Raw genomic sequence first — 56,393 nt, 5'->3', positions numbered from 1 at the left:
CCCGTCGACCCGAAGCCCGGTGAAGCGTGGGTGGACAATGACCACACGGCCGCGACCCGTCGTGTGCTCGACCACCTGGCCGCCCAGGGCGCTCGCCGCATCGTCCTCCTCGCCGGACCGGGAGGGGAGCACTACACGCGCGCCTGCGTCGCCGCTTACACCAACTGGTGCAGCCACCACGGCCACTTACCGCGAGTCATAGGGAACACCCACCCATGGGACCCCGACGCGCCCTTCGACAGCGTCCTCGCCTCCCCCGACCGTCCCGACGCCGTCTTCGGGATCTACGACTACTGCGGCCGCCACGTCCTGGCGAGCGCGGCTCGTATCGGCCTCAGCATCCCCGAGGATCTGCTCGTCGTCTGCGCGAGTGAGGATCCTTCGTACGCCCTCTGCGACCCTCCGGTCAGCACTCTGTCGCTCGCTCCTGACAAGTCGATGCCGGCCGCGGTCACCGCGCTGGTCGACCTCATCGAGACACCAGGGCACGTACCGGTTCCGACCATCGTTCCCACCCGCCTGACGCTGCGCGCGTCGTCCACCCGAGCCCGCAGGCCTCGGCATCCGCCACTGTCACCAAGCCGCTGACCGGCATGGCCACAGGCGCGGACACCAGTGACGGCGCCCCACGGACCGTAATTCGGTTGCCCGGCACGGCGGCCCGGCCGGACGATGTCGCCTCGTGGCCTTGACCGACCAGGACGACCCTCCCGCGCCCCGCGCGCCGCGCCGCGCGCCGCGCCGCGCGCCGCGGCGGGCTCGCGCGCTGCTGCCCGATCTCGCCCCGTGGCACTCCTCCCGCGACTTCCGGCTGCTGTGGACCGCGGGGCTGGTGACCGCCTTCGGCAGCTTCCTGACGATGGTGGCGCTGCCGCTGCAGATCAAGGAGTTGACGGGCTCCGCCGCCGCGGTGGGCGCGATCGGGGCGGTCGAGCTGGTGCCGCTGATCGTCTTCGGGCTGTACGGCGGTGCGCTGGCCGACGCCGTCGACCGGCGGCGGCTGATCCTGCTCACCGAGGCCGGGCTCGGGCTGCTCTCCGCGCTGTTGCTGGTCAACAGCGTGCTGCCGGATCCCATGCTGTGGCCGCTGTATGTGGTGGCCGCGCTGGCCAGTGCGCTGACCGGGCTGCAGCGCCCCGCCATCGACGCGGTGGTGGCCCGGATCGTCCCGCACGGCCAGCTGACCGCGGCCGCCGCGCTCAACTCGCTGCGCTGGCAGCTGTCCGCGATCGCGGGGCCCTCGCTCGCCGGGGTCGTCGTGGCGTACGCCGGGCTGCCGCTCGCCTACGGCCTCGATCTGCTGACCTTCGCCGCCTCCGGGCTGCTGGCGCTCCGGCTGGCCTCCGCCCCGCCCGCGCACGACGCCGAGCCGCCGTCGCTGCGCGCGATCGGCGAGGGCGCGCGCTACGCCTGGCGGCGCAAGGAGCTGCTGGGCACCTACGCCGTGGACATGGCCGCCATGTTCTTCGCCTTCCCGAACGCGATCTTCCCCTTCCTCGCCGACGATCTGGACGCGCCCTGGGCGCTGGGCCTGATGTACGCGGCGGGTTCGATCGGCTCGGTGGTGGTCAGCGCGACCAGCGGCTGGGCGTCCCGGGTGCACCGCCACGGCCGGCTGGTGGTCGCGGGCGCGGCCGTCTGGGGCCTGGCCATGGCGGCGGCCGGATGGCTGTCCAACGTCTGGCTGGTGCTGCTGTGCCTGGCGGTGGCGGGCGGCGGGGACATGGTCAGCGGGCTGTTCCGCGCCACGCTGTGGAACCAGACGATCCCGGAGAAGCTGCGCGGCCGGCTGGCCGGTATCGAGCTGCTCTCCTACGCGACCGGCCCCCAACTGGGCCAGGTCCGGGCCGGTTCCATGGCCGGCTGGGTGGGCGTACGGGCCTCGGTGTGGTCCGGCGGACTGGCCTGTGTGGCCTCGGTCGGCCTGCTGGCGCTGGCGCTGCCCCGGTTGATGGCCTACGACGCCCGTACGGACGAACACGCCCGCGAGACCCGCGAGACCCACGGCGAGACGTGGACCGCTCCCACCTGACCCCCGCGCAGGACGATCGCCATGATGGCCATCATGATGGCCGCATTCTCGTTGTGTGATGAGACGATGACAGCCCCCCTGAGCGGCGAAACCCGCTGATTCTCTGGGGTCATGCCGATCGAAACCGGCCCCCGTGGCCTCTCTCCCCGTCGCCGTCGCCCCTTGCTCCTCTGCGTTCTCGCCGCGACCACCGTGAGCGCGGTCGCCCTGACCGGATGCGGCGCCGACAGCGACTCGGGCGTCAAGCGGAGCTCATCGTCGCCTCCGAAAGAGCGGAAGAGCGACACAAAGGTCCTGTGGATGGGCGACTCCATCGCCGGTGCCGAAGGACCAGCGCTGCGGGCGGCGCTGACGGCGGCGGGCGTGGAGTTCGAGAACGCCTCCTCCGACGGCGGCGGCACTGTCGTCAACGGCGACAGGATGAGCCGTCAGCTCGCGAAGACCACGTGGAAGGAGCTGAAGAAGAACATCGCCGCGTTCCGGCCGAACGTGATCGCGTACCAGATCACCACCTACGACTGGGGCACCCGCCAACAGCAGCGCGCCTCTTACGAGAAGTTCGCGAAGGCCGCGCGGGACGCCGGTGCCGAGCTCGTCATCGTCTCCGCCCCGCCCTTCAAAGTGGATGACTTCTACAAGAAGTACGAGAGCGCGATCAAGAGCGCGCCGGAGGTGGCCGAGGAGGTCGCCGAGGCCGGCGGCGGAGGGGTGCGCTTCCTCGACTCCGCGCGCCTGTGGGGCACCGACAGCGGTGCGGCGAAGGCACTGCGGGCCCCCGACGGCATCCACTCATGCCAGCAGGGCTCGGCCGCCTTCGCCAAGTGGCTGGGCGGGGAGCTGGGCAAGCGGTACGGCTTCGCCCCGGCCCCGCCCGAGGAGTGGGCCGAGGGCTCGTGGACCGACGACGAGCGGTTCACCAAGCTCGGTTGCAAGTGACCGGCGGGCCCGCCGTGCGTACCGCCGGCCGTGACCATCTCGCCCCGCTCGACGGCCTGCGCGGATTCGCCGTCGCGGCCGTGCTGCTCTTTCACGCCGGGCATCTGAGCGGAGGCTTCCTGGGCGTGGACCTGTTCTTCGTCCTGTCGGGCTTCTTGATCACGCGCCTGCTGCTGACGGAGGCGGCCGGGCGGGGCCGGATCGACCTGGCGGCGTTCTGGGGGCGCCGGGCGCGGCGTCTGCTGCCGGCGCTCACCGTGATGGGTTTGCTGACCCTGCCGGCGGCCTGGGCGTTCGGATCGCCCGCACTGCTCGGTTCCGCGCTCGACGACGCGCCCTGGGTGGCGGTGCAGGGGGTCAACTGGCACTTCATCACCGAACGGATCGGCTACTGGAACGCCTCCGGCACCCGGCTGTTCTCCCATCTGTGGAGCATCGCCGTCGAGTGGCAGTTCTACCTGGCGTGGCCGCTGGTGGTCGCGGCCGCCGGACGCGGCCGGGCCGGTGAGCGGCGCGTCGCCGTCCTCGCCGCGGCCGGCGCCCTCGCCTCCGCGGCGCTCATGCGGGACTTGGGCGACGCGGTGGACACCACACGGGCGTACGAGGGCACCGACACCCGGGCCTTCGCGCTGCTGCTGGGCGCGCTGGCCGCCACCGCGCCGGTACGGGAGCTGTGCGCCCGCGTCCCCCGGCGGGCCGTGGACGGGATATGCGCGCTGCTGGGTGGCGGGCTCGTCGCGTCCTGGGTGCTGACCGGCGGCCAGAGTTCTCCCGGGCTGTTCCGGGGCGGGATGTTCGCCCATTCCCTGGCCGCCGCCGCGCTGATCGCGCTGCTGGCCCGGACGGCGGACGGATACGTCGGACGGTTGGTGGGCAGCGCCGTCCCGCGCCGGCTGGGCGAGTGGTCGTACAGCCTGTACCTGTGGCACTGGCCGGTGTATCTGCTGCTGCCGGACCCGGTGTTCGGAGTCGGCGGATGGGGCCGCACCGCCCTGGCGATCGGCATGTCGCTCGTGGCGGCCGTGCTGTCGAAGGTCTGGGTGGAGGACCCGGTGCGGTTCCGTGCGGGGTGGGCGAGCGGACGCCGGGGGCTGGTGGCGCTGTCCGCCGCGGCGGCCGTGGCCGTCGTGGTGTGGGCGGCCGTACCGCGGCCGCACCCCGGGGCGGGGACGGTGGACGTGAACCGGCTGATGGCACCCTAGGGATCGGGCGCGTGGGTGCTGCCCGCAGTTGCCCGCAGCTGCCCGCAGAGGACGAGGGAGACTTGGCGGATGCGGGACGAGCACACCACGAGGGGCCGAACGGCCCGCCGCGGCAAGCGGATCGGGGGAAGAGCGCGGTACCGGCCGGTGCCCCCGCTCTCCGCCGTCGCCGCGCTCACGGCCACGGTGGCGCTGGCGGGCTGCGGAATCTCCGACACCGGGCCGACGGCGGCGGGGGCGCCCGCGTCGGGCGGGCTGACCGCCGACCGGGCGGAGCTGCTGCGGGTGTACTTCGCCACCGCGTACGGAACCTGGCCCGCGACCCGCCCGGCGCCTTCCGGGGCCGGGCCGCAGCAGGCGCTCAACGCGCTGCTGGGCGGGCCCTCGGCCGCCGAGAGGCGACGCGGTCTGGGCACGGCACTGCCGACGGGCACCCACCGGGTCCGCGCGCGAGCGTCGCCGGACGCGGTCGACCTGTATCCGCCGTGGCCGGTGGCGGAACTGGACAAGGTGGCGGTGAGCCAGCTGGTGTGCACGGTGGCCGCGGCACCGGGAATCCCGGGCGGGAGGAAACCGGTGGACGTGGTCGTGCGAGTCCACGAGCCGGACCTCGCGGGGAAGCCATGGGAGGTCATGTGTGACCGGACCGGTACGGCCGTCCCCCGCGAGCGCGCCCGCTCGCGATAGCCCCGCTCGCGACAGCCCCCCTCGCGACAGCCCCGCTCGCCGGGGCGGGCGGATCCCGGCAGCGACCCCCGTTCATGGACACCCGGTCCATCCCCTCGCTCACGTCCACCGGAACACCCTTTGGAGGCCGCCCACATGACGCGGGTCCTGCTGATCGAGGACGATCCCGCCGTGCGCCGCGGTGTCTCGTTGGCGCTGCGGCGACGCGGCCACGAGACCGAGGCGGTCGGCACCGGCGAAGACGGCGTGGAAGCGCTCGCCGCGGCCGCGCCGGACATCGTGCTGCTCGACCTGATGCTGCCCGGCATCAGCGGTCTGGAGGTGTGCCGGCGGATCCGCGAGACCAGCCAGGTGCCCATCGTGATCCTCTCCGCACGCGGGGACGACATCGACGTCGTGGTGGGGCTGGAGGCCGGCGCGGACGACTACGTCGTCAAGCCCGCGAGCGGGGAGGTCATCGAGGCCCGGATGCGTGCCGTGCTGCGCCGCGTCGCGCCCTCCCAGCCCGACGCCGCGGCCCCGGCCGACCGCGCCACCTACGGTGACCTGGAGATCGACCGCGCCGCCCTGCGCGTGGCCAAACGCGGCGAGGACCTCGCCCTGGCCCCGTCCGAACTCAAGCTCCTGCTGTTCCTCTCGGTCTCCCCGGAGCAGACCTTCAGCCGCCAGGAGCTCCTGGAACAGGTGTGGGAGCACAGCTTCTACGGTGACGCCCGCCTGGTGGACGCGTGTGTGATGCGGTTACGGGCCAAGACCGAGGACAATCCGCGCCGACCGCGCTACGTCCAGACCGTGCGGGGCTTCGGCTACCGGTTCGGCCCGTTGTGAAGCGGCGCCTTGTGAAGCGGCGCCTTGTGAAGCGGCGCCTTGTGAAGCGGCGCCTCATCCCCCGCGGTCTGGGCACCCGGCTCGTCGTCGGCTTCCTCCTGGTATCCGCGCTCAGCGCGCTCACCACCGCCGCCCTCACCTTCCGCCAGGCGCGCTCGGCGATCCTGGACCGGGCGCGGGACGGCGCCGTGCACGATGTGCGCGCCCAGGTCAGCTCGCTCGCACCGGATCTGCCCGCCCGGCCCGTCGAGGCGGATCTGCGCGCGCTCACCCTGCAGCTGAACCGCTCCGCGGGCGCGCGGGGCTGGCGCACCGCCGCCGCCTACCGCGGCGGCCGACCGGTCACCGCCGACGCCCCGGCGCCCGCCCTTCCCGACCGCCTGCCGGCCGCCGCGTCCTCGGCCACGACCGCCCTGACCCAGCGCTTCCACCACGACGGCCGCCCCTGGCTCGCCATCGCCCTGCCCGTCACCTCCGCCGACGCCCCCGCCAAGCCGTCCGGGCTCGTGGTCTACGTCTCCTTCTCCCTCGCGTCCCAGCAGCATGACGTCACCTCCCTCATCGCCGCCGCCCGCGCCGGCGTCCTGCCCGTCGTGCTCGCCGCCGCCGTGCCCGCCCTGCTGGCCGCCCGCCGCGTCCTGCGCCCCGTGCGGCAACTGCGCTCGGCGGCCGAGAACATGGCGGGCGGCGCCCTGGACACCCGCATCCACATCGCCGGGAGGGACGAACTCGCCGATCTCGGCCGTACCTTCAACACCATGGCCGCGACCTTGCAGGCCGATGCCCAGACGCTGCGGGACATGGAGGCCAAGGCCCGGCGGTTCGCCGCCGACGTCTCGCACGAACTGCGCACGCCCCTGGCGGCGATGACCGCCGTGACCGACGTTCTCGACGAGGACGCCGGGGCGGGCCGCCTGGACCCGGAGACCTCCGAGGCGCTGACCCTGGTCGCCGACGAGACCCGCAAACTCACCCGCCTGGTCGAAGACCTCATGGAGATCTCCCGCTTCGACGCCGGCGCCGCCCGGCTGAACCTCGACGAGGTCGACATCGGCGAGGTCCTGCGCCACACCCTCGCCCTGCGCCACTGGCAGGATCGGGCCGATATCGACGTGCCCGGACCAGGACCGCGGGCCCGCCTCGACCCGCGCCGCATCGACGTCGTCCTCGCCAACCTCATCGGCAACGCCCTGCGCCACGGCGGGGCACCGGGAGGACGGGTGCGCGTCCGTGCCCGGGACATCGGCGACCGGCTCATCATCACCGTCGCCGACAACGGCCGGGGCATCCCGCCGGAGCTGCTTCCGCATGTCTTCGACCGGTTCACCAAGGGGGACGCGGCCCGCGCCCGCAGCGAAGGCTCCGGCCTGGGCCTGGCCATCGCCGCCGAGAACGCCCGGCTGCACGGCGGCACCCTCACCGCCGCGAACGCGCCTGGAGGCGGCGCGGTCTTCACCCTCACGCTGCCGCGGCTCCCGGCATGAGGCGGCGGGCCCGGAGCGGGCCCCCGGCACGAGGCGGCGGGCCCGAGGACCGGTGCCATCGGACGGGGTGTCAGTGGGGCGGGCGGCGGGCGGCTGCCGTCACGCGAGCCGGTCGCGGTACTTCTCGGTGTGGCCGAGGATCAGGTCGGTGACGGCGTCCGGCCGGTCCAGCTGGAGGAAGTGCCCGGCGCCGGCGAGCCGTTCGAAGCGCCAGGGTGCGTCGATCCATTCGCCGGAGCGGGCCATCTGTTCGAGGCTGCTGTAGATGTCACCGGTGGGCCAGACGCCGAGAACGGGGACCCGCACTCGGGGAACGGGGGTCATGGTCGCGTTCACCGGGTGGATGTTGGCCTGGTAGAAGTTCAGCATCGCCGTGAGCGCTCCGGGCCGTTCCAGGTCGGCGATCCAGGCGTCGGCTTCGGGGTGGTTCCCCACCCACCAGCGGAAGGTGGACCAGGCGCCCCCCTCGCCTTCGGCCTCACCGCGCAGCCAGCTCTCGGCGTCGGGGAACAGCAGTCGCAGCATGTACCACGACAGTTGCCTCTGCTCGTAGCCCGCTCGCGCCCGGGCGCTCGGGTGGCCGGTGGAGAGAGCGACGTAGGACTTGATCCGGTCCGGCCGGTGGGCGGCCATGGCCCAGGTCGATCCGGCGCCGCGATCGTGTCCGACGAGGTGGAAGGTGTCCGCGCCCAGCGCGTCCACGACCGCCCAGAGTCTCTCCTGGTCCTTGGCGATCGTGTAGTGCTCGACCTCGGCGGGCATGTCCGAGTCGCCCTGGCCGAGCAGGTCCGGTGCGATCACCCGGTAACCGGCGTCGAGAAGCCCGGGCACCTGCCCGCGGTAGACGGCCGAGGAGTCCGGGATGCCCGGCACCAACACGATGGTCTCCGGCCCGGCGCCCGCCTCGAAGGCGTTCACGCGATGCCCGCCCACGACCACCGTGTGCCGGGTCATGCCGGTCAGCCGATGACGGTGACCTTCGAATGCCAGTGGCTGCTGAAAGTGAGTCACGAGTAGCACCGCTCCTTGTCCGGCTGACCGCCGCCCTTAGTAACCAGATGGTCAATAAGCAACGTACACCTCACCGGGCCAATTGACCATCCGTATACTTAGGGGATGAACAAGCGAATCGCCGACCGCACGCCGCGGCCCGAGCCCGAACCCGCGGCCGGTCAGGGCCACGGCACCGCCCCTCCGCGGCGTCGGCGCGACCGGGTGGCGAGCCGCGAGGCCATCCTCGAGGCGGCCCGGGCGGAGCTCCACGAGCACGGCTACAGCAAGATGACCATCCGGGCCGTCGCCGCACGAGCCGGCGTGACTCACGGCCTGGTCATGCGGCACTTCGGCTCGAAGGAGGGGCTACTGCGCGCGGCGATCCCCGGCCCCCAGGATCTGGACGCCGTCCTCGCCGGCGGCGGCGTCGGCCTGCCGGAACGGATCGCGCAAGCCTTCGTCGAGCGCATGGAGATGGCCGGCAGCCTCGACCCGATGGTCGCGCTCATCCGCAGCGCCGCCGTGAGCGAGCCCACCGCCACCCATCTGTACCTGTCGATGCAGGAACAAAGCGCACGCGCCTACCGCGCCGCGCTGGAGGGGCCGGACGTCGACGAGAGGGTCGATCTGCTCGGAGCGGTACTGCTCGGGGTGACCTTCAGCCGGTACGTGGTGCGTGCCGGCCCGCTGGCGACCATGAGTCCGGAGACGGTGATCCAGCATCTCGCCGACCTGATCCGCCCGATCGTGCAGCCTCCACCGCCCTCGCGGACGGTGGAGCGTTGAGCCGGTGTTCGTCCACCGCGGCTAGGCGCCGTCTCGGGGCTCGTCGTCGCGCCAGCGCGGGTCGTTCCGCCACTCCTCATCGCGCTCACGCGCCGTCTCCATCGCGCGGGCGGCCTCCTCCGGGGAGGCGTACGGGCCGAGGCGGTCGGCGGCGCGGCACTCCGGGCCCTCCTCGACCTTCTGGTGCTTGATGCAGTAGTACCACTCGCCGGGTTTGCCGGCGGTCCCTCTCCTGAACAGCGCCATCCCGGCCCCGACCTTCCGCTCGTACTCCCTTGCGGCCATGCTGCCCCATGCGCCGCCGATACACTCGCTGATATGTCTGGCCAGTCGCTTCTAGTCCCGGGGAAGCTCTCCCCCACCCGCACCGTCCCCGCCTCGATCCCGCGTCCGGAGTACGTCGGGAAGGAGGGCCCCACTCGTTACGACGGGCCCGAGGTCCAGGACGCCGAGACGATCGAGCGCATGCGGATCGCCGGGCGGATCGCCGCACGGGCGATGGAGGAGGCCGCCAAGCTGATCGCGCCGGGGGTCACCACGGACGAGCTGGACCGGGTGGCCCACGAGTACATGTGCGACCACGGCGCGTACCCCTCGACGCTGGGTTACCGCGGGTTCCCCAAGTCGCTGTGCAGCTCGCTCAACGAGGTCATCTGCCACGGCATCCCCGACACCACCGTCCTCAAGGACGGCGACATCGTGAACCTCGACGTCACCGCCTACATCGGCGGGGTGCACGGGGACAACAACGCCACCTACCTGTGCGGCGAGGTGGACGAGGAGTCGCGGCTGCTCGTCGAGCGCACCCGCGAGTCGCTCAACCGCGCGATCAAGGCCGTCAAGCCGGGCCGCCGGATCAACATCATCGGCCGGGTCATCGAGTCGTACGCCAAGCGCTTCGGCTACGGCGTGGTCCGCGACTTCACCGGCCACGGGATCAACACCTCGTTCCACTCCGGCCTGATCGTGCCGCACTACGACAGCCCGCACCACACCACCGAGATCAAGCCGGGGATGACCTTCACCATCGAGCCGATGCTGACGCTCGGCACCCATGAGTACGACATGTGGGAGGACGGCTGGACCGTGGTCACCAAGGACCGCAAGCGGACGGCGCAGTTCGAGCACACACTGGTGGTGACCGAGACCGGGGCGGAGATCCTGACTCTGCCGTAACGGCCGGGCGGTTCGCATGTCTTGTGCCGGGGGGCGGATTCCTCGGCGGCCGTTTTACCGACAGCTTGTCGGGAAAGCTATTGACGTAGGCAGTGGTCTCTACTTAGGTAAGGCTAACCTACATACCTCGGCCCCCGGAGGTCCACCGTGGAGTTCTCCGCCCTGATCCGCAACGCCTCACGGGAAGCGCACTCGGACGTCGGGAGCTCGTCGTTCATGAGCGATCTGCTCGGTGGGCGGCTGGGAGTGGCGGCTTACCGCCGCTACTCCGAGCAGCTGTGGTTCGTCTACCGCGCCCTGGAGTCCCCGGCCGACGCGCTCGCGGCGGACCCCGTGGCGGGCCCGTTCCTCCGGCCGGAGCTGGCCCGCCTGGCCGAGCTGGAGCGCGATCTGGCCCACCTCGGCGGCCCCGACTGGCGCGGTGGCCTCACCGCGCTGCCCGCCACGGCGGCGTACGCGGCGCGGGTGGCCGAATGCGCCCGTGACTGGCCGGCGGGCTATGTGGCCCACCACTACACCCGCTATATGGGCGATCTGTCCGGCGGCCAGATCGTCCGGGACACGGCGGAGAAGACCTGGGGCTTCGACCGTAAAGGCGACGGGGTGCGGTTCTACGTCTTCGAGTCGATAGCCAACCCCGCGGCCTTCAAGCGGGAGTACCGCGCGCTGCTGGACGCGCTGCCGGTGGACGACCTGGAGAAGCAGCGCGTCGTGGAGGAGTGCAAGCGCGCCTACGCGCTGAACGCGGGGATCTTCCGGGAGCTGGCCGAGGAGTTCCGGCTCAGCGCTTGAGCGAGCCGACTCAGCGGGGCGCCCGCAGGCGACCGGTGCGGCGGGTCGGTCAGGACCCGCCGGGTGCCGGCGCGTCGGCGGAGCCGCTGTGGAGTCATCCGGTGGTCAGTCCCCGGAGCCGCCGGCGCAGGGCGGCGGCGGGCGGGTCGGTGAAGTCGTCGAGGAGGGTGAGGGCTTCGGCGCGGTGCCGGCGGGCGGGCTCTGGCTGATCGTTGTCGGCGTGGGCGTCGGCGAGGTGAGCCAGGGCCTGGGCCAGGTCCCAGGACTGGTCGAGGTCGCGAAGGATACGGGCGGCCATGGTGTGGAAGTCGATGGCCTCCGGTAGCAGGCCGAGGGCGCGCATCGTTTGGCCAATGCCGTCGTAGGCCAGGGCCTGGCCGGTGCGGTTGCCGATGGAGCGCTGGAGGGTCTCGCACGCCCAGTACGTCTCAAGGGCTTGGTCGTGACGGTTCTGTTCGCGGTGCAGGGCGGCCTGTTCGAGGTGGAGGAGTGCTTCAAGTCCGGGTGGGCTCGTGGTGTCGAGCATGGCTGTGGCTTCCGCCATGTGTTCCTCGGCCTGAGCAGGGTCGCCGGCTTTCCGGGCGACGCGGGTCAGGAGGAGCCGGGCGTCGACGTGCATGTAGTGGTCGGCTCCGGTTTCGCGGTACACGGTGAGAGCCTGGTGGGCCAGATGCGCGGCCTGCTGGTGTTCGCCGAGGTCGGCGGCGACGTAGGCGAGACCGCACAGGGCCGGGCCGGTCCGGTGGTAGGGACCGTGCCGCTGGTAGAAGGCCAGCGCCTGTTCGAGGCGAGTGCGGCTCGCGTCCAGGTCGCGCTGCCACAGGTGGACCAGGCCCAGGCCGCCCGCGGATTCGGCCACCCCGGGCAGATCGCCGATACGGGTGCGCAGGTCGAGCGCGGCCTGATGGTGTTCGCCGGCCTGCGCCAGCCGCCTGGAGTCCTTGTACGCGGTGCCCAGGGTGTCGTGCATCAGGGCCTGGGCCCGCAGATCACCCAGCCGTCGGGCGGCCTCCAGTCCGATGTGCCCCATCGTCTGCCAGTCGTCGAAGGTGTCGCGGGCGATGTGGAGGCTGTGCAGGGTGGCCGACAGCTGCCAGGCGATCTCGTCCAGCCCGGCCTGTGCCGCGGCCTGTGCGATGGCCAGGAGGTTGACCTGCTCCCGTCGGTGCCAGGCGAACGCGTCCTGCTGTCCGTCGAAGGCCACTACCGGCGCCGGGCGAGTCTGCTCCGTGGACAGGACGGAGGGGTGATGGGTCTGGGCCGCCGCGCGGGCGGCGTCGGCGGTGTGCAGGTACCAGACGGCCACCCGGCTGAGAGCGGAGTGCTGGTCTTCGGTGGTTTCTTCCTGGTGGGCCTGGTCGGTGGCGTAGGCGCGCAGAAGATCGTGGAACTGGTATCGGTCCGCGCCGGTGGACTCGATCAGATGAGCCCCGGCCAGGAGGTCCAGCAGGCCGTGGGTCTCCCGAGGTTCACGTTCGGAGAGGGCGGCGGCGGCCTGGACTGAGAAGTCGGGGCCGGGGTGCAGGCCCAGGAGACGGAAGAGGCGGGCGACGGGGGGCGGGAGGGTGCGGTAGGACCAGGCGAAGACGGTGCGTACCGCGTCGGCTTCCTCCTGGTCGGGGCTGGAGAGCGCCTCCCACAGGGTCGACTCGTCGCGTAGCTGGGCGGTCAGTTCGGGCAGGGCGAGCAGGGGGTGAGTCGCAGCCCGCTCGGCGGCGATCCGTAGCGCCAGCGGCAGCCGTGCGCACAGCCGGGCCAACTCGGCTATCTGAGCAGGGTCGTCGCCGGTGCGGTAGCCGCGGGTGGCCGCGGCGATCAGGTCCGCGGACTCCTGCTCGGCGAGCATGCCCAGGGTGATGCGGCGGGCGCCGTCGCGCACGGCCAGACCGGACAGGCGGTGTCGGCTGGTCACCACCGTCAGACACCCCGCGGTGCCGGGCAGCAGCGGGCGAACCTGCCCGACGGTGGCGGCATTGTCCAGCACCACCAGGACCTGCTTGCCCGCCACCAGCGACCGGTACAGCTCGGCACGTTCCTCCAGCCCAGCCGGGATCGCTGGGGCGGGAACGCCGAACGCGCGCAGGAACCGTTCCAGGGCGGCCGCGGGTGCCAAAGGCGGTCCCGTGTCGTAGCCGCGCAGGTTCACGAACAACTGGCCATCGGGGAAGCGCCCGCTGATCCGGTGGGCCAGACGGACGGCGAGCGAGGTCTTGCCCACCCCGGCCGTCCCAGCGATCACCACCACCGGCACCAAGCCGTCCGGGCCATCGCTGCCGTGCAGCGCGTCCAGTTCAGCGAGCTCGGCGGCCCGGCCGACGAAGCCGGACACATCGCCCGGGAGCTGCCGCGGCACCGGAACCTCCACACTCACGGGGGCGGGACCGTGGAAATGCACACCACCAAGTACCTGCCCGGCCTGCACCACGTCCCGGGCCGCTCCGGACAGATCCGACCACACCCCACCACGCACCGTCCCGTCCCCCGACCCGCCGGGTAAGACATCCCCCATCCCCAGCCTCCCCCTCCGCGCCTCGCGGCGCCCGGCGCCCGGCGCCGCGGCGTGAGCGATACGGTCTCTGCCGCTCCCAACGTCACACACCCAACCCCGTCTGTCACCACGGCCTGAAGGGCAAGGGCCGACCGTAGGCGCTCGGCTCAAGCCATAGTGAAGGGTGCTGTGGACCGGTAGCGGTCCACAGCACCCCGTTGCCGTCCTGTTGCGTCAGGCGGGCATGTCGAACTCGCCGTTCCACACCCCCAGCAGGAATGCCTCCCACTCGGCCCGGTCGAACGCCACCATCGGGCCCGTCCTGTTGCGGGTGTTACGCACGTGCGCCACCCCCTCGTCGAAACGGACCTCCACACACTGTCCCGCGCTCGGACTGAAGCTGCTCTTGAACCAGCCCTCGTCCGCCGGCGGGATCACCGTCATCGTGGTCATCGTCTTCTCCTTCCCCGTGTACGGGTCGCTCGCCCTGATGCGGCGCCCCGGTGTCCTCAGCACACCGGTGAGCGGATGGGTGAGGCCATGGTGAGGAGAGCTCACTCACCCCTCACTCACCACTCATCACGAGCCCAGGCACGCTCCGGCGAGACTGGCCGACCGCAGACGGTCCCAGTGCCTTCGGCCAGAGGCACGGCGGCGGCCCCGGGAACAGCCGCAAGCCCGCTCCGAGGACGTGGTCCCCAGCCTCGCGCAGCGGGTGCTCTGGTCACATCTGGGACAGGAGTGCTCTGCGGTGACGGGAGAGGCGGTTCGCTCCGGTATTTGCCCCTGTGCGCTTCTGGTACGCGCCCCGTGCGCTGTCCAACGGTGGTCCGCCAAGGACACGCCACCCCGAGCACCGAATCCGCGTTCGCCGATCCGGCCCCGCCTGGGGCGCGTGACGGGGACCTGGACGGTAAGGGGCACGGCATGGACGCCACCGGCACAACGCCAGACGACGAAGGCCCGGTGGACCAACCCCGGCCGAACGGCCACCTGCGGCCCGTGCCAGACGAAGCCGCCAGCCCTCCATTACCCGAAGACGAACCGCACAGCCCCCCGCCCGACCGCGCGCCGGAGAACTCGGTGCCGGTCCCGGGCGCGGACGGTCCCCTACGGCAGGCCGCCGAAGCGTTCGCGGCCGAACTGATCCGGCTGCGCACCGCCGCGAAACTCTCCCAACTCGCCCTGGCCCAGCGCCTCGGGTACGACAAGACCTACGTCACCCATCTCGAACGCTGCACTCAGGCGCCCACCCAGCCGGTCGCCCGCCAGGCCGACGAGTTCTTCGGCTCCGGTGAGACCCTGACGCACCTCTGGCGCGCCTACCACACCGCCCGCGCCACCGGCCGACGCCAACAGTCACAGCGCCCCACCCACCAGACGCCACCACGGCCCGCCCCCGCCGCTCTGCACAGCACGCTGCCCCGGGACATCGCGGCCTTCACCGGCCGCGAGGGCGAACTCCACCGCCTCCTGCGCGCGGCCGAGGACGGGCGGGCCCCGGTCATCAGCATCCACACCGTCGACGGCATGGCCGGGGTCGGAAAGACCGCCCTGGTCACCCACGCCGCCCACCAGCTCGCGAAGCGCTACCCGGACGGACATCGGTTCGTCGACCTGCACGCCCACACCGCCGGCCAGCCCCCCGCCGACCCTGCCGACGTCCTGGCCACCCTGCTGATCAGCATCGGCATCAGCCCCCAGAACCTGCCCAACACCCTGGAGGAGCGCGCCGCGCTGTGGCGGGACCGGCTGGCCGGGCTCAGAATGCTGCTGGTCCTGGACAACGCCGCCAGCCCGGACCAGGTCGAACCCCTCCTGCCCGCCTCCCAGCAGTCCCTGGTCCTGATCACCAGCCGACGGCGCCTGATCGCCCTCGACGGCGCCGAACCGCTCCCTCTCGACACCCTGCCCCCCGACCAGGCCGCCCGCCTCTTCACCCGCCTGGCCCGCCGGACCCCCACTGACACGGACCACAGCGCGGTCACCGAAGCCGTACGGCTATGCGGCCATCTCCCCCTCGCCATCACCCTGCTCGCCGCCCGCCTGGCCCATCACCCCGCCTGGGACCTCACCACCTTCACCGACGAATTCGCCACCACCCAGGATCGCCTGGGCGAACTCGAAGCCAGCGACCGTGCTGTCGCCGCCGCCTTCGACCTCTCCTACCAAGACCTCCCGCCCCACCTCCAACACCTCTTCCGCCACCTCGGACTCCACCCCGGCCCCGACATCGACCCCTACGCCACCGCCGCCCTCACCAACGTTCCGTTGCCCCAGGCACGACGCCACCTCGAAACCCTCTACACCGACCACCTCATCGAGGAGCCCACCCCCCGGCGCTACCGCCTCCACGACCTCCTCCGCGAATACGCCCACACCCTCACCACCCACGACCCCACCGACACCCGAACCCAAGCCACCCACCGCCTCCTGACCTACTACACCCACACCGCCCAAACCGCCGACCACCACCTCAACGACACCCCACGCCCCCACACCCACCCCACCACCGCTCCCGACGCGGCACCCGACCTCACCACCCGTGAACAGGCACTGGCCTGGATGCGTACCGAACACCCCAACCTCATCGCCTGCGCCCACCACACCACCAACCACACCACCCAACCCACCCACATCACCCCACTCGCCCACGCCATGGCCGCCTACCTCCGCCAGCAAGGCCCCTGGGACCAAGCCCTCACCCTCCACCACACCGCCGCCACCACCGCACACCACACCAACGACCGCCTCGGCGAAGCAAACGCGCTGCGGGACCTGGGCCGGGTGCGGTACCTGACGGGTGACTTTGCGGGGGCGGGGGAGTTGACCGGGCAGGCCCTGGAGCTGTTCCGCACCCTCGGGGCCCGCCTCGGCGAAGCAAACACCCTGTGGAGCCTGGGCCGGGTACGGTACCTGACGGGTGACCACGCGGGGGCAGGGGAGCTGGCCGGGCAGGCCCTGGAGCTGTACCGCGCCCTCGGGGCCCGCCTCGGCGAAGCAAACACCCTGCAGGACCTGGGCCGGGTACGGTACCTGACGGGTGACCACGCGGGGGCAGGGGAGCTGGCCGGCCAAGCCCTGGAGCTGTACCGCACCCTCGGCAACCGCCTCGGCGAAGCAAACGCCCTGGAGGACCTGGGCCTGGTGCGGCGGATGACGGGTGACTATGCGGGGGCGAGCGAACTGACCGGCCAAGCCCTGGAGCTGTACCGCACCCTCGGCGACCGCCGCGGCGAAGCAAACACTCTGCAGGACCTGGGCTGGGTGCGGCGGATGACGGGTGACTATGCGGGGGCGAGCGAACTGACCGGCCAAGCCCTGGAGCTGTACCGCACCCTCCGGGCCCGCCTCGGCGAAGCAAACACCCTGCGGCACCTGGGCTGGGTGCGGCGGATGACGGGTGACTATGCGGGGGCGAGCGAACTGACCGGCCAAGCCCTGGAGCTGTACCGCACCCTCCGGGTCCGCCTCGGCGAAGCAAACACCCTGCGGCACCTGGGCTGGGTGCGGCGGATGACGGGTGACTATGCGGGGGCAGGGGAGCTGGCCGGCCAAGCCCTGGAGCTGTACCGCACCCTCGGCAACCGCCACGGCGAAGCAAACGCCCTGCAGGACCTGGGCCTGGTACAGATCGAGTTGAGGGACTTCACCGCGGCGACCGATCACCTGGCCCGGTCACGGGCCTTATTCGCGGAGGTCGGTGACACACAAGGGGAGGCGGAAGCAGTGAACAGCACAGGTGTCCTGCTCGCCCGCTCCGGGGAACCGCAACGGGCGCTTGACACCTATCAGCAGGCTCTCCGCCTGGCACGTCAAGTCAGCAGCCCTCGGGACGAGGCACACGCCCTTGAAGGAATCGCCCGCTGCCAGGCACACACCGACACACAGGCTGCGATCATCAGCCTCCGTGAGGCGGTGGCCATCTACCAACGTATCGGCGCTGCAGAGACACCCACCGCCACCGAATACCTCACCCGCCTGGAAGCCGGACAAGCCTAGGCTCGCCATGGGCTGAGCTGAGGGGCGAGCAGAGGAGGCTGCCGAGCAATGGCGGCGTCAGGTCGCCCGCCTTCTCCGCGAGGACTCGTGATCTACCGGTGGAAGCAGAGGTGTCAGCAGGGTGGATCGGCCTGATCGGGGCCTCAGTCGGTGCGCGGGCGCTCTCCTGGGTAGATGGATCCAGCAGTGACACCGGGCGAAGATTGCCAAGAAGGAACGGCGGGAGCGTACTCCAGGAATGCGGCAGAGGCTGGGCTCAGCACCCTGCTGAACCCAGCACCAACCTTCCCTGTTCTGGGCCTACTTCAGGGGCAGCTCGGTGAGCATGACGGCGAAGACCGGGGAGTCCGGGAAGGGCTGGCGCTCCCCCACCTTGCGGAAGCCCCAGGACTCGTACAGGGCCTGTACCCGGGGGTGTTCGGTGTCCACGAGCAGGACCACGAGATCCTCGTCCCGGTCTGCCATCAGCGCGCGTGTCAGCCGTTCGGACAGGCCCTGCTTCCGCCACGCCGGGATGACGGCCAGTTCGGAGTACGAGAAGGTCCGGTGCTTCTCCGGCGCCGGGTCGAGGTGCTCGCGCCACCACTCGCGACCAGGGCTGCCCGGAGCGCCGTAGGCAAAGCCCACGGCCTTGTCGCCGTCGTACGCGATCACGCAGGAGTACCCAGGGAGGCCGCCCCAGTGGTCCACGAACCAGGGGAAGCGCTGGTTGAAGGGGTCGTCCATCTCGTCCGCGAGGGCGTCGGCGTGTACGTCGATGAGCGTTTGGCGGATCTCCGGGAGATCGGTGTGGGTGAAGTGTCGGACGTTCAGCCCTGCGGCGGTCACGCGCGGCTCCATTCGGTTCGGTAGCGGTCGGCCCACTCGCGGGCGACGCTCGCGTCCGGGGCAAGGGTGATCAAGTCCCGGTGGTAGTCGCCGAGAAGGGAGCGCATTCGGCCAGGCATCGGGTGCCCGGCCACCAAGTCGAAGGCTGTGGAAGCAGTGGCGCACGCCTGGTCGATGTCCCGCTGGTGAAGCTGAGTCAGAGCGAGATGCGCCGTGGTCATGGCCCGATTGCGGCGAAACCCCTCGGGGATGGTCGCCAGAGCCCGGTGACCGTCGGCCTCGGCCGCCGCGGGCTCGCCGATCCGGTTCCGGACGATGGCGGACAGGGCGGATAGTTCGGCGCGCCCGTAGAAGGCCACCCAGCTCGGCCGAGGCTCGTCGAAGGATGCCTTGGCCAGGGTCTCGTGGGCGTACCCGAGGGACCGTAAGGCGGCCTGCCGATCACCGAGATTCGAGTAACCGAGCGCCGCGCGGACATGTGCGAGGGAGGCGAACAGCGGGTCTCGCCGCGCGATCGCGGTATGTTGAGCCGCCTGGGCGGCGTCGACGGCCTCGGTGTGTTCCCGGCTCTGCCTGGCCAGCATCGCGTACAGGTTCCATACCTCCATCTCGGCGGTGGAGTCCTTCGCCACCCCGGCCAGATAGAGCGCCCGGTCCAGCAGGCCCCGGGCCCGGTCGGTCCGCCTGGCGTCGATGGCGGACCAAGCGGCCATGGACGTGTATTCGGCGGCCACGCTGAACAGCCGCTGGCGGATGCGCTGGGAGGCGCCCAGCTTCTGCTTCTCCAGCGCCCCGGCCGCCCCGGTAAGGGCCCTGCGCTCCAGTTCGTCGTGGCCTCCCCGCGCGGCATCCAGGGCCACCAGGGCGTCCAAGCCCGAACGGAGCCGGATCACGTCGGAGGTGCCTACGGAGTGCTGTGCGATGAGAGGAACGGCGACCGCGGCCGTCGTACCGGTGGTGGCCATCAGGAAGTTCCTGCGCCTCACGGGATCCTCCGGTTCTGTGGCGGGGCATCTTTGGGCTGGTGGAACGAATCCCAGTTCTTCGGCACTACATCCGAATACTGCCTCTAAGGCTGCCCTCTGCCGAGGGTGCGGCCAACGCGTCTTTCCGGTCAGCCAGTTGCGGACCGTCCGGTCGCTGACCGTGCCTTCGTGGCCGTCGCGGTACAGATGAGTGTTCACCGCGTCCGCCAGGGCGGTCTGGGTGAGCCCGCTCTCGCGCAGGGCGCTGATGAGGTTTCCGTTCCCCTCCACGTACCCACCGTAGCGATGCGAGCCCCCTCCGTGAGGAGAGTCGGCCGAGAATTTCCGGCTGGACGATGTGCGTACCAGGGCGACATTTCCCCCTCTCGCGCGACGAGCCGTCGTTCACTCGGACAAGGCCGCTCACTTCGCACTCACTGAGGTCCTGATGTCCGTGACCGCTACACCTCGCCCCACGGGGCACCCCGGGTACTCCCAGACCATGCGCCGCGTACCGGAGAGCGCGGAGGCCGCCCGCAAGCTGGTGCGGGCCGCACTGGCCGCCTGGGGACAGGAGGGCCTGATAGAGGACGCCGAGCTGGTCATCACCGAACTGGTCTCCAACGCCGTGGATCACGCCCGTCTGGGGTCGATCCGCGTCGTCGTCACCCGACCGTCCGAGACGTTCGTCCGCCTCGGCGTGGTGGACCGGTCCCGCGATATCCCCTACCTGCGGACGGACTCCAACGGCGACAACACCCGGGGCCGGGGGCTGCTGTTGGTCGACGCCCTCACGGACCGGTGGGGGACGGACCGGTACCGCTGGGGCAAGCAGGTATGGGGCGAGCTGAAGTGCGGTTGATCATCCGCAGCGTCGACCGCCCACAGCACGGCCGCCCGCGTGGCTCCAACGCGGCGTTCCGGGCCAGGCCGCAGGAGCGCTGCTGATGGCGGGCGGCGAGCAGACCGGGGTCGCCCTGCACGCTGAGGAGGCATGGCGAGCAGCCATCGAGCACGCTGCGAGTTGCCCGGCCTGCCGGACGCCCGGCGCCGTATGCGCGACCGGGGAGCGGCTGCTCAGCGTCTACGAGGAGGCAGCGCGCCTGGCTCGGGCAGAGGAGGGCACATGACGCGGCGCCGTCGGCGGTCGACCGCCGAGCGGACCGGGCTGCTCGCCTTCCGTGCCGCTCGCATGAGCCTGATGCTCTGCGTGGTTCCCGCGCTGCTGGCGTTCGCGGTCCACCTCTGCTTCGCGAGCACCCTCGCGCCATAAGCCGGGTGGGTCGCTGGTGGTCCGGGCCCCCGTACCGGACGACGGCCCCAGCGGCCCGCCCTCCAAGCCCCCTGCGGCAGGCACAGCCCAGGCGTAGCCGCCGCAGGGCAAGGCTCCGGCCCCGATTTGGGGATCGCAAAGCCGGAGTCCCCCTTCAGAAGAGCTCGCCCCGGCTCCCGCTTGCAGGCCAGTGGCCGGGACGAGCACCGCGCCATCGCGCGGGGACACCCCTGCGCGAGTGAACTCACAGGAGAACCCCATGCGATTACAGCATGCCGTCGTCCATCAGGACCCGGAAGACGGCGACACCATGCCGGACACCGACGCCCCGTCACCGAGCGGTGGGACGCCCGGCGACTCGGACGACGGCCGCCAGTACGCGAGATAACCAGCGTCAAGCGCCATAGCAGTCCGCCCCCTGGCCAGCTCTCCGCCCGGCCAGGGGGCGGGCCGCTCCCCACCACCAGGAGGTACCTCCGATGACCGCTCCGCCCCCACCCATGCCAGCCCACTGGCACTGCTACCGCTGGACCGGAGAGCGCCGCACCTACGACGACGAGTCCGCCCGGCGGCCACCACACCTCGTCGTACAGGACATCTCACCCCAGGAGTGGAAACAGATCGCGGCGGCCAGCCCCGCCTTCATGGCGAGCGACGTGCCCCCGCTGGAGGTACCGCACTGGCTGCTCCGCCCGGCCAGAATGATCAAAGCCACCTTCGAGGCACCCGACGAAGCCTCCGCCTGGTACAGAGACCAGGTCAGCGACTTAAGCCCGTCCTTCCTCACCGACCACGACAAGGCTCCCTCCCAGCAGGCCGAGTGGTTCGCGGCAGCGGATGACCGGCTCGGCTGGGGCGGCGATGTCGTCGGCGGGTGGTACCTGCGAGGTACTGGTTTCGCCTCGGTCCAGGTCGTCGCATGCACCGCGAACCGCATCCGCCCGACGATCCCGTGCCCGATGCGCTGACGCCTTCCGATCGGCCCGCCCGTTGCTGCCCCAGAGCACACAAGACATCAAAGACGGCATCGAAGCCGACATCCGACGAGCCGCGCCCATAAGAGGCGTGCGTCACTCTTCCCACACTGCGAACCGCATCAAATCAGCCACCTTGGCCAAACCTTTGCCATTCGCAGAGCACTCCTTGACCTTACGCAGGATCCACACAGGCAAGGCTCAGTTAAGTTAGGCCAGCCTTATCCGCCCCCCGCACGTCCGCCCTGTCCTGCCTGCCCTGATTCCGTCTGGAGCCCGTATGCGAGCCGCTCGCACCTCCGTTGTCGCCGCGATATCGGCACTGACGACGATCACCGCCGTCGCCGGATGCGCCCAGAAGTCCGACGCCAAGGACTCGGACGCCATCCAGATCACCGCCTCCGACAGCGCGTGCGAGGTCTCCAAGACCTCCTTCCCCGCAGGGCATGTGAAGCTCGCGGTGGAGAACAAGGGTTCCAAGGTCACCGAGGTCTACGTCTACGCCCCGGGCGACCGCATCGTCACCGAGCGCGAGAACATCGGCCCCGGCACCAGCACCTCGATCAATGCCGAGGTCAAGGCCGGTTCGTACGAGATCGCCTGCAAGCCCGGGATGAAGGGCCACGGCATCCGCCAGAAGGTGTCCGCCGACGGCAAGGGCAAGCTGCCCCAGCGCGATCCGCGGCTGGACAAGGCGGTGGCCGGGTACCGGACGTACGTCCAGAAGCAGGCCGACGACACGCTGCCCGCGGTCCAGAAGTTCGCCGACGCGGTCAAGAAGGACGACATCGAGGGCGCCAAGAAGCTCTACGCCCCCTCGCGCATCGGCTGGGAGCGCACCGAGCCGGTCGCCGAGTCCTTCGGCGATATCGACCCCAAGGTGGATGTGCGCGAGGACGGCCTGGAGAAGGGCCAGAAGTGGACCGGCTGGCACCGGCTGGAGAAGTCCCTGTGGCAGACCAAGAAGATCACCGCGGCCGACCATGACCTCGCCGACCAGCTCATCAAGGACCTGAAGGACTGGCAGAAGCGCGTCGGCACCGCCGACATCACCCCCACCGGCATGGCCAACGGCGCCAAGGAGCTGCTGGACGAGGTGCAGACCGGCAAGGTCACCGGTGAGGAGGAGCGCTACAGCCACACCGACCTGGTGGACTTCGAGGGCAACGTCGAGGGCGCCGAGACCTCGTACAAGCTGCTCAAGCCGGTGGCGGCCAAGAACGACCCGGAGCTGGCCAAGGGCCTGGACAAGCAGTTCGCGGCCGTCACGAAGCTGCTGGACCAGTACCGCGAGGGCGATGGCTTCGTCTCGTACGACACCGTCTCGGAGTCCCAGCGCAAGAAGCTGTCCGACGCGGTCAACGCGCTCGCCGAGCCGCTCTCCCGGCTCGCCGCCGCCGTCGTCACCAAGTGAGGGGGCCGGACATGACCGACGAGGCCAACACGGCTCCCTCGCCCGAGACCGGTACGGCTCCCTCGCGCCGGGCGCTGATCGGCTGGGGCGGCGCCGGGCTCGCCCTCGGCGCCGCGGCCGCCGGCGGCACCGCGGCCGCGCTCGGCGGCGGTGGGGACGACACCAAGACGGTGGCCGACAGCGGCGGCGCGGTGCCCTTCCACGGGGCGCACCAGGCGGGGATCGCCACCGCGGTGCAGGACCGGCTGCACTTCGCGGCGTTCGACGTCACCACCGACGACCGCGCCGAGCTGATCGCGCTGCTGAAGGAGTGGACGAAGGCGGCGGCCCGGATGACCCAGGGGCACGCGGTCGGCGGCGGCGCGGTGAGCGATCTGGCGGAGGCCCCGCCGGACGACACCGGCGAGGCGCTGGGCCTCCAGGCGTCCCGGCTCACCCTCACCATCGGCTTCGGGCCCACGCTGTTCAAGGACAAGAAGGGCAAGGACCGCTTCGGCATCGCGGACCGCCGCCCCGAGGCGCTGATCGACCTGCCCGCCTTCCCCGGCGACAACCTCGAACCGGCGCGCAGCGACGGCGATCTGTGTGTGCAGGCCTGCGCCGACGATCCGCAGGTGGCGGTGCACGCCATCCGCAACCTGGCCCGCATCGGCATGGGCAAGGTGGCCATCCGCTGGTCGCAGCTGGGCTTCGGCAAGACGTCCTCGACCACGCCGGACGCGCAGACCCCGCGCAACATGATGGGCTTCAAGGACGGCACCCGGAACATCGCGGGCACCGACACCGCCGCCCTGGACAAGCATGTGTGGGTGAGCGGGAAGGCGGGCCCGGCATGGCTGGCCGGCGGCTCGTACCTGGTGGCCCGCCGCATCCGGATGCACATCGAGACCTGGGACCGCACCTCGCTCAAGGAGCAGGAGGACGTCTTCGGCCGGGACAAGGGCGAGGGCGCGCCGCAGGGCAGGCAGCGCGAGCACGACGAGCCCAACCTGAAGGCGATGCTGCCGGACGCGCATGTCCGGCTCGCGCATCCGGACTCCAACGGCGGGGCGCGGATCCTGCGCCGCGGTTACTCCTTCACCGATGGCACGGACGGTCTGGGGCGGCTGGACGCGGGGCTGTTCTTCCTCGCCTACCAGCACGACGTACGGGACGGATTCGTACCCGTACAGCAGCGGCTGGCGCGGACCGACGCGCTCAACGAATACATCCAGCACGTGGGTTCGGCGCTGTTCGCCGTCCCGCCGGGCGTCCGGGACGCGGACGACTGGTGGGGCAGGGCGCTGTTCTCCTGACGGACTCCCGCGACAACCCTCGACGACAAGGAAGGCGAACCCCGTGTTCGGCAATTACCTGATCGGACTGCGCGAAGGGCTCGAAGCCAGCCTGGTGGTCTGCATCCTGGTCGCCTATCTGGTCAAGACCGAGCGCCGGCAGGCGCTGCGCCCGGTGTGGCTCGGGATCGCCGCCGCGGTGGTCCTGAGCATGTCCTTCGGCGCGGCGCTGGAGTTCGGCTCGCAGGAGCTGACCTTCGAGGCGCAGGAGGCGCTGGGCGGCTCGCTGTCGATCCTGTCGGTCGGCCTGGTGACCTGGATGGTGTTCTGGATGCGGCGCACCGCCCGCCATCTCAGGTCCGAGCTGCACAGCAAGCTGGACGCGGCGCTCGCGATGGGCACCGGGGCGCTGGTGGCCACGGCGTTCCTCGCGGTCGGCCGGGAGGGCCTGGAGACCGCGCTGTTCGTGTGGACGGCGGTGCGGGCGAGCAACGACGGTACGGCGGACCCGCTGATCGGCGTGGTCCTGGGCCTGGTCACCGCGGTGGTGCTGGGCTGGCTGTTCTACCGGGGAGCGCTGCGGATCAACCTGGCGAAGTTCTTCACCTGGACCGGTGCGATGCTGGTCGTGGTGGCGGCCGGGGTGCTCGCGTACGGCTTCCACGACCTCCAGGAGGCCGACTGGCTGCCGGGGCTGCACTCGCTGGCCTTCGACATCAGCTCCACCATCGCGCCGGACTCCTGGTACGGCACGGTGCTCAAGGGCGTCTTCAACTTCCAGCCGGACCCGACCTGGCTCCAGGTGTGGATGTGGGCGCTCTACCTGGTCCCCACGCTCGCGCTGTTCCTTCGCCCCGGTAGGGTGTCGCCGTCCACAGCAGCCCCCACGAATCGGGAGCCGGAGCCCCATGACACGCAGGTCGCCCCGTCGGCAGCTGGCAGTTCCGACCGCAGCGGTGGTACTGACGCTGGGGATGACGCTCACGGGGTGCATGACGGTGCACGGCGAGCGGGAGAACATTCCGTCGGTGGACAAGGCTGAGGCGCCCAAGGCGCTCGAGCGGTTCACCGACACGTACAACAAGGCGTACCGCGAGCTGGATCCGGCGCTGGCGAGCCAGGTGGAGACGGGCCCGCTGGAGGCCATCACCACGGCCGACCTCAAGGCCCAGCACGCGAGCTCGCCCGACGGCAACCCCAAGTACCCGTCGCTGGAGCTGTCCGACGTCACCTACCGCATCCCCAAGCAGGTGGGCTGGCCGAAGTTCTTCGTCGCGGACACCGACAGCAACCGCGACGACAACCGCTGGCTGTTCGTCTTCACCCGGGGCGGCGCGGATGAGCCGTGGAAGGCCGCGTATCTGTCGATCCTCAGCCAGGACGAGGTGCCGGACTTCGCGACCGACAAGGACGGCTGGGCCAAGCCGGTCCGGGCCGCGGGGCCGGCCCCGAAGCTGGCCACCCGGCCGGACAAGCTGAGCGCGGAGTACGCCGACTACCTGATGACGGGCAAGGGCTCGGTCTTCGCCGACGGCCAGTCCACGTCGGGGCTGCGGGACACCCGGAAGAAGTACCTGCGCACGCCCAAGTTCTGGACCGAGTACATCGACAGCCCGGCGCAGGGCGCGCAGGACGCCCCGTTGGGGCTGCGCACCTCGGACGGCGGGGCGATCGTGTTCTTCACCTCGCACCACCGGCAGAAGCAGACCATGGCGAAGGGGTTCCGGCCCAACCCGGATCCGCAGATCAAGGCGCTGATGACGGGGGAGGCGAAGCGGGCGGTGACGCTGACCCGCATCGCGGAGTCGGCGGTACGGGTCCCGGCGAAGGACGCGGCGGACCCGAAGGTGGTCTTCCTCAACCGCCTGGAGGGCGTAACAGCGGCGAAGGGCGAATAAATAAGTGTGGGCAATCGTTCCTCCCCCAGCTACCGCTGGGAGGTGCCCCCTGGCGGAACGGGTGGGCACACGCCACCCACCGGCCCGCACCCGACAACGAAACCTTAAAGCGCCCTACCGCCCCATGGGCCAGGCAGCCGTCTCCTGATCCTGATCCTCGCCCGCGAAGCGGGCACACGCATCGGTGAGCGTCTCGAGCAAGCTCAGCGGATCCGGCAGCGGCCGCTCCGGCCCGAGCACCCACCCCACATGCCCGTCCCCCGGCAACCTCGCGGGCGGCATCAGCACATAGCTCCCCCGGCAATGCCACCGCAGCCCCGGATGCTCATCCATCGTCTCCGGATGACAGTCCAGCTCACACGGCCACCACTCGTCCTCGTCGTCGGGCGTACCCCGCGTGGCCGTGAAGAAGAGCATCCGGCCCTGCCGGAGATCGCCACTGCTCGTGGCCACGGGCCCGACCTCGACCTCGGCCGCGCCCAGCCGCTCCAGGGCCATCCGCCCCGCGTCCGCGGGTACGTCGAGCACATCGTGGACGATGCCGGTGGCGGTGATGAAGTTGGCCTGGGGATCGGCGCGCAGCCACTGCTCGACCTTGTCCGGGTCCGTCGTCGCCTGGGTCTGCCAGGCGAACGAGACGGGGTGGCGGGCCGGGGTGGGGCAGCCGATGCGGTCGCAGGAGCAGCCGTAGCCGGAGGGGTGCGCGGCCGGCGCGAGCGGGAATCCCGCGGCCGCGGCGGCCATGAGCAGGTCCTCGCGGACGCCCCCGGCGCCCGCTCCCGTGCCCTGGTCGCCGCCCGCTCCGCTCCTCGGCCGGCGCAGCCACTGGGAGAACCTGCCCTTGCGTTCCATCTACCGCCTCGCTTCACCGCCGGTACCGGCGGTACCGCCGGTACCCGATCAATGCTGCCACCATCCTGCTCCGGAAGTGGCCGGTGTCCGCATCCGGGGTGGGTGAGAGCACCCCGACCGGGTGCCGATATCAGGGCATAACGGATGTCACGCCCCTAGCGTTCCGTTTATGATCAGCAGGCGTTTTCTGACCGCCGTCGTGGTGCTCGGCCTGTCCATACCGGCCGCCGCCGCGGCCCACCCCACCGCTCGTCCGTCCGTACGACGCCTCGTACCCCCGGCCGCCGAACCGGCGCGGCTCGGCCTCCGGCCCGCGCTCACGACGCTGTCGTCCCGTAAGCCCGCCGTCGTCTACACCGCGCACCGCGGCGGCGCCCTGGAAGTGCCCGAGAACAGCATGTCGGGGCTGGCCAGCGCCTTCAGCAGGCGTGACGTCCAGGTCCTGGACTTCGACAGCCGCATGCTGGCGGACGGCACGCTCGTGGTGATGCACGACGCCACGCTGGACCGCACCACCGACCGGACCGGGCCCGTGCGGGCCCTGACCACCGCCCAGTGGCGGAACGTCCGGCTGCGCCCCGACCCCTCCCTGCGCGGCACCTGGCGGCCCGAGCGGCCGCCGACCGTCGCCGAGGTGCTGGACCGGTTCGGCGGCCGGATCACCTTGATGGTCGAGGCCAAGGACCCGGAGAGCCTGCCGCGGCTGGCGAGGATGATCCGCGACCGGGGGCTGGTCCACGCCGTCTACGTCAACAGCAACCGCCCCGACGTGGCCCGCGAGGCCCACCGCAAGGGGCTGCTGACCCAGCTGTGGCGGTCCGCCCGGCAGATGCGCACCGACACCCCGCGCGACTGGCGCGGCGTCGTCGACCTGCTGGACGTGGACTACCGGGCGCGCGACAAGGACGTACGGCGGGCCGTCGCCTCGGGGATACCGCGGGTGTGGGCGCACACCGTGGACACCCCGGCACAGCGGGACCGGATGCTGCGGCTGGGCTGCGACGGCATCATCACGGACGCGCCGGGCCGGCTGATCTCCACGCCCGTACGGATGCCGCGGGCGCCTAGCGGGGGATGAGGGACGGTCCACGGTGGGCGAACGGGCCCACCAGCGGCCCCGGGCCGACCAGCGGCCTCGGGCCGACCAGCGGCCTCGGGCCGACCAGCGATCCCGGGCCGGGCACGGCCCCGCGCCGGGCACGGCCCCGCGCCGGGCGGCAAGGCGCTCGCCGCCGTTGCGGCGCCCGCCGGCCCTGCGCGAAGCCGACCCTGAGGGCAGCGGACCCTGAGGGCAGCGGACCCTGCGAGGCCCCCGGCCCGGTGGCGAACCAGGCCCAGGTGGCGACCCCAGGCCCAAGCGGCGCCCCCGGCCCAATCGGCGGTCCAGGCTCAGGCGACGCCCCCGGCCCAATCGGCGGTCCAGGCTCAGGCGACGCCCCCGGCCCCAAGCGGCGGCCTAGGCGGCGCCCCCGGCCCAAGCCCAGGCGGCAACCCCCGGCCCAGGCGGCGACCCCGGGCCAAGCGGCGACCCCAGGCTCAAACGGCGGCCCCAGGCCCAGGCGGCGCCCCAGGCCCAGGCCCATGCAGCCCATGCCCATACCCATGCCCACGCCCATGCAGCGACCCCCGGCCCAGACGCCGAAGGCGCCCCCTCCCGCCGGTAGAATCCCGCGAATGCACGCCCCCGACGCCGCCCCCACCGACGAGACGCCCCACACCGCGCTCGCCGGACTCCTCGACGGTCTGCCGCCCCGCCAGGCGGCCCAGGCGGTCGACCGGCTGATCGGCCACTACCGGGGGCACACCCCGACCGACGCGCCCGTGCTGCGCGACCGCTCCGACGTCGCCGCGTACGCCGCGTACCGGATGCCCGCGACCTTCGAGGCCGTGCGCGCCGCCCTCGACGCCTTCCGCGCCCGCGCGCCCGAGTGGGCCCCGGCCACGCACATCGACATCGGCGGTGGTACCGGCGCCGCCAGTTGGGCGGTGGCCGCCGCCTGGCCGCGGGCCGGGCACACCACCACGGTCCTGGACTGGGCCGAGCCCGCGCTGGACCTCGGCCGCGAACTGGCCCGGCAGGCACCCTCCGAGGCGCTGCGCACCGCCCGCTGGCAGCGCCGGGCCATCGGCGACGGCCTCGCGCTGCCGGACGGGACCGACCTGGTCACCGTCAGCTACGTGCTGGGCGAGCTGACCGATGCCGACCGGCACGCCGTCGTGACCGAGGCGGCGCGCGTAGCGCAGGCAGTGGTGCTGATCGAACCGGGCACCCCGGACGGCTATCTGCGGATCCGCGAGGCCCGGGACCGCCTGCTGGCGGCCGGGCTGCGGATCGTCGCCCCCTGCCCGCACGGCGCGTCCTGCCCGATCGAGCCCGGCGCCGACTGGTGCCACTTCGCCACCCGGGTCCGCCGCTCCTCCCTCCACCGGCGGGTCAAGGGCGGTTCACTGCCGTACGAGGACGAGAAGTTCAGCTATGTCGCGGCCGTACGGTTCGACGCGACGCCCGCCGGGGCGCGGGTGGTGCGCCGCCCGCAGATCCGCAAGGGCCAGGTGCTGCTGGATCTGTGCGCGCCCGAGGAGGGCCTGGGGCGCACCACGGTGACCAAGCGTCAGGGGCCGCTGTACCGGGCCGCCCGCGATGTGTCCTGGGGCGACGTCTGGCCCCCCGAGGAGGAACCACCCCGCTGAGCAGGCAGCCTCTCCGGTAGGTCGTAGTCCCTGATGGCAGCCCGGAGCGCGGAGAGACGCGGTACATCCTCCTGAGCGAAGGATACGGCCAAGCACCTCGTCCATGGTCACACCGAAGGCACCAGCCAGGGCAGCGGCGACGGCAGGCGTCAGCGTCCGGTCTCCCAGCTCAATCTTGGACAGGAGCGACACAGAGATGGTGGCCTTGTGAGTTGTGTGGAGCTGACTCCAGCCGCGCTCCTTGCGGAGTACCGCGACGTTGGTGCCGGGGGCAAGCTCAGTGGTGCTCATGGGTTCAGTCTTCCTCGCGGATACAGATCCTGTCAGCCGTAGCCACAAGTGGGTGAATGTCCGGATCGCCTCAGTACAAACGATGTGCAAGTTCCCGCACTCAAGCGGGCGTTGACTGGACGTACGACAACGTGGACATGAAGCGGCCGAAGCCGTGTGTCCGTGGGGCAGTACTGACAGCGCGGGGGAGATCCGGACTCTCGGGAGGGGAAAACGATGAGCATGCAATTGGGTATTTTATTCACACAAGGCGGTGGGCACGGAAAGGACGACGACGGAGGCGACGGGCACCCCGGGCAGCCGTGGACACCCACTGACGAGCCTCACCCGGACGGTTCGACGCCTCCCGGCGATGGGACGCACAAGAAGTGACAAGCTCGGCTGAGCAGGCGGGGCGGGCCACTCGTGAGGAACTGGGCCGCCTCCTCCTCAACGCGGGCGCCGTGTCGGCCGAGTGGACCCCGGCTTATGAGGCCGTGCCTCGCTCCCGCTTCCTGCCTTCCCTGATATGGCCGCATGACATGGCCACCGGCCGATACTCCACGGTCAGTGAAGAGCAGGATCCGGAAGCGTGGCAGCGATACGCCGACTCTGACGACCCCATCGTCACGCAATGGGACGACGGCGCGCACGAGGGCCCCGAGCCTGGCAAGTCCTTCAGCTCCTCGTCGTCCATGCCGAGCCTGGTGTTCTCCATGCTGGCCGACCTGGATGTGAAGCCGGGACAGCGGGTGTTGGAGATCGGTACGGGGACGGGGTGGAACGCGGCTTTGCTGGCGTATCGTCTGGGCGCCGAGAACATCGTCACCGTGGAAGTGGACAGCGCCGTTGCCTCGGATGCCCGGAAGTCCCTGGACCACTTCGGGCTACCGGTGCAGGTGGTGCACGGGGATGGGCTCCTCGGGTACGGCGCACGGGCTCCGTACGATCGTGTCATCGCCACGTGCGGGTTGCGGAAGATCCCGTTCGCGTGGGTGGAGCAGTCGAAGCCAGGCGGGGTGCTTCTTGTTCCCTGGGGGACGTACTACGGTCCTAGCGAGGCAGCTGCCCGACTCGTGGTCGCTCGGCACGGACAGAGCGCGTCAGGGCCGTTCACACGGCCCGTGGCGTTCATGCGTCTGCGCTCTCAACGGTTCGTGTGGCCCCGGCACGACGAATACGTCCCGCCAGGGGCACTGGACGCTGCGGACACGTCAACCACGACGCTCACTGAGGCGCAGCTCTGCGGCACCGGGAGTTTCGACGCGGTCGGTTTCGCCTTGGGCCTTCGTGTGCCTGACGTTGCGCACAACCCCGACCGCAAGCGGGATGGTCGGCGCGCCGTGTGGTTCTACGGGCTTTCGGACAGGTCCTGGGCGGTCGTCGTCTTCCGCGATGACCGCGAGGAAGCCAAGGTCTACCAGTCCGGCCCTCGCCGACTGTGGGGCGAGGTGGAGAGCGCCTACCACTGGTGGCTCAGCCATGGCGAACCGGATCACTCCCGGTTCGGTCTCACGGTCACGGCCGAAGAGACACACGCTTGGCTGGACGACCCTGTGAACTCCTGGTCCCTCTGAAACGACCGGCCCCGCCCTTACGCCGCCATGGCGCATGGGCGGGGCTTCCGCATGCCGCGGGGCGGTCAGATGCCGTAGCGCTCGGCCACTTCCTTCGCCGCCGTCGGCTTGGCCTCGCCCCGGCGGGCGAGGCGGTTCAGGGCGGTGGTCACGATGGCCGGGGCTTCGACGCCGAAGTGGCGGCGGGCGGCTTCGCGGGTGTCGGAGAGACCGAAGCCGTCCGTGCCGAGGGAGTACCAGTCCTGCTCACCAGATCCGGCGGCGTGCCGAAATCCTCAAAACCCTCCCGTTCGCCGAGCCGGATCACCCGATCGACGCCATGGAGTACGCCCCGCTGACGGCCGACTGCGCGCGTGTCCGGGGCGAGCGCATCAGCCCGTACGAGGAACCCCTGCACCGCCCATTCACCCGACTGACCGAGGGACTGGCCGAGCACGGGGCCCGCGTGGTCGTGACGGGACTCGGCGGGGACGAAATGGTGGCCCTCTCGCAGGACGAGTACCCCCACAAGTCCATGGGCGAGATCAGCGACGCGCTTCCCTGGGTCGGCCGACGAGCACGGGCGGCGCTCGAGTACGCGGACGACGGCATCGCACCACCCGCCGCGGTCAACAGCATGACCTTGCTGTCTCTGGAGACCACGGCGCCCGTGCTGATGCGAGCCGGCATCTGGCCCCTGCACCCCTTCGCCGACCCCGGCATGGTCCAACTCGGCGAGTGGCTTCCCATGCACTGGCGCGAGCTCAAGCAACTTCAGCGGCGACGCCTCGCCTCACTTGGGCTGAGCCCGGACGTCACCGAGTCCCGCGTGCGGGAGTCTTTCGCAGAAGTCGTCCAACACTCACTGACCACGCACGCCCGGCAGTGGTTCGCCCGGATGCTCACCGACGGTTCCCCACTCTTCGATGACCAGCTGGTCGACCCTGATGGCCTGCGCCTGGCCGTGCGACGACTGGCCGAAGAGCCCTACCGCGAAGACGGTGACGCGCAGCTCCTCGAAGTGCTGGATCTGCACTTCGCCGCCCGAGCCTTCCTGTAAACCATGCGGCAACCACACCGGTTTGCCGCCGACCGACCCCAGGAGACACGGTGTTCGCAATGCGCCCGGCCACGGCCGACGACATCCCTGCCGTAGAGAACATGATCCTCGCTCGCTCTGCATGGCTGGAGGAGCGAGGACATCCGAGCTGGCGTGAGAACGCTACCGAACTCGCACGGCAGGCAGAGAACTCTGACGGTGACGTGTGGGTCCTCGCCGAGGACGGCGGACAGGTCATCGGGTGCACCACCGTGCAGGAACAGACCCCACCCTGGGGCTGGACGCAAGACGAACTGAACGAGTCGGCCCACTACCTCTACTCGACAGTCACCGACCCGGCGCACTGTACGAAGAAGCCGGGAACCGTCATGGGACTGTGGGCGGTTGACCGGGCCGCCCGGGAGGGGAGGGCATGGGTCCGTCGTGGCTGCAGCCTCCCCGAATTGGTGAGGTACAACGAGACCCAGGGCTTCAGCCTGGTGCACGAAGTGCAGCGCACGAACAACCGGGTCTACCTACTGGCCCGACGGGCCGAGCGCATCGCTGACCTCGAAGAGAGGTTCCAGGCTCTGTAGCCGCTCCGCATCCGGGCTTCCCGAAACCGGGGCTCCGCCCCTGGACCCCCGGATCCCGGGGGCTGGGCGGAGCCCCACCACGTGGCGGAGCCGCATATCGATGCTTCGGGAAGGGGCGGGGAGGGGAACAGCCCGCCGCAGGCGTCACGAACCGCCAGACACTACTTATCCCGCGGCCGGGGCGGGGGTGAAGGTGACCGGGAGGGAGACCAGGCAGCGGTACCAGAGGGAGTCCATCCACTGGAGCTCGTCGGGTTCGACCGCCAGCTCCAGGTCCGGCACCCGGTCCAGCAGCACCTCGATCGCCGTCTCCGAGATGATCTTGCCCAGGTCGGGCGCGCCCACCGGGCATCCGTAGTCGCCGCCGGTGAAGGACACATACGCGTTGTTCCCCGCGTAGCCCGCCCCGCTGTCGGGCCACAGCAGCGGGTCCGCGTTGGCGGCGGCGAGGCCGAGGACGAGGAGGTCACCGGCGCGGATGCGCTGGTCCCCGAGCGTGGTGTCGCGGGTGGCGAAGCGCCCGATGACGTTCTGGAGCGGGGAGTCCGCCCACAGCACCTCGTTCATGGCCTCGCCGATGCTGCGGCGGTTGCCCGCGAGGGTCATGGTGAACCGGTCGTCGGTGAGCATCAGCCGGACGGTGTTGCCGATCCAGTAGGACGTGGCGGGCATGCCCGCGGCGATCATCACCATCAGGTCCCCGACGAGTTGCTCGTCGGTGAGGTCCGGGGAGTTCCGGATGTACCGGGAGGTGACGTCCGGGCCCGGCTCTTCGCGCTTGGCCGCCACCAGCCGCTGCACCACCTCGGCGGCCCGCTGCTGGGCCGCCATGGCCTCGTCGCTGGAGAGCAGCGAGACGGTCACCGCCTCCGCCATGTACTCCAGCTGGTCCTCGGGCAGGCCGAACATCTGGCCCATGGCGAGGGCGGGCACGGAGTAGACGTAGTCGAAGACCAGGTCCGCCTTGCCGCTGCCGACGAACTTGTCGATCAGCGAGTCGGCGAACCGCTCGCAGTGCCTGCGCAGTTCGAAGGGGTCGACGGAGGCGAGGGCGTCGCTGACGGCCGCCGAGCGCCGCCGGTGCTCGTCCCCCTCCGTGAAGTGGATCATGGGGCTGTGGGCCACCCAGGGCATGAGTGGCCAGTCGGACGGCACCTCGTCCCAGCGGTTCCAGCGGCGTGAGTCGCGGCCGTAGGTCTGGACGTCGGTGACGACCTGGCGTATCTCGCGATAGCCGAGGATGAGCCAGGCGGGGACGTCGGACTCCAGCAGGACCGGGGCGACCTGTCCGTGGTCGCGCCGCATCCGCTCATAGCTCTCGGCGGGATTCCGCAGGTACCGCTCCCCGTACAGCAGCGCGGGTCCGGCGGAGGAGGGGTCGGTGTGGGCGGGGCAGCCGGGGGGCGGCGCCGCCGGGCCCGGATCGCCGGGCGCGTCCTCCGCGCCCGGTGGGTCCTGAGTGGCCTGAGGGGCCGGAGTGGCCTGAGGGGCCGGAGTGGCCTGAGGGGCCGGAGTGGCGGGAGAGTCCTGCGGGTCCTGGAGGTTCGTCACAGCGGTCTTCCTCATGGCGGTGGAGCAGCGCGGCCGTCCGGGGGTGCACGGCAGTGGCACAGGCGCACAGGCTAACCAAGCGAACGGATCAGGCCAACTGTCCTGACATTACCGGCCGGTGAGGGCAGGTCAGCCCAAGGCGCGGGCCGGTGCCGTCAGCCCAAGGCGCGGGCCAGCGCCGTGGCCGCCGCCGCGCGGGGCGCGCTGTCGCCGGGGCGGCGGCGCGGATGCACGGTGGTGGCGAGCAGCACCAGATAGGCCCCGCGGGCCCGGTCCACCACCAGGCTGGTGCCGGTGAACCCGGTGTGTCCCGCGGCGCCCGGCCCCGCCAACTCCCCCATGAACCACGGCTGGTCGACCTCGAAGCCCAGCCCCGGCGCGGTCAGCATCAGCTCGGTGGACTCCGCCGACAGCATGGGCCCGCCCCCGGCCAGCAGCGCCCGGCACAGCACGGCCAGGTCCCCGGCGGTCGAGAAGAGCCCGGCGTGCCCGGCGACCCCGCCCAGCGCCCAGGCGTTCTCGTCGTGCACCACGCCCCGCAGCATCCCCCGGTCCAGCTTGCCCCAGGGCCGCCGCTGGTCCTCGGTGGCCGCGATCCGGGGGAGCCAGGAGGCGGGCGGGTTGAAGCGGGTGCCGGTCATGTCCAGCGGGCCGGTGACCGTCTCCTGGACGAGCCGGTCCAGCGGCTGTCCGGCCGACCGTTCCAGGACGCGCTGGAGCAGCAGGAAGTTGAGGTCGGAGTAGCGGCGCGCGGTGCCGGGCGGGGTGGCCGGCGGCTCGGCGGCGAGCCTGGCCAGCGCCCGCTCCCGCCCGTCCTCCTCGTACAGCGGCAGTTCGGGGATCAGCCCGGAGGTGTGGGTGAGCAGTTGCCGCACGGTGATGCCGTGCTCGGCGGCGGCCGTGCACTCCGGGGCGTACCCGGCCACCCGCCCGTCCAGCGCGATCAGCCCGCGCTCGACGGCCCGCAGCGCCACGATCGTGGTGCACAGCTTGGTGAGCGAGGCGAGGTCGAAGACGGTGTCGCGGCGCACCGGCACCCACCGCTCGCGGGGCAGTTCCACGCCCCGGTCGGAGGCCTCGTCGTACGCCGCGTACCGCACCGCCCAGCCGAAGCACTCCTCGGCCAGCGGGCCGGAGCCGGTCCCGGCGGCCAGCGCCACCCCGGAACACCAAGGGCGCTCCCCCTCGGGAAGCGCCCTGACGGTCTCCAGCAGCCGGGTCAGACCACGGTCACGCTGTGCTTCGTACGTCGCTGCCACGGACGGCAGAGTCCCATGAAGCAGGCCATGGCCGCGAGCGCGCAGGCCAGCTGGACGACGGCCATCGGCACCGCCGTGGTCTCGCCCGCGATCCCGACCAGCGGGGAGGCGACCGCGCCCAGCAGGAAGGTGGAGGTGCCCAGCAGCGCGGAGGCGGAACCGGCGGCGTGCGGGGTGCGCATCAGCGCCGAGGCGTTGGTGTTCGGCATGGCCAGACCCATCGACGACATCAGCACGAACAGGCAGGCCGCGACCGGCCCCAGACCGGCCTCGCCGAAGACCCCGGCGGAAAGGATCAGCAGCGCGGTCGCCGCGAGGGCGATCAGCGTCAGCGCCACGGTCAGCACCTTGTCCATGTTGACGCGGCCGACGAGCACCCGGCCGTTGATCTGGCCCATGCCGATGAGGCCGATCGAGTTGAGCCCGAAGAGGAGGCTGAAGGTCTGCGGCGAGGCGCCGTAGATCTCCTGGACGACGAAGGACGAACCGGAGACATAGGCGAAGAGGGCGGCGAAGGCGAAGCTGCCCGCGAGCATGTATCCGGCGAAGACGCGGTCGGCGAGCAGCCCGCGCATCGTACGGAGCGTCTGGCCGAGCCCGCCGTCCTGGCGGCGCTCGACGGGCAGGGTCTCGCCCAGGAAGCGCCAGACGACGAGGGTGAGCAGGGCGCCGATCACGGTGAGGAAGACGAAGACGCCGCGCCAGTCGGTAAAGCGCAGGATCTGCCCGCCGATGACGGGCGCGGCGATGGGCGCGACGCCGGAGATCAGCATGAGGGTGGAGAAGAAGCGGGCCATCGCGATGCCGTCGTACAGGTCGCGGACGATGGCGCGGGCGATCACGATCCCGGCCGACCCGGCGAGCCCCTGGAGCAGCCGGAACCCGATGAGCAGCTCGGCGGTGGGCGCGAAGGCGCAGATGGCGGTGGCGATGACGTAGATCACCATGCCGATGAGGAGGGGACGGCGGCGGCCCCACTTGTCGCTCATCGGGCCGACGACGAGCTGGCCGAGCGCCATGCCCATCAGGCAGGCGGTGAGGGTGAGCTGGGCGGTGGCGGCGGAGCTGTGGAGCGCGTCGGTGACCTCCGGCAGGGCCGGGAGGTACATGTCCATCGAGAGGGCGGGGAGAGCGGTGAGCCCGCCGAGGACGAAGGTGACGAGGAGGCTCGTACGGCGCTGCGCGGTCAGCGGAGCGGTGACCTGGGGCGCGGCGGCGGAGGAGGGGGGAGAAAGGGGGTCGGGTCTGTGAGCCCGGGAGGGAGCGGCGGCCGTTTGGCCGGGCTGCTGCATGCTGACCTTCCATGAGTCGTTGAATCGTTGTCTATGCTCTCAGCTGAATTGGAGTGCTCACGACCGAATAAGCACCGAACAAGCCAGGGGTGAGGATGTCCGGACCGAAGGTCGCGCCCGTGCGGTGGGGGATTCTGGCGACCGGTGCGATCGCCGCCTCGTTCGCCACGGATCTGCTGGAGATGGCGGACGCGCAGGTCATGGCGGTCGGCTCGCGCCGGCCGGAGTCGGCGAAGCGGTTCGCGGAGCGGTTCGGGATACCCCGGGCGTACGGCGGCTGGGAGGAGCTGGCCGCCGATGACGACATCGATGTGATCTATGTCGCCACCCCGCACTCGGCCCATCGGGCGGCGGCCGGGCTGTGCCTGGAGGCGGGGCGTGCGGTGCTGTGCGAGAAGCCGTTCACGCTCAATGTCCGCGAGGCCGGGGAGCTGGTGGACCTCGCCCGGGCCCGGGGCCGCTTCCTGATGGAGGCGATGTGGACGTACTGCGATCCGGTCGTCCGCCGGATGACCGAGCTGGTCCACGACGGCGCGATCGGCGAGGTCCGGGCGGTCCACGCGGACTTCGGGCTGCCCGGCCCGTATCCCCCGGACCACCGGCTGCGCGATCCGGCGCTGGGCGGCGGCGCCCTGCTGGACCTCGGCGTCTATCCGGTGTCCTTCGCGCAGCTGCTGCTCGGCGAGCCGGACGAGGTGCGGGCGGTGGGGCGGCTCTCCCCCGAGGGCGTGGATGTGAACACGGGTCTGGCACTGGGCTGGGACAGCGGGGCGGTGGCGCTGCTGTCCTGCTCGATCACCGCCGATACGCCGATGACGGCGGCGGTGACGGGCACGGCGGGGCGGATCGAGTTCCCGCGCGGCTTCTTCCACCCGGAACGGTTCGTACTGCACCGGCCGGGCCGGGATCCGGAGGAGATCACGGCGGTGGACGGGCTGCGCTCCTACCAGCGGGAGGCGGCCGAGGTGATGCGCGCGCTGCGCGCGGGCGAGACGGAGTCCCCGCTGGTGCCGCTGGACGGCACGCTGGCGGTGATGCGGACCCTGGACGCGGCGCGGGAGCGGCTGGGGGTGCGGTACCCCGGGGAGGGCTAGTGGCTCGAGCCACTGGTGCTGTGACCGGGATGGTTCACCGTGATCGGAAGGCGGCTCGCGGGATGAGCGCACGCGAAACGGCTGGTATTACTGGGGCATGTAGGAAGAGATTGCACGCTCCGCGATCGACACGTTCATCTCCGCGTTCAACGCCTCGGACGACAACTATGTGACTGCCCTGCTCTCCCAGGCCCTGACCTCAGACGTGGTCTTCTGGGGGCCGTTGGGTCGCAGCGAAGGAATCGCGGCGGTCGAGCGGTTCGTACTGGACATCCGGCGCCACCCGGCGGGGACCGGCACGATGGTGCGCTGCTCGGCGGTGGACATGCCTGACGAGTGGGCCCGGTACCAGTGGGTCTTCACCACGCCGGATGGAGGCCCCCGCCTGGCGGGAACGGACGTCGTCCATCTGCGGCGGAGCCTCATCGACCAGGTCATCGTCTTCGCGGGGGAGATCGAGCCGTCCGCCTCCTGAGTCATCCTTCTGCCGCTGCCCTTCTCCTGAACTCGCCCCCTTCGGCGCTCGGGGGGCTGCGGTTCGCGGTTGGTCAGGCTGCGGTGTTGAGGGGGCGTCCGCCCCAGCGGATGCCCTTCTCGCTGCGGACGCGGGCGCGTTCCTTGCGTTGGGCGGTGAGTACGTCGGGGTGGCGGGCGTTGGTATTGCGCCAGCGCAGGTAGCGGTGCAGTGCCCGGGTTTGCGTGGGGTGGCTGCGGTGGTGGGAGTTGGCCAGGGTGAACTGCCGCAGCGGGCCGAAGTGGGCCTCAATCGGGTTGGCCCAGGATGCGTAGGTCGGGGTGAAGCACAGCTCGACCGGACTACGAGTTCTACGCCCGATATCTGCGACGCCCCGGGCTCGTGACCGCGTGGCTGAACATGTACCGAGCGCTGCGCACCAACGTCGAACAGAACAAACAGCTCCGGGCCAAGGGAAAGCTGCCGATGCCGGTCCTCGCGATCGGCGGACAGAAGGCTCTGGCCGGAAGCATCGCCGACCAGTGGCGCGACTACGCGACGCACGTCGAAGGAAGGGTGATCCGTGGTTCCGGCCACTGGATCACCGAGGAAAAGCCGCATGAACTGACCACAATGCTCCGCCAGTTCCTCCGCTGACCGCCAACGGCCCCGGGCCCACATCTCTTCGAGAGCTGGCCCGGCACGCCGGCCGACACCGCGCGCCCGCGCCTGTCCCGCGGCACCGCCGCCTCATCGCGGCAGCCTTCATCACCAACAGCAACCATTCGGGTGCGGTACGTCGCTACACTCCCCTCAGCGGATGCCACACCCCTCGACCCCGAACGCGTCAATACGTCGTACGCGGAACCGGTCACGAGCCGCGTGAACTACCGCGCTTCACCGGGGGGCGAGCTGCGCGATGAGCGAAATTGCCGCGAAATGAAAGGGCGTTGGGGTGCTATTGGACACTGCTGCCACCGCAGTCGGCATGAACGCCGACCTGGTCAAGGGCTTACAGACCACAGGCAGGATCACCAGTCCGCAGGTCGCCGCGGCGTTCACTGCCGTGCCTCGGCACCTGTTCGTCCCCGGCGTTCCGTTGGAGGACGCCTACCGCGACGATGCGGTGTTCACCAAGCGCGACACAGACGGTAAGCCGGTCAGTTCGGTCTCCGCGCCATGGCTGGTGGCCACGATGCTGGAGCGCCTTCGGGCTCGGCCGGGCGACAGGGTGCTGGAAGTGGGTTCCGGCGGCTACAACGCGGCACTTCTCCGCCAACTGGTCGGTGATGGAGGCCGCGTGACAAGCCAGGACATCGACCCGGAAGTGATCGACCGGGCCGCGAGGTGCCTTGAGGCTGCCGGGTGCACGGATATCCGGCTGGTAACCAACGACGGACACTTCGGAGTCCCCGACGGCGCCCCATACGACCGCATCGTGGTAACCGCCCAGGCCACGACGATCGCCCCCGCCTGGCTGGAGCAGCTCACCGACGAAGGCCGTCTGGTGGTCCCGCTGCGGCTGCGGGGACTGGGACGCTTACTCACCTTCACACAGGAGAGTGGCCATTGGCGCGGTGACGGCTGGGACCTGTGCGGCTTCGTACGCATGCGCGGGCAGGCGGCGAAGGATCCAGTGGCCACGACGCTGCTCGGTGACGACGTGCGGCTGCGGTGGGACGGCGGGGCGCAGCCCGATGCCGCCGCCCTGACCGAAGCCCTGGCGGGCAAGCGTCATGAGGTGTGGACCGGGGTGACGGTCGGCGTCACCGAGGGCACCCGGCCCGTCGTGGACGTGTGGCTGGCGACGGTGCTGGATGTCTTCGGGCGCCTGCACGTGGACCGCCAGACCCTCGACCGTCCGGGCGGAGCGTGGACGCTGCCCGGAGGCAGCCCCGTCACCTGGAGCGCGAACACCCTCGCCTATCTGACGATGCGCCCGGTGGGCACGGACAATGCCCGGTTCGAATACGGCGTCGCCTGGCACGGCCGCGACGAGACCCTGGCCGAGGATTGCGCCCGGCATCTGCGCGTATGGGACCACGACCACCGTGGTGGCCCCGGACCGGCGCTCCACCTCCACCCCGAAGGCTCCGAGTGCCTGCCCGCCGCCGGGCGCGTGTTGGACGGCCCTGGACTGCGCATGGTGCTCGCCTGGCCCTGAGCACCCGCCGATCCCCGATCTCCCGGGCCGCAACGGCTCGGGGCGCACCATCACCTTCGACGCGCAGAAAGGAGGTTGACATGGACGCTGCCCTGCTTGAGGTGTTCCGTCTGGACGCGACGAACACCCGTCTGTCCGAGATCCGGAACGGCTTCGCCGAGACCGATGGCGACACCGACGGCGACACCACCGGCGACGGCTGCGGGCCGTCCCCGCCGCAGGGACCCACTACCGGGTGCCTGATCCCCGACGCCCGGTAGCAACCAGCGGTCCGGATGAACGTCGGAGTGGCGCGGCCACCGTCCGCGCCACCCCGACCAGCGAGAGCCAGGGGGCATAGTGCCAGGAGAAGTCTTCACGTTCGACCCGGTAGCGATGGCCCGCATCCCTCTGCTGGCCTCTGGCGCGAACCAGGAGGACGGGCTGTTCGCGGAAGGTCTGTTCCTCGCCTCCCGTTCCTTGGAGCAGGCGCCCAACGACTCGCACCGGGCCGCCGTGACGCGCACCGCCTACGCGATTCGAGCGCGGACGCGTACGACCCCCCATGGCGTGTGGTGCGCGGTTGCCGCGGCCCGGCTGGAAGGCAACCGGAGTGTGCTCCGCCTGGGCAAGCGCCACCAGACGGTCACCGTGCCCAGCCCGCAATGGTTGCTGAGCTTCGCCGACCGCGTGTTGGAGTTACCGGGCGTGGTGCCGACGCTGGCCCTGACGGTGAACAATCTCGTGGTGCGCCGCGGGACCCGGTACGAGGTCGAGCACCCTGGCCCGGACGGTAGCGGACATCTCGGCACTGTCCGGGTCACCCAGCTGTCGGAATGGCTGCTGGAGGTATGTGCCGACCGCACCTCGGGGAGCGACGTCATCGCGGCCGTCGTGAACCGCTACCCGGGCGCGACCGCCGAGGCCGCCCAGGCGGCGGTGGTGCACATGATCCGAACGGGGGTCCTGCTGAGTGATCTGCTTCCCGAAGACCTGCGCGGCGACCCGCTCGGACACCTGCTGCGCAAGGTCCCCGAACCCGTGCCCGAGCACGGGCTCCTCATCCGGTTACGGCGGCTGCTCGGCGAAGCCGACCAGCACCGGCCCGGCGCGGCACAGCGGCTGACGCTGCTGCGCTCGGCCCGGGATTTCACCGACCGCCTCCACTCCGTCGAACGGCCGATCACGGTCGACACGCTGGCTGACGCCGATATCCAGCTTCCTGCTGCCATCGGCGTGAAGGCCGCACAGGCCGCGGCAGCCCTGTGGCGAATCAGCCACCGCGCCCCACCGCTGCGTCCTTGGACGGAGCGGTTCACGACCACATACGGGCACCACCGCATGGTGCCGCTCCTGGAGGCCATCGACCCAGCCATCGGGATCGGGCCGCCCGGTCCGGACGACGCCATCGCGGCCACCGCCGGGATCGGTGAACAGCGCGATCGAGTCCTGGCCTCGCTCCTCACGGACGCCCTCGTACACGGGCGATGCGAGGTCGAGCTGACCGAAGCACACATCGAACAACTGGATCACGGAACGGGCCTACCGCCGCGCAGCGCGGAGATCCACGTACGCCTGCTGCCCGAGCCGGGAAACTCTTCCAGGCTGATGGTCGGCCATCACGCCGCCCAGCAGGCCGGATCAGCCGCAGGACGGTTCGCGCGATGGCTGTCCCAACTGGCCCCGACCGCGAAGGACGGCAAAGCGGTTGTCGCAGAGATCGTCTGCCGCCCCCTCACCGCCAGGACCGCCGCACTCGCGGTCGAGTCCGGGTTCGCCCCGTACCGCATCCCGGTCGGCTGCCCGGCCCGTGACGGCGACCTTCACCTCGACGACTTGGCGATCACCGCCGTCGCCCGACACCTGAGGGTGTGGTCGCTCACTCTGCAACGGCAGGTCGTACCAGTATTGTTCAGCCGCATCACCCGCGGCCTCCTCCCGCCCACCGCCCACCTGCTGCACTTGCTCGGCCACGTCGACGAGCGGCCCTGGCATACCTGGTCGTGGGGACGCGGCTCTTGCTTCCCCTACACCCCACGGGTTACGTACCGCGGCACCATCCTGGCCCCGCAGCGCTGGATTCTGCCGGACGGCCTGGTGACCGCCGCGGCCAAGCGGTCGACCTGGTGTCCGCGCCTGGCCGCCTGGCTCGCCCGGACGCACCCGCCGGTCCCTGAGGCGGTCGTGGCCGAGGAGTCCGACCGTCAACTGCCCCTTCATCTGCGCGACACCGACCACCAGGAGATCCTGCGACGCACCGTGCTGCGCGGGGCCCGATCGCTTACCGAAGCCCTTGGACACCACGATCACGAGCCGGCCGTCGAGGGCCCTCATGGCCGCCATCCTCTCGAACTCGTCATCGCTCTCCACCGCCGCGCCCAGCCTCCCCCCGCTCGCATCGATCCGCGCACCGCGCTCAGACCTCGCTCAGCCGATACCCGCGCCCACGGGCGCGACTGGTTATCCGCCGCCATCCCGGTCTCCGCCCGTCACCAAGACGCCGTACTCCAGCAGCTTCCCCCAGTACCGGCCGCAGCAGGGCTGTTCTGGCTCCGCTACGACACCCCGGCCCTCGGCCCGCACCTCCGCCTGCGCTACCACGCTGACCCCGAGGCGCTGAACCGCCTGCAGCACACCCTCGCACAGTGGGCAGCCGACCTCGCCGAGCAGCGCCTGAGCAGCGGACACCTCTACTACGAGCCCTACGTACGCGAGACGCAGCGCTACGGTGGCCCCCATGCCATCGAAGCGGCGGAAGCCGTTTTCGCCGCGGACAGCGCCCTCGTTCTGGCTGCGCTCCGTGACCTCAGAGCTGAGGAGGACCGGCTTCTGCTTGCCGCCCGCTCCGCGGCCGCGATCGCCCGGACCGTCGCCTCACCGACGGCGGCCCGTGGCGGCCTGCTCACCCCTGCCGAACGCCGCCGACGGGAACAGCTCCGCGATCCGGCCCGGTTCGGCGCCATACCAGCCCGGCTCGCCATGGTCTGGACGGCACGACAGGCAGCGCTGGACGGCTATCGAGTATCTCTTCCCACCCTGCAAACAGCCGAGCGCTGCGCGTCGGACTTGATCCATATGCATTGCAACCGGCTTCTCGGCCCCTACCCCGGCCACGAACGCATCGCCCGCTCCCTGGCCACCGACCTCCTCCACTCCCATGGCTGACCCCGCCGCGACCGTGGAACACGTCGTCCGTACCGTCGCCGACCCCACGCACATCACCACGGCCGTCAGCCGGAGCGCGGCGTCGACCCTGAACGACGGGCTTCCCGGAACCGCCCTGCTGCTTGCCGCGCTGTCCCCCACGGACCCGAGCCTCGCACCGGCAGCCGAACACCACTGGGACGCTGCGGCTTCACTACTGGCCGGTGCGCCACCTGACGGCATCTACAGCGGTCCAGGAGCACTCGCCGCCTCTCTCCTCATCGGCAGCGCCTACCTGCCCGAACCGCGTGTCCAACGCACAGCCCTGGAGCACGCCACGTCCTGGCTGGCCGCACGGGCCCAGGGCCTCGCCCACCACCAGCGCAAGCGTCTCAGCGGCGGGCAGCGGGGCACTCCCTGGGGCGTCTACGACGCCATCAAGGGTCTTTCCGGCATCGGCCGGATCCTGCTCGCCGCCGACCAGACGGGTCATGCTCCCGCCGTACCGGGACTGACCGACGCACTCACCGCACTCACCGAAATGATCAACACTCCGGTGGGGCATCTCCCGGGCTGGTGGCTCCCCGCCCACGACCACCTCCTCCCCGTCGCCGGCGCCCTGTCTCCCTCCGGTGCGGCCACCACCGGTCTCGCCCACGGCATCGCCGGGCCGCTCGCCTTCCTCTCCCTCGCCGCCGTCGCCGACCGCACCGTTCCAGCGCAACTGGACGCGATCCGTACCGCGGCAGCCTGGCTCCTGCGCTGGTCCGCCCCCGGCGGTTCCTGGCCCGCGCACATCAGCGGCGACGCACTGCGCCAACCCCCGAACCGCGACCACCTGGCCACCGCCCCTGGCAGGCGCGACGCATGGTGTTACGGCGCAGCGGGCATCGGCAGTGCGCTCACGCACGCCGGACGGGCACTCCACGACGGCGAACTCGTCCACGCAGGACAAACAGCCGTTGCCTCCCTCGCGCAACGCCCGGCCGAACACTGGGACACCGACGGCCCCGGGCTGTGCCACGGAACCGCCGGAGTCCTCCAAGCCATTCACCGCAGCGGCTGCTCCCAGGCCGGGCGGCGGGCCGCGGCCCTCACCACGCCCCTGCTCCCACCAGATGGGAACCAGGACATCAGGTCAGGGAACCTGGGCTTCCTCACCGGCGCGACGGGCGTGGCACTCGTCCTGGCGGAAACCCAGGGTTTACTGCCCACCACGAACACCATCGCCTGGGATGCCCTTCTCCTCCTGAGCTGATCACTGCTGGGTACGTTTTCGTCACCAGTCCCGTCAGACCTGCTTCAGGCCGGGGTTCCCGGCCTCGCTGACGAACGACGCCGCCGTGGTGAGCGGCGCGCCCTGGGTCGTGACCGCGGGGACAGTCTTGTAGTCGGCCCGTGCCCGCTCCTCGTCCAGCGAGACGGTCACATAGCCGCGCCGGCCGTTGTAGAACTTCATATGCGGGTTGGCGGCCATGTAGGTGGCCCAGTTGTCGGGCTTGTCGGCGCCGTCCTTGCCGCTGCTGACGGAGGTGCCGACGAACTCCACGCCCAGGGTCCGGGAGCCCGCGTCGTCGAAGTCCTTCTTGATGTCGAAGGCGTAGTGCACATGGACATCGCCGGTCAGGACGACGAAGTTGTCCAGGCCCGCCTTCTCGACACCGGCCAGGATCCGCTCCCGGGAGGCGGGGTAGCCGTCCCAGGAGTCCATGGAGAGCTTGGAGCGCGCGGCCGTGGTGTTCTTCCGCTGGGAGAAGGTGACCTGCTGCGGCAGCACGTTCCAGGTGGCGGTGGAGCGCTGGAAGCCGTCGAGCAGCCAGCGCTCCTGGGTGGCGCCGGTGAGGGTGCGCGAGGGGTCCTCGGACTCCGGTCCCGGGTACTGCCAGCCGTCGCCGTACGCCTGGTTGGAGCGGTACTGGCGGGTGTCGAGGATGTCGAACTGGGCCAGCTTGCCGTAGTGGAAGCGGCGGTAGAGCCGCATATCGGCGCCGCTCGGCTGCTGCGGCATGCGCAGCGGCATGTTCTCCCAGTACGCCCGGTAGGCGGCCGCCCGGCGGATCAGGAACTCGTCCGACGGGCCGCCGTTCTCGTCGATGTCGCCCGCGTAGTTGTTCTCGGTCTCGTGGTCGTCCCAGGTGACGTACCAGGGGAAGGCGGCGTGGGCGGCCTGGAGGTCCTCGTCGGACTTGTAGAGCGCGTAGCGCAGCCGGTAGTCCCCGAGGGTCATGGTCTCTTTGTTGAACACCGCGGGGAGGGTGCGGTCGGTGTAGCCGCGGGCGCCGCCCGCGGCGTTGACCGCGTACTCGTACTGGTAGTCGCCCACGTGGAAGACGGCGTCCAGGTCCTCCTGCGCCAGGTGGCGGTAGGCGGTGAAGTAGCCGTCGTGGTACGCCTGGCAGGACACCAGGCCGAAGCGGACCTCCTGGACCTTGGCGCCCTGGGCGGGGGTGGTGCGGGTGCGGCCCACCGGGCTGGTCCAGTTCCCGGCCTTGAAGCGGTACCAGTAGACGCGGCCCGGCTCGAGCCCCTTGGCGTCCACGTGCACCGTGTAGTTGAACTCGGCGTGCGCGGTGCTGGTCCCCCGGCGGGCGACGCGCTGGAACTTCTCGTCGCGGGCGATCTCCCACTCGACCTTGACGGTGCCCTCTTCGGGCAGCCCGTTGCCCGGCTCGTAGGGGCGGGGCGCCAGCCTGGTCCACAGCACGACGGCGTCGGGCAGCGGGTCGCCGGAGGCCACGCCGAGCGTGAACGGGTTGTCGGCGAGGGCGCGCGGCGACACCTGCGCGGCGTGGGCGCTGGGCAGGTTGGTGGTGAAGGCGAGCGCGGCGGCGGCTCCCGTCACGGTGAGGAAGCGGCGGCGTCCCAGACGGGCGGCCGCGGCTCGTATGGCGCGCTGATGCGAGTCATGTGCCATGTGCTCTCCCCTGGCTCGTGGCGTCAGAGGAATTGGAGTGTCGGGGGACGGCCGGGCGTTTGCGTGCACACGACATTGATATGACCGCTCGGTGAGTTCCGTTGCCGGAAGGGACCTTTACCGCGAATCGGCCCACTCCCACGGCGAACTGACATGCCGACTGACGTGCCGACTGACGTGACGTACGCTGCGGCGGCATGAGCGACGGTCGTGTGTCGGTGGTGTCGAAAGTGGCGGTGGTGACGGGCGCGGGCTCCGGGGTCGGCCGGGCCGTGGCGCTCGAACTCCTCGAGGCGGGCTGGTCGGTGGTGCTCGCGGGGCGCCGCGAGGAGGCCCTGACCGAGACGGCGCGGCTGGCCGGTGGCGGCCCCCCGGCCCCGGTGGTGCCGACGGACGTGGCGAGCCCGGAGCGGGTGGACGCGCTCTTCGCGGCGGTACGGGAGCGGTTCGGACGGCTGGACCTGCTGTTCAACAACGCGGGCAGCTTCGGCCCGCGCGGCGTGCCGCTGGAGGATCTGTCCTACGAGGACTGGCGGTCGGTCGTGGACACCAACCTCACCGGGGCGTTCCTGTGCGCACAGGCGGCGTTCCGGCTGATGCGGGACCAGGATCCCCGGGGCGGACGGATCATCAACAACGGCTCGCTCTCGGCACATGTGCCCAGGCCGGACAGCGTGGCGTACACGGCCACCAAGCACGCCATCACGGGGCTCACCAAGTCGCTGTCGCTGGACGGACGCCGATACGGCATCGCCTGCGGGCAGATCGACATCGGCAACGCGGCGACCGAGATGACCGAACGGATGTCCGCCGGTGTGCCGCAGGCGAGCGGGGAGGTGGTGGCCGAGCCCGTGATGGACGTCGCGGACGTGGCACGGACGGTGCGGCATATGGCGTCGCTGCCCCTGGAGGCGAATGTGCAGTTCGCGACGGTCATGGCGACGGCGATGCCGTACATCGGCCGCGGCTGACGGATGAGGGAACGTCACCCGTCGTAGATAACCCTCCGGTTGTGGAGATAGTGTGAGGATGCGGGCAATTCACCCCATCGGCACAGCGGTTCCCGGACACCCCGTCGCCACCCCCCGGACTGTTCGAGGACCGCTCGATATGGCAGGGTCGTTTCCACCGCGCCACATCCTTCACCGCTGCCCCACCACCGCTCCACCACTGCCCCACCATCGCCTCACCACCGCCCCGCCATCGCCCCACCATCGCCCCACACCGGCATCCGAACGAAGAGAGACCGCCGTGCGTTCTCTGCCGCTCACCTTGGTCGCCCGCCTGCTGCCCGTCGCCGTCCTCGCCGCCGTGGGGGTGGCCATGACGACGTCGGACGACTCGGATACGAGCGCCACCCCGGCGGGCCCCTCCCCGCAGACCTCGGCCCCGGCGACCGGCACCGCCGCGCCGCGCTACGCCAAGCCGCCCGAGGAGGCGTGCACGGTCCTCCCGGAGTCGATGATCAAGGACCTGGTGCCGGGCGCCAAACCGGCCGGGAACGAGCTGAAGTCCAGCGACCTCAACCGCCGTACGGGCTGTTCCTGGCACGCGCTGGACGACTTCGACTACCGCTGGCTGGACATCGCCTACGACGTCAAGAGCGTCGCGGGGAAGCAGAAGAGCGAGGGCGGCAGCGCGGTGCCCGGCCTCGGCGACGACGCCTCGGTGACCGAGAAGACCACCAAGGACGACGACCAGGGCATACGCGAGGCCGTGGTGACGGTCCACCAGGACAACGCCACCGTCACCGTGACCTACAACGGCGGCGACTTCGAGAGCCACAAGGCCGCCGACTCCGATGACATCCGTAAGGGCGCCATCGACGCGGCCAAGAAGGCGCTCGCCGCCCTCGACGGCTGATTGTTTTGCGCGGCTGATTGTTTTACTCAGTCTTTGAGGGTCTTTGAGGGTCTTTGAGGCTCGTTGCTCGGTCCTTGATGAACATCAGCAGTACGGAAGTGTCCTTCCGAGTGAACGGTTACGATCGCGGGCATCGCAACCGAACTCTGGAGTCCCACCGTGCCCGCCGCCCCCGAACCACGCCTGGGTATCGCCATCCTGACCATGGGCAACCGGCCCAGAGAGGTGGCCGCCCTGCTGGAGTCGGTCGCGAAGCAGGATCTGCCCCCGGCCCGCGTCGTGGTCGTCGGCAACGGCTCGCCGCTCCCGGAGTTCCCGGAGTTCCCGGGCGAGGTGACCACGGTCGAGCTGGCGGAGAACCTCGGGGTCTCGGGCGGCCGTAACGTCGCCTGGCGGCGGCTGCGCGAGTTCGGCGACGTGGACGTGGTCGTCGACCTCGACGACGACGGGCTGCTGGTGGACGCCGACGTCTTCCGCCGGGTGCGCGATCTGTACGCCGACGACCCGCGCCTGGGCATCGTGAGCTTCCGCATCGCCGACGAGACGGGCGAGACCCAGCGCCGCCACGTACCCCGGCTGCGCGCGTCCGACCCGATGCGCGGCGGCGAGGTGACCACCTTCCTCGGCGGCGCCCACGCCCTGTCGATGGCGATGCTCGAGCAGATCGGCGGCTGGCCGGACGCGTTCTTCTTCACCCATGAGGAGACCGACCTCGCCTGGCGGGCCCTCGACGCGCGCTGGAAGGTCGTCTACGCCCCCGAACTGCTGCTCCAGCACCCCCGGACCTCCCCCGCCCGGCACGCCGTCTACCACCGGATGACCGCCCGCAACCGGGTCTGGCTGGCCCGCCGCCACCTGCCGCTGCCGCTGGTGCCGCTCTACCTGGCCGCCTGGACCCTGCTCACGCTCGCCCGCACCCGCTCCCTGACCGGGCTGCGGGCCTGGGCGGGCGGCTTCCTGGAGGGCCTGCGCACCAGCTGCGGACGGCGCCGTCCGATGCGCTGGCGCACGGTCTGGCACATGACCAAGCTGGGCCGCCCACCCATCATCTGACGCCCCGGCAGCCCGGCCGACGGGCGCGGGCGCCCGGGAGCCCGGCAGCCCGGCAACCCGGCAGCCCGGCAACCCGGGCGACGGCCTTACGGGGTCAGCCCGTGGGCACCGACGGCTCTACGGGGTGTCCGGCGGTTCTGTTCCCCTACCCGCCCCTTCCCGTAACCAGGGGCTCCGCCCCTGGACCCCGCGCGGTCTGGGGCGGAGCCGCATATCCGTGCTACGGGAAGGAGCGGAGCCCCGGTCCAGGGCCTGGGGCGGAGCCCCCGTTTAGGGGCCTGGAGAGGAACCCCGGTTTCGGAACCTGGGACGAAGCCCTCGTTTCGGGACCTGGAGAGGAGCCCCGGTCCGGGGTCCGGGGCGAAGCCCCGCGGAGTCCGGGGGCAGAGCCCCAGCAGGGTCCGGGGCGGAGCCCCAGCAGGGTCCGGGGCGAAGCCCCAGCAGGGTCCGGGGCGAAGCCCCAGCAGGGTCCGGGGCGAAGCCCCGGTGGGGGCTGGGGCGGAGCCCCGGTTTCGGGAAGGGGCGGGGAGGGGAACAGCTCGCCGCAGGCGTCACGATCCGACGGACCCCCCGCCCCCTAAGGCGCCAGCCCGAGCGCGGGGAAGACCGACGCCTCGAGGAAGCGCGTCAGGTACATGCGGTCGGCGGCCCGACCCTCGAGCAGGTGGCGGACCCGCATCGCACCGATCAGCTGGGTGGGGACGAACTCGAGCGCGGGATTGTCCGCGGCCACCTCGCCGCGCTCCACGCCCCGGCGGACCATCGTCTGGATCGTCTTCACCTCGTGCTCGATCAGCGCGGCACGCAGCGCCTGGAGCAGATCGGGGTTCTGCAGCGCGGCGTGCCCGAGGGCGTACACCAGCGCGGTGTCACCGCCGCACACCTCCCCCGCCTCGCCCACGGCCTCCGCGACGGCGCGCAGATCGCCCGCGAGGGAGCCGGTGTCGATGCCCTCCAGCGCGAAGGGGCGCTTACAGGAGCGCAGCGCGGCGACGACGAGCTGGGGTTTGGTGCACCACTGCCGGTAGAGGGTGGAGCGGCTGGCGCGGGTGCGGGCGGCGACCGCCTCGATGGTGAGGGCCTCGTAGCCGCCCTCCTGGAGCAGATCGAGGACCGCCTGATAGAACTCCTGCTCCCGCTCGGGCGTGATCTTGGAACGGCGCTGCGGCGCGGCCGTCTCCGGGCTCTGCACGGCCGTCTCCGGGCTCTGCGTCGCCATCGGGTCCTCCTCCTCGGTCCACCGGACTCCGGCTCCCCTCCCGACCACGCAGTGTACCGACACATCCGTGTACCGATACGCCCTTGTACCGATACGGCCCCGCACCGGTACACTCTCGTATCGATACGTCTGTGTGCCGATAGTGCCACCGGTGGCAGGCAGACAGTGCCCAGAGGAAGGCACGGTGGATGAACCCGACCGTCATAGCCGTCGCGCTCGCGCTCGCCTCGGCCGTCGCCTACGCGACGGCGGCCGTGGCCCAGGAGCGGCTGGCCGCGGGCGGCCGGCCGGACCGCATGCCGCGGCTGCTGCTGCGCGGCGCCTGGTGGGGAGCGGTCGGCCTCAACTCCACCGGTGCCCTGCTGCATGTGGCCGCGCTGCGGTACGGACCGCTCACCCTGGTCCAGCCGCTCGGCGCGCTGACCCTGGTGGCGGCCGTCCCGCTGGGCGCGCGGCTCGCGGGGCGGCGGGTGGTCCGGGACGAGTGGCGGGGCGTGGTCCTCGCGCTGCTCGGCCTCGGCGCCCTGCTGCCGGTCACCGCAGGGGAGACCCCGCGCGAGACGCTGAGCCTGCCGGAGGCGGTCGGGCTCGCGGCCGTCGTGCTGGCGTTCATCGGGCTGTGCGTCCGGCCGGGGCGCAGGGGTCGCGGAACGCCGGGCCGGGGCCTGCGCTTCGCCACCGCGTCCGGGGTCGCCTCCGGCGTCGCCTCGGCGCTCACCCAGACCCTCACGGTCGCGCTCGCCGACTCCCGCGCCCCCGAGGCGGCCCTGGTGTCCTGGCGGACCGCGGTCGTGGCCGTGCTGGTCGCGGTCTTCGCGGTGAGCGGTCTGCTGCTGTCCCAGAGCGCCTACGGCAGCGGTCTCGGCGCGCCCCTGGCCACCCTGACCCTCGCCAACCCGGTGGCGGCGGCCGCCATCGGGATCGTGCTGCTGGACGAGCGGTTCCGGGGCGGCCCGGGCGGCTGGGCCCTGGCCGCCCTGGGCGCGGCGGCGGCCGCCCGCGGGGTGGTCCTGCTCTCCCGGGCTCCGCAGTCGGGGGCGGGGGCGGGGGCGCGCGGGGACACCGTGGTCGTACGAGAGTCCGCCGTACGCGAGCCCGCCGTACCCGAAGCCCCCGTGGCCGTACCGGAGACCGCCCCCGCCCTGCGAAAGACCGTCGTACGGCAGGCCGTCGCACGAGAGGCCCTCGCCCCCGGCGAGCCCCGGCGCGAGCCCGCCGCCGTCCCCCGGGAGCCGGTGCCCACGCCCCCGTGATCCCCCGTGGTCCTCCGTGGTCACCCGTGATCCCCCGTGATCCCCCGTGGTCCTCCGTGGTCACCCGTGATCCCCCGTGATCCCCCGTGGTCCTCCGTGGTCACCCGTGATCCCCCGTGATCCCCCGTGGTCCTCCGTGGTCCCCCGGGATCCCCCGTGATCCCCCGTGGTCCTCCGTGGTCCCCCGGGATCCTCCGGGCGTCGCGGGACCCGCCGCCGTAAGGTTGACCGCATGGTGGACGCGAATGTGTCGACCTCGGCCGAGACCGCTGAGCAATCGCTGGAGGAGCTGCTCAGGGCCGCCCACGAGGCATCCCCGACAGAGCTCCCGCTGGCCCTGGACCGCTACACCGAGGCCATGAACATGGGCCGCGCGGTCGTCTTCCTGATCGACCTCCGGCAGCGGCTGCTGATGCCGCTCGAGGAGGGCGAGCCGCGCCTGGAGCTCGATCACTCCCTGGCCGGATTCGCCTACCGCACCGATTCGGTGCGGGTCGAGGAGGAGAGCACGGGCGGGCTCACCGTATGGCTGCCGCTGCTGAACGGCGCCGAGCGGCTCGGGGTCCTGCAGCTGCGGATGGCCTCCCTGGACGGGCTCAGGCTCTGGCGCTGCCGGACGCTGGCCTCGCTCCTCGCCCTGGTCATCACGGCCAAGCGGACCTATATCGACACCTTCGCGCAGCGCACCCGCACCCGGTCCATGCAGCTGCCCACGGAGATGCTGCGGGCCTTCCTCCCGCCCCGCTCCATCGGCACCGGCCGGGTGGTCTCGACGGCCGTCGTGGAGCCCGCGTACGAGCTGGGCGGCGATGCCTTCGACCACTCGTTCACCGAGGACGTCCTGCACGCCACGATCCTCGACGCGATGGGCCACGACCTGGCGTCCGGGCTGACCACCTCCGTGGCGATGGCGGGCAGCCGCAACGCCCGGCGCACCGGCGCCGACCTGGCGGCGCTGGTCACCACCGTGGACGAGGCGCTGGCCAAATGGCTTCCGGACCAGTTCTGCACGGGCGTCTTCCTCCAGCTGCACATGCCCAGCGGGGCGCTGCGCTGGTCCAACTGCGGCCACCCCACCCCGCTGGTCATCCGCCGCCAGCGGCTGCTGGGCAAGGAGCTGGAACGGCCTGCCGAACCACCGCTGGGGCTGCCCGCGTGGCTGTCGGACGCGCCCCGCCAGATCTATGAGACGACGCTGGAGCCCGGTGACCGCGTCCTGCTCTACACCGACGGGGTCGTGGAGTCGCGCGACGAGGGAGGCGAGCAGTTCGGTCTGGAGCGCTTCGCCGACCACATCATCCGCTCGACGGCCGCCGGGCAGAACGCCCCCGAGATGCTGCGCCTGCTCATCCACGCGATCCTCGACCACCGGCACAGCGAACTCAGCGACGACGCCACGATTTTGATGATCGAGTGGCATCCGCCGGGTCCATGAGCCGTCGACCCGATGTCCGATGATGACGCCTCCCGACCCCACAGCCCGCCGCGTCCGGCCGGACCCGCCGCCCGGCCCGGACCCGCCGCCCGGCGCCCCCGGCCTGGCCACGGCCACGGTCGACGACCACGGCGTGCTGACCGGGTGGAGCGAGGGCGCGCGGCGGCTGCTGGGCTACCGCGCCGAGGAGGTCGTGGGGCGGCCGGCGGCCGAGCTGCGCGCCGAGCCGACCGCCGGGGACAACGCTGAGACGGCCGCCAGGGACAGCGGCGGGGACACCGCCCGGGACAGCCGCGGGGACACGGCCAGGGGCACCGCCCGGGGCACCACCGGGGACACCGGCGAGGGCGCCGGGCCGTGCCTGGCCCACGGGCCCCGTTGGAGCGGCCGCATCGCGCTGCGCCACCGGGACGGCCATCGGCTGGAGGTCGAGCTGCTGGCCCACCGCGGCCCGCCGGACGACGGACCCGCGGGCTGGCTCCTGGTCTCCGCCGCGCCCCGGGAACCACCGGAGCCGGTCACCCCCGCGGACCACGCCTTCGCCCAGTGCCCCTGCGTCCTGGCGCTCTTCGACACCGAGCTGCGGCTGGCGCGGGCGAACGCCGACATGCAGGCCGCCACCGCCCGCAGCGAGGAGCAGATGCGCGGGCTGCGGCTGACCGAGCTGGTGGGCCACGGGGAGAGCGACCGGGTCGAGCGGGCCATGCGGCAGGTGCTGGAGAGCGGCGAACGGCTGGAGCTGGAGACGCATCTGCGGGGGCCCGGTGAGCGCGATGAGCACGCCTGGTCGGTCTCGCTGGCCCCGCTGGCCAACCGCACCGGAGGGCTGCGCGGCGTGTGCTTCGCGGCCCGCGACACCACCGCCGAGCAGGAGGCCCGGCAGCGGCTCCAGCTGCTCAACGAGGCGGGGGCGCGGCTGGGCAGCCATCTGGACCTGGACCGGATCGCCCAGGAGCTGGCCGAGGTGGCGGTCCCCCGGCTCGCCGACTTCGCCAGCGTCGATCTGCTCACCTTCCTCCACGAGGGCGACGAGCCCCCGGAGGGGCCGCTGCGCGCGCCCGTCACCCTGCGGCGCGCGGCCCACCGGTCCATCCTCGACGGCGCCCCCGAGGCGCTGGCCGACGTCGGGGGCCTGGCCACCCACCCCGAGCACTCCCCCACGGCGGCGTGCCTGCTCAAGGGCCGGGCCGCCCGGCACCAGGTGACGCCGTCCCTGCTGGCGAGCTGGGAGACCAAGGATCCCGGCCGGGCCGCCCGTATCCGCGAGCACGGAGTGCACTCGGTGATCGTGACGCCGATGCGCGCCCGCGGGGTCATCCTCGGCACGGCCCTCTTCGCCCGCCACCGCACCCCGGCGCCCTTCACCGACGACGACACGCTGCTGGCCGAGGAGCTCACCGCCCGGGCGGCCGTCTGCGTGGACAACACCCGCCGCTATCTGCGCGAGCGCGGAACGGCCGAGGCCCTCCAGCGCAGCCTGCTGCCGCAGCGGCTGCCCGAGCTGACCGCGCTGGAGATGGCCTCGCGCTATCTGCCCTCGGGCGCCTGGGCCGGGGTGGGCGGCGACTGGTTCGACGCGATCCAGCTGTCCGGCGCCCGCGCCGCCGTGGTGGTCGGCGATGTCGTGGGGCGCGGCATCCACGCGGCCGCCACCATGGGGCGGCTGCGCACCGCCGTACGCACCCTGGCCGATATCGATCTGCCCCCGGGGGAGCTGCTGACCCACCTCGACGACATGGTCACCCGGCTGTACTCGGACGAGAAGCCCGAGCGCCTGTGGTCCTTCGGCGCCACATGTCTGTACGTGGTCTACGACCCGGTCTCGCGCCGCTGCTCCATCGCCGCGGCGGGCCACCCCGCGCCGCTGGTGATCAGCCCGGAGGGCACCGCCGACGTACTCGGCCCGCCCATCGGTCCGCCCCTGGGCCTGGGTGAACTGCCCTTCGAGATCATGGAGACGGAGCTGCCCGAGGGCAGTCTGCTCGCCCTCTACACCAACGGCCTGATCAACGGCCGTGAGCGCGAGATCGGCGACGGGCTCGAGACGCTGCGCGACGTCCTGAGCCGTCCCGCCCCCTCCCTGGACGCGCTCTGCGACGACGTCCTGCGGGCCCTGCCCCCGGCCCATCCCGAGGACGACATCGCCCTGCTCCTCGCCCGCACCCGGGCGCTCCACTCCGACCGGGTCGCCACCTGGGACATCCCGGCGGACGCGCCCGCCGTCGCCGAGGCCCGCCGGAGCACCACCGAGCAGCTGATCGACTGGGGTCTCGAGGAGACCGTCTTCACCACCGAGCTGATCGTCAGCGAACTGGTCACCAACGCGATCCGCTACGGCCGCCCGCCGATCCGGCTGCGGCTGATCCGCGACCGCGACCTCATCTGCGAGGTCTCCGACGCCAGCAGCACGGCACCCCATATGCGGCGGGCCCGGGTCTTCGACGAGGGCGGCCGGGGCCTGATGCTGGTGGCCCAGATGGCGACGCGCTGGGGCACCCGGCAGAGCACGGACGGCAAGACGATCTGGGTCGAGCAGGACGTCTCCACGGGCTGAAGGGCCCCGCCCCGGCTCCCCCGTCCCGGGGGCGCACTCGGGCCACCGATATTCGACCCCGGGGCGCAGGGGCCAATTCCTGTCCGATTTGTCACCCTGGAAGGAGAGGCCCCGTCCACCGATCCGCTT

The 56,393-nt window shown here is 71.5% G+C and carries 50 protein-coding genes and 3 pseudogenes (1 of these 53 running past the window's edge); 38 read left to right on the top strand and 15 right to left on the bottom strand.

All coding sequences use genetic code 11. The features are described from left to right. The 7 genes from JK364_RS43730 to JK364_RS43705 form a co-directional block, all read left to right on the top strand. On the top strand, positions 1 to 588 hold the 3' portion of the coding sequence (locus JK364_RS43730; protein WP_201857014.1) for a LacI family DNA-binding transcriptional regulator. Its footprint begins 423 nt before the window's first position; the window shows 588 of its 1,011 coding nt (coding positions 424-1,011); its start codon lies off the left edge, out of view; it ends in the stop codon at positions 586 to 588. Between the two features lie 100 nt (positions 589 to 688). Further along, entirely contained in the window at positions 689 to 2,032 is a 1,344-nt protein-coding gene (locus tag JK364_RS43725) for an MFS transporter (RefSeq protein ID WP_201857061.1), read from the top strand. A 300-nt stretch (positions 2,033 to 2,332) separates the two neighbouring features. Next, positions 2,333 to 2,968, top strand: coding sequence for an SGNH/GDSL hydrolase family protein (locus JK364_RS56055; protein ID WP_230993409.1), 636 nt, complete (start codon positions 2,333 to 2,335; stop codon positions 2,966 to 2,968). After that, positions 2,965 to 4,170: an acyltransferase family protein gene (locus tag JK364_RS43720; protein WP_307841567.1), complete on the top strand. Its 1,206-nt coding sequence runs from the start codon at positions 2,965 to 2,967 to the stop codon at positions 4,168 to 4,170. The genes JK364_RS56055 and JK364_RS43720 overlap by 4 nt, the downstream gene beginning before the upstream one ends. Before the next feature lie 69 nt (positions 4,171 to 4,239). Then, complete coding sequence (locus JK364_RS43715; RefSeq protein ID WP_230993407.1) at positions 4,240 to 4,857, top strand: GerMN domain-containing protein; 618 nt, start codon at positions 4,240 to 4,242, stop codon at positions 4,855 to 4,857. A 135-nt stretch (positions 4,858 to 4,992) separates the two neighbouring features. Continuing rightward, positions 4,993 to 5,685, top strand: coding sequence for a response regulator (locus tag JK364_RS43710; RefSeq protein ID WP_201857012.1), 693 nt, complete (start codon positions 4,993 to 4,995; stop codon positions 5,683 to 5,685). A 41-nt stretch (positions 5,686 to 5,726) separates the two neighbouring features. Then, on the top strand, positions 5,727 to 7,169 hold the full coding sequence (locus JK364_RS43705) for an ATP-binding protein (protein ID WP_201857011.1): 1,443 nt from the start codon (positions 5,727 to 5,729) through the stop codon (positions 7,167 to 7,169). Positions 7,170 to 7,268: 99 nt separating this feature from the next. Here the strand turns inward: JK364_RS43705 and JK364_RS43700 are convergent, their stop codons facing one another. Next, positions 7,269 to 8,123 carry an alpha/beta fold hydrolase gene (locus tag JK364_RS43700; protein ID WP_201857010.1) on the bottom strand — a complete coding sequence of 285 codons (855 nt, stop codon included), beginning with the start codon at positions 8,121 to 8,123 and terminating at the stop codon, positions 7,269 to 7,271. Positions 8,124 to 8,285: 162 nt separating this feature from the next. Between JK364_RS43700 and JK364_RS43695 the strand changes: the two genes are divergently transcribed. After that, positions 8,286 to 8,948, top strand: coding sequence for a TetR/AcrR family transcriptional regulator (locus JK364_RS43695; RefSeq protein WP_201857009.1), 663 nt, complete (start codon positions 8,286 to 8,288; stop codon positions 8,946 to 8,948). Positions 8,949 to 8,969: 21 nt separating this feature from the next. On the opposite strand, the gene JK364_RS43690 is transcribed toward JK364_RS43695, so the two are convergent. Next, positions 8,970 to 9,194 (bottom strand): hypothetical protein, encoded by a 225-nt coding sequence (locus tag JK364_RS43690; protein ID WP_201857059.1) that lies wholly within the window; start codon positions 9,192 to 9,194, stop codon positions 8,970 to 8,972. A gap of 72 nt (positions 9,195 to 9,266) precedes the next feature. Here JK364_RS43690 and map point away from each other — a divergent pair, with 72 nt between their 5' ends. Both map and JK364_RS43680 read left to right on the top strand, forming a co-directional pair. Beyond that, a complete protein-coding gene (gene map, locus JK364_RS43685; protein WP_201857008.1) occupies positions 9,267 to 10,124 on the top strand; it encodes a type I methionyl aminopeptidase in 858 nt (285 codons plus the stop codon). 147 nt (positions 10,125 to 10,271) lie between these two features. Then, entirely contained in the window at positions 10,272 to 10,916 is a 645-nt protein-coding gene (locus JK364_RS43680) for a biliverdin-producing heme oxygenase (protein WP_201857007.1), read from the top strand. Positions 10,917 to 11,010: 94 nt separating this feature from the next. On the opposite strand, the gene JK364_RS43675 is transcribed toward JK364_RS43680, so the two are convergent. Both JK364_RS43675 and JK364_RS57750 read right to left on the bottom strand, forming a co-directional pair. Next, positions 11,011 to 13,425 (bottom strand): ATP-binding protein, encoded by a 2,415-nt coding sequence (locus JK364_RS43675; protein ID WP_201857006.1) that lies wholly within the window; start codon positions 13,423 to 13,425, stop codon positions 11,011 to 11,013. 213 nt (positions 13,426 to 13,638) lie between these two features. After that, positions 13,639 to 13,962, bottom strand: coding sequence for a DUF397 domain-containing protein (locus JK364_RS57750; RefSeq protein ID WP_307841566.1), 324 nt, complete (start codon positions 13,960 to 13,962; stop codon positions 13,639 to 13,641). A gap of 525 nt (positions 13,963 to 14,487) precedes the next feature. Between JK364_RS57750 and JK364_RS57270 the strand changes: the two genes are divergently transcribed. Beyond that, the gene (locus JK364_RS57270; RefSeq protein ID WP_201857005.1) at positions 14,488 to 17,406 is read left to right on the top strand and encodes an ATP-binding protein; all 2,919 of its coding nucleotides are present in this window, start codon (positions 14,488 to 14,490) and stop codon (positions 17,404 to 17,406) included. Between the two features lie 300 nt (positions 17,407 to 17,706). On the opposite strand, the gene JK364_RS43660 is transcribed toward JK364_RS57270, so the two are convergent. Next, entirely contained in the window at positions 17,707 to 18,246 is a 540-nt protein-coding gene (locus tag JK364_RS43660) for a GNAT family N-acetyltransferase (protein ID WP_201857004.1), read from the bottom strand. Next, the gene (locus JK364_RS43655; protein WP_201857003.1) at positions 18,231 to 19,490 is read right to left on the bottom strand and encodes a helix-turn-helix domain-containing protein; all 1,260 of its coding nucleotides are present in this window, start codon (positions 19,488 to 19,490) and stop codon (positions 18,231 to 18,233) included. Before JK364_RS43655 ends, JK364_RS43660 begins: the two co-directional genes overlap by 16 nt. Before the next feature lie 211 nt (positions 19,491 to 19,701). Here JK364_RS43655 and JK364_RS43650 point away from each other — a divergent pair, with 211 nt between their 5' ends. The 9 genes from JK364_RS43650 to JK364_RS43615 all read left to right on the top strand — a co-directional run bounded on the left by JK364_RS43650 (position 19,702) and on the right by JK364_RS43615 (position 26,032). Beyond that, the gene (locus tag JK364_RS43650; protein ID WP_307841564.1) at positions 19,702 to 20,061 is read left to right on the top strand and encodes an ATP-binding protein; all 360 of its coding nucleotides are present in this window, start codon (positions 19,702 to 19,704) and stop codon (positions 20,059 to 20,061) included. 85 nt (positions 20,062 to 20,146) lie between these two features. Then, a complete protein-coding gene (locus JK364_RS43645; RefSeq protein ID WP_201857001.1) occupies positions 20,147 to 20,329 on the top strand; it encodes a hypothetical protein in 183 nt (60 codons plus the stop codon). Then, positions 20,326 to 20,472: a hypothetical protein gene (locus tag JK364_RS43640; RefSeq protein WP_201857000.1), complete on the top strand. Its 147-nt coding sequence runs from the start codon at positions 20,326 to 20,328 to the stop codon at positions 20,470 to 20,472. The genes JK364_RS43645 and JK364_RS43640 overlap by 4 nt, the downstream gene beginning before the upstream one ends. 259 nt (positions 20,473 to 20,731) lie before the next feature. Then, a complete protein-coding gene (locus tag JK364_RS57265) occupies positions 20,732 to 20,860 on the top strand; it encodes a hypothetical protein (RefSeq protein ID WP_269146384.1) in 129 nt (42 codons plus the stop codon). 91 nt (positions 20,861 to 20,951) lie between these two features. Continuing rightward, the gene (locus tag JK364_RS43635; RefSeq protein ID WP_201856999.1) at positions 20,952 to 21,440 is read left to right on the top strand and encodes a hypothetical protein; all 489 of its coding nucleotides are present in this window, start codon (positions 20,952 to 20,954) and stop codon (positions 21,438 to 21,440) included. A 286-nt stretch (positions 21,441 to 21,726) separates the two neighbouring features. After that, a complete protein-coding gene (gene efeO / locus JK364_RS43630) occupies positions 21,727 to 22,860 on the top strand; it encodes an iron uptake system protein EfeO (protein WP_201856998.1) in 1,134 nt (377 codons plus the stop codon). An 11-nt stretch (positions 22,861 to 22,871) separates the two neighbouring features. Next, on the top strand, positions 22,872 to 24,155 hold the full coding sequence (efeB, locus tag JK364_RS43625) for an iron uptake transporter deferrochelatase/peroxidase subunit (protein WP_201856997.1): 1,284 nt from the start codon (positions 22,872 to 22,874) through the stop codon (positions 24,153 to 24,155). 43 nt (positions 24,156 to 24,198) lie between these two features. Next, positions 24,199 to 25,176 (top strand): iron uptake transporter permease EfeU, encoded by a 978-nt coding sequence (gene efeU / locus JK364_RS43620; RefSeq protein WP_201856996.1) that lies wholly within the window; start codon positions 24,199 to 24,201, stop codon positions 25,174 to 25,176. Beyond that, positions 25,109 to 26,032, top strand: coding sequence for an SCO2278 family lipoprotein (locus JK364_RS43615; RefSeq protein ID WP_504942657.1), 924 nt, complete (start codon positions 25,109 to 25,111; stop codon positions 26,030 to 26,032). Before efeU ends, JK364_RS43615 begins: the two co-directional genes overlap by 68 nt. A gap of 114 nt (positions 26,033 to 26,146) precedes the next feature. On the opposite strand, the gene JK364_RS43610 is transcribed toward JK364_RS43615, so the two are convergent. Further along, complete coding sequence (locus tag JK364_RS43610; protein ID WP_201856994.1) at positions 26,147 to 26,884, bottom strand: bifunctional DNA primase/polymerase; 738 nt, start codon at positions 26,882 to 26,884, stop codon at positions 26,147 to 26,149. Positions 26,885 to 27,053: 169 nt separating this feature from the next. Between JK364_RS43610 and JK364_RS43605 the strand changes: the two genes are divergently transcribed. Further along, positions 27,054 to 27,962 carry a glycerophosphodiester phosphodiesterase gene (locus JK364_RS43605; RefSeq protein ID WP_201856993.1) on the top strand — a complete coding sequence of 303 codons (909 nt, stop codon included), beginning with the start codon at positions 27,054 to 27,056 and terminating at the stop codon, positions 27,960 to 27,962. A gap of 596 nt (positions 27,963 to 28,558) precedes the next feature. Further along, positions 28,559 to 29,575 carry a small ribosomal subunit Rsm22 family protein gene (locus tag JK364_RS43600; protein WP_201856992.1) on the top strand — a complete coding sequence of 339 codons (1,017 nt, stop codon included), beginning with the start codon at positions 28,559 to 28,561 and terminating at the stop codon, positions 29,573 to 29,575. 108 nt (positions 29,576 to 29,683) lie between these two features. On the opposite strand, the pseudogene JK364_RS43595 reads toward JK364_RS43600, so the two are convergent. Next, a pseudogene (locus JK364_RS43595) lies at positions 29,684 to 29,866 on the bottom strand (helix-turn-helix domain-containing protein); the annotation flags it as partial. 368 nt (positions 29,867 to 30,234) lie between these two features. Between JK364_RS43595 and JK364_RS43590 the strand changes: the two are divergent. Further along, on the top strand, positions 30,235 to 31,422 hold the full coding sequence (locus tag JK364_RS43590; protein ID WP_201856991.1) for a methyltransferase domain-containing protein: 1,188 nt from the start codon (positions 30,235 to 30,237) through the stop codon (positions 31,420 to 31,422). Positions 31,423 to 31,487: 65 nt separating this feature from the next. Here the strand turns inward: JK364_RS43590 and JK364_RS43585 are convergent. Further along, positions 31,488 to 31,670, bottom strand: a pseudogene (locus JK364_RS43585) (hypothetical protein); the annotation flags it as partial. Positions 31,671 to 31,741: 71 nt separating this feature from the next. Between JK364_RS43585 and JK364_RS43580 the strand changes: the two are divergent. Then, positions 31,742 to 32,461, top strand: a complete 720-nt coding sequence (locus JK364_RS43580) for a hypothetical protein (protein ID WP_230993405.1) — start codon at positions 31,742 to 31,744, stop codon at positions 32,459 to 32,461. A 59-nt stretch (positions 32,462 to 32,520) separates the two neighbouring features. Continuing rightward, entirely contained in the window at positions 32,521 to 33,036 is a 516-nt protein-coding gene (locus JK364_RS43575; RefSeq protein WP_201857057.1) for a GNAT family N-acetyltransferase, read from the top strand. Positions 33,037 to 33,201: 165 nt separating this feature from the next. Here the strand turns inward: JK364_RS43575 and JK364_RS43570 are convergent, their stop codons facing one another. From JK364_RS43570 to JK364_RS43560, 3 genes are all read right to left on the bottom strand, one after another. Beyond that, complete coding sequence (locus tag JK364_RS43570) at positions 33,202 to 34,587, bottom strand: cytochrome P450 (RefSeq protein WP_307841562.1); 1,386 nt, start codon at positions 34,585 to 34,587, stop codon at positions 33,202 to 33,204. A gap of 155 nt (positions 34,588 to 34,742) precedes the next feature. Next, a complete protein-coding gene (locus tag JK364_RS43565) occupies positions 34,743 to 35,747 on the bottom strand; it encodes a serine hydrolase domain-containing protein (protein WP_201857056.1) in 1,005 nt (334 codons plus the stop codon). Between the two features lie 59 nt (positions 35,748 to 35,806). Next, on the bottom strand, positions 35,807 to 37,138 hold the full coding sequence (locus JK364_RS43560; protein WP_201856990.1) for a multidrug effflux MFS transporter: 1,332 nt from the start codon (positions 37,136 to 37,138) through the stop codon (positions 35,807 to 35,809). Between the two features lie 95 nt (positions 37,139 to 37,233). Here JK364_RS43560 and JK364_RS43555 point away from each other — a divergent pair, with 95 nt between their 5' ends. Further along, entirely contained in the window at positions 37,234 to 38,232 is a 999-nt protein-coding gene (locus tag JK364_RS43555) for a Gfo/Idh/MocA family protein (protein WP_201856989.1), read from the top strand. A 109-nt stretch (positions 38,233 to 38,341) separates the two neighbouring features. Continuing rightward, positions 38,342 to 38,707, top strand: a complete 366-nt coding sequence (locus JK364_RS43550; RefSeq protein ID WP_307841570.1) for a nuclear transport factor 2 family protein — start codon at positions 38,342 to 38,344, stop codon at positions 38,705 to 38,707. A gap of 73 nt (positions 38,708 to 38,780) precedes the next feature. Here the strand turns inward: JK364_RS43550 and JK364_RS56035 are convergent. Beyond that, positions 38,781 to 39,053 (bottom strand): annotated as a pseudogene (locus tag JK364_RS56035) (IS630 family transposase); the annotation flags it as partial. A 35-nt stretch (positions 39,054 to 39,088) separates the two neighbouring features. Here JK364_RS56035 and JK364_RS43545 point away from each other — a divergent pair. The 5 genes from JK364_RS43545 (at position 39,089) to JK364_RS43525 (ending at position 45,231) form a co-directional block, all read left to right on the top strand. Next, complete coding sequence (locus JK364_RS43545) at positions 39,089 to 39,343, top strand: alpha/beta fold hydrolase (protein WP_201856988.1); 255 nt, start codon at positions 39,089 to 39,091, stop codon at positions 39,341 to 39,343. A gap of 331 nt (positions 39,344 to 39,674) precedes the next feature. Beyond that, positions 39,675 to 40,850 (top strand): methyltransferase, FxLD system, encoded by a 1,176-nt coding sequence (gene fxlM, locus JK364_RS43540; RefSeq protein WP_201856987.1) that lies wholly within the window; start codon positions 39,675 to 39,677, stop codon positions 40,848 to 40,850. A gap of 80 nt (positions 40,851 to 40,930) precedes the next feature. Continuing rightward, complete coding sequence (locus JK364_RS43535; RefSeq protein WP_201856986.1) at positions 40,931 to 41,110, top strand: hypothetical protein; 180 nt, start codon at positions 40,931 to 40,933, stop codon at positions 41,108 to 41,110. Between the two features lie 115 nt (positions 41,111 to 41,225). Beyond that, entirely contained in the window at positions 41,226 to 43,994 is a 2,769-nt protein-coding gene (locus JK364_RS43530) for a lantibiotic dehydratase (RefSeq protein ID WP_201856985.1), read from the top strand. Next, positions 43,987 to 45,231: a lanthionine synthetase C family protein gene (locus tag JK364_RS43525; protein ID WP_201856984.1), complete on the top strand. Its 1,245-nt coding sequence runs from the start codon at positions 43,987 to 43,989 to the stop codon at positions 45,229 to 45,231. The genes JK364_RS43530 and JK364_RS43525 overlap by 8 nt, the downstream gene beginning before the upstream one ends. A gap of 33 nt (positions 45,232 to 45,264) precedes the next feature. Here JK364_RS43525 and JK364_RS43520 read toward each other — a convergent pair whose 3' ends face one another. After that, positions 45,265 to 46,887, bottom strand: a complete 1,623-nt coding sequence (locus JK364_RS43520) for an alkaline phosphatase D family protein (protein WP_201856983.1) — start codon at positions 46,885 to 46,887, stop codon at positions 45,265 to 45,267. A 197-nt stretch (positions 46,888 to 47,084) separates the two neighbouring features. Here JK364_RS43520 and JK364_RS43515 point away from each other — a divergent pair, with 197 nt between their 5' ends. The 3 genes from JK364_RS43515 to JK364_RS43505 all read left to right on the top strand — a co-directional run bounded on the left by JK364_RS43515 (position 47,085) and on the right by JK364_RS43505 (position 49,803). Beyond that, positions 47,085 to 47,858 carry an SDR family oxidoreductase gene (locus JK364_RS43515; RefSeq protein ID WP_201856982.1) on the top strand — a complete coding sequence of 258 codons (774 nt, stop codon included), beginning with the start codon at positions 47,085 to 47,087 and terminating at the stop codon, positions 47,856 to 47,858. Between the two features lie 280 nt (positions 47,859 to 48,138). Further along, complete coding sequence (locus JK364_RS43510) at positions 48,139 to 48,750, top strand: hypothetical protein (protein WP_201856981.1); 612 nt, start codon at positions 48,139 to 48,141, stop codon at positions 48,748 to 48,750. 204 nt (positions 48,751 to 48,954) lie between these two features. After that, positions 48,955 to 49,803 (top strand): glycosyltransferase family 2 protein, encoded by an 849-nt coding sequence (locus JK364_RS43505; protein WP_201857055.1) that lies wholly within the window; start codon positions 48,955 to 48,957, stop codon positions 49,801 to 49,803. Between the two features lie 577 nt (positions 49,804 to 50,380). Here the strand turns inward: JK364_RS43505 and JK364_RS43500 are convergent. Beyond that, entirely contained in the window at positions 50,381 to 51,022 is a 642-nt protein-coding gene (locus JK364_RS43500; protein ID WP_201856980.1) for a TetR/AcrR family transcriptional regulator, read from the bottom strand. Positions 51,023 to 51,210: 188 nt separating this feature from the next. Here JK364_RS43500 and JK364_RS43495 point away from each other — a divergent pair, with 188 nt between their 5' ends. The 3 genes from JK364_RS43495 (at position 51,211) to JK364_RS43485 (ending at position 56,264) form a co-directional block, all read left to right on the top strand. Next, positions 51,211 to 52,275 (top strand): DMT family transporter, encoded by a 1,065-nt coding sequence (locus JK364_RS43495; RefSeq protein ID WP_201856979.1) that lies wholly within the window; start codon positions 51,211 to 51,213, stop codon positions 52,273 to 52,275. Positions 52,276 to 52,507: 232 nt separating this feature from the next. Continuing rightward, a complete protein-coding gene (locus JK364_RS43490; RefSeq protein WP_201856978.1) occupies positions 52,508 to 53,710 on the top strand; it encodes a PP2C family protein-serine/threonine phosphatase in 1,203 nt (400 codons plus the stop codon). Positions 53,711 to 53,732: 22 nt separating this feature from the next. Next, on the top strand, positions 53,733 to 56,264 hold the full coding sequence (locus JK364_RS43485; protein ID WP_201857054.1) for a SpoIIE family protein phosphatase: 2,532 nt from the start codon (positions 53,733 to 53,735) through the stop codon (positions 56,262 to 56,264). Positions 56,265 to 56,393: the final 129 nt, after the last annotated feature.

Source organism: Streptomyces endocoffeicus (assembly GCF_016741935.1).
GTDB lineage: Bacteria > Actinomycetota > Actinomycetes > Streptomycetales > Streptomycetaceae > Streptomyces > Streptomyces endocoffeicus.
The sequence above is the reverse complement of the archived record's forward strand: the minus strand, read 5'-3'. Positions and strand labels throughout refer to the sequence as shown.

What these genes read in the sequence shown, in the direction of transcription:
- JK364_RS43515 (WP_201856982.1), top strand. Translation starts at nt 47,085, where the DNA reads ATGAGCGACGGTCGTGTGTCGGTGGTGTCGAAAGTGGCGGTGGTGACG.
- JK364_RS43495 (WP_201856979.1), top strand. Translation starts at nt 51,211, where the DNA reads ATGAACCCGACCGTCATAGCCGTCGCGCTCGCGCTCGCCTCGGCCGTC.
- JK364_RS43695 (WP_201857009.1), top strand. Translation starts at nt 8,286, where the DNA reads ATGAACAAGCGAATCGCCGACCGCACGCCGCGGCCCGAGCCCGAACCC.
- JK364_RS43640 (WP_201857000.1), top strand. Translation starts at nt 20,326, where the DNA reads ATGACGCGGCGCCGTCGGCGGTCGACCGCCGAGCGGACCGGGCTGCTC.
- JK364_RS43560 (WP_201856990.1), bottom strand. Translation starts at nt 37,138, where the DNA reads ATGCAGCAGCCCGGCCAAACGGCCGCCGCTCCCTCCCGGGCTCACAGA.
- JK364_RS43535 (WP_201856986.1), top strand. Translation starts at nt 40,931, where the DNA reads ATGGACGCTGCCCTGCTTGAGGTGTTCCGTCTGGACGCGACGAACACC.
- fxlM (WP_201856987.1), top strand. Translation starts at nt 39,675, where the DNA reads ATGAACGCCGACCTGGTCAAGGGCTTACAGACCACAGGCAGGATCACC.
- JK364_RS43605 (WP_201856993.1), top strand. Translation starts at nt 27,054, where the DNA reads ATGATCAGCAGGCGTTTTCTGACCGCCGTCGTGGTGCTCGGCCTGTCC.
- JK364_RS43525 (WP_201856984.1), top strand. Translation starts at nt 43,987, where the DNA reads ATGGCTGACCCCGCCGCGACCGTGGAACACGTCGTCCGTACCGTCGCC.
- JK364_RS43485 (WP_201857054.1), top strand. Translation starts at nt 53,733, where the DNA reads ATGACGCCTCCCGACCCCACAGCCCGCCGCGTCCGGCCGGACCCGCCG.
- map (WP_201857008.1), top strand. Translation starts at nt 9,267, where the DNA reads ATGTCTGGCCAGTCGCTTCTAGTCCCGGGGAAGCTCTCCCCCACCCGC.
- JK364_RS43505 (WP_201857055.1), top strand. Translation starts at nt 48,955, where the DNA reads ATGGGCAACCGGCCCAGAGAGGTGGCCGCCCTGCTGGAGTCGGTCGCG.
- JK364_RS43555 (WP_201856989.1), top strand. Translation starts at nt 37,234, where the DNA reads ATGTCCGGACCGAAGGTCGCGCCCGTGCGGTGGGGGATTCTGGCGACC.
- JK364_RS43715 (WP_230993407.1), top strand. Translation starts at nt 4,240, where the DNA reads ATGCGGGACGAGCACACCACGAGGGGCCGAACGGCCCGCCGCGGCAAG.
- JK364_RS43700 (WP_201857010.1), bottom strand. Translation starts at nt 8,123, where the DNA reads ATGACCCGGCACACGGTGGTCGTGGGCGGGCATCGCGTGAACGCCTTC.
- JK364_RS43615 (WP_504942657.1), top strand. Translation starts at nt 25,109, where the DNA reads ATGACGCTCACGGGGTGCATGACGGTGCACGGCGAGCGGGAGAACATT.
- JK364_RS57265 (WP_269146384.1), top strand. Translation starts at nt 20,732, where the DNA reads ATGCGATTACAGCATGCCGTCGTCCATCAGGACCCGGAAGACGGCGAC.
- JK364_RS43575 (WP_201857057.1), top strand. Translation starts at nt 32,521, where the DNA reads ATGCGCCCGGCCACGGCCGACGACATCCCTGCCGTAGAGAACATGATC.
- JK364_RS43530 (WP_201856985.1), top strand. Translation starts at nt 41,226, where the DNA reads ATGGCCCGCATCCCTCTGCTGGCCTCTGGCGCGAACCAGGAGGACGGG.
- JK364_RS43580 (WP_230993405.1), top strand. Translation starts at nt 31,742, where the DNA reads ATGGAGTACGCCCCGCTGACGGCCGACTGCGCGCGTGTCCGGGGCGAG.
- JK364_RS43650 (WP_307841564.1), top strand. Translation starts at nt 19,702, where the DNA reads ATGCGCCGCGTACCGGAGAGCGCGGAGGCCGCCCGCAAGCTGGTGCGG.
- JK364_RS43675 (WP_201857006.1), bottom strand. Translation starts at nt 13,425, where the DNA reads ATGGGGGATGTCTTACCCGGCGGGTCGGGGGACGGGACGGTGCGTGGT.
- JK364_RS43500 (WP_201856980.1), bottom strand. Translation starts at nt 51,022, where the DNA reads ATGGCGACGCAGAGCCCGGAGACGGCCGTGCAGAGCCCGGAGACGGCC.
- JK364_RS43635 (WP_201856999.1), top strand. Translation starts at nt 20,952, where the DNA reads ATGACCGCTCCGCCCCCACCCATGCCAGCCCACTGGCACTGCTACCGC.
- JK364_RS43645 (WP_201857001.1), top strand. Translation starts at nt 20,147, where the DNA reads ATGGCGGGCGGCGAGCAGACCGGGGTCGCCCTGCACGCTGAGGAGGCA.
- JK364_RS43520 (WP_201856983.1), bottom strand. Translation starts at nt 46,887, where the DNA reads ATGGCACATGACTCGCATCAGCGCGCCATACGAGCCGCGGCCGCCCGT.
- JK364_RS43710 (WP_201857012.1), top strand. Translation starts at nt 4,993, where the DNA reads ATGACGCGGGTCCTGCTGATCGAGGACGATCCCGCCGTGCGCCGCGGT.
- JK364_RS43610 (WP_201856994.1), bottom strand. Translation starts at nt 26,884, where the DNA reads ATGGAACGCAAGGGCAGGTTCTCCCAGTGGCTGCGCCGGCCGAGGAGC.
- JK364_RS43690 (WP_201857059.1), bottom strand. Translation starts at nt 9,194, where the DNA reads ATGGCGCTGTTCAGGAGAGGGACCGCCGGCAAACCCGGCGAGTGGTAC.
- JK364_RS43660 (WP_201857004.1), bottom strand. Translation starts at nt 18,246, where the DNA reads ATGGAGCCGCGCGTGACCGCCGCAGGGCTGAACGTCCGACACTTCACC.
- JK364_RS56055 (WP_230993409.1), top strand. Translation starts at nt 2,333, where the DNA reads ATGGGCGACTCCATCGCCGGTGCCGAAGGACCAGCGCTGCGGGCGGCG.
- efeB (WP_201856997.1), top strand. Translation starts at nt 22,872, where the DNA reads ATGACCGACGAGGCCAACACGGCTCCCTCGCCCGAGACCGGTACGGCT.
- efeO (WP_201856998.1), top strand. Translation starts at nt 21,727, where the DNA reads ATGCGAGCCGCTCGCACCTCCGTTGTCGCCGCGATATCGGCACTGACG.
- JK364_RS43600 (WP_201856992.1), top strand. Translation starts at nt 28,559, where the DNA reads ATGCACGCCCCCGACGCCGCCCCCACCGACGAGACGCCCCACACCGCG.
- JK364_RS43490 (WP_201856978.1), top strand. Translation starts at nt 52,508, where the DNA reads ATGGTGGACGCGAATGTGTCGACCTCGGCCGAGACCGCTGAGCAATCG.